Genomic DNA, 57,671 nt, shown 5'->3' with positions numbered 1-57,671 from the left:
TGGAAGCCCGCATTTTTTGGTGTAAAACCATCGATGATTATTAAAGGCGGGATGATTGCGGCAGCGCCAATGGGCGATATTAATGCGTCAATTCCAACACCGCAGCCAGTGCATTATCGTCCGATGTTTGGTGCCAATGCCCGTGGTGTGCATAACACCTGTATTACGTTTTTGTCGCAAGTGGCGATTGATGCGAGTGTGCATGAAAAGCTAGGGCTGAAAAAGTTGATTAGCCCATGTAAAGGCACACGGGATATTCAGAAGAAAGATATGAAGCTGAATACTTACTGCCCTGTGATGGAAGTTGATCCTGAAATTTATGAGGTTCGGGCGGATGGGAAATTACTGACGTGTGAACCTGCGGAAGTGTTGCCGATGGCACAGCGGTATTTTTTATTTTAATTGACCTCTCCCTGACCCTCTCCTAAAAGGAGAGGGAAAGAAGTTATTAATTTAATTGCTGCTATGTTCTTTCTCCCTTTGGGATGAGGAATATAATTCCGCAAGAGGATGAGGGTGCTAACTCTTGAATTAACTGTATAAAAGGTATACAAGCGAATTTATCTAGGACTTAAAAAGAAGAGAGAGTTAATTTGCTGAATATTTCTGAATATCCTTTTGTATATCAAGATGAAGACTATATTTATTTATATAAACACCAGCCTATAACAGATAGTCGATTAGAGCTTTTAACGAAAGGAACAATCAGCTTTACTAAGCCCGATAAATTTAATGACCCTTTTGATTGTGTTTACGCAGTTGATGAAAGTTACCATTATTCTGTAGAGGAAATTCAAAAGAAATTTTTAGAGCTTTTCAAACAAAAAATTTCGAATGAAGAAGCGATGCATTATGAAAAAGAAAGTATAGAGAAAGAAAATCAAGCAATTAATGATCTAACATATTTTGCGGATATTAATAGTTTAATGGGGATATGTTGTTTGAATCATAATCCGTTAAATATTCTAATGTGGTCTCATTATGCAGACTTTCATAAAGGTTTTTTAACAGAATTTAAGTTTAGAAAAACCGATTTACTTAACCCGAGTTTGAACTATTTAAATTTTTTCCCGATTCCTGTTAGCTATATGGATGAAATGCTAGTAATTGATCGAGAAACTAGGTTAGATCCAAATGGTAAAATAATTGAAATTTATACATCTAAAGCAGCTGAGTGGAGTTATGAAAAAGAATTTAGAGTCATCAGACCAAATACAAGTGAATCTATTCAGAAGCTCCCATACGATGACTTAATTTGTAGTGTTATCGGAGGTTTAAAAATCTCGGTAGCCGATGAAAAAAAATTGGAAATGATATGTGAAGCAGAAAATATTCCTTATTATAGAGTTCAAAGAATCTCAAATACTTATAAATTGACAGTTCCCAATCATCATCAGCTTGATGTTGAAAAGAAAAATTAAATGCACCAAGAAAACTCATAATTGGCATAAAAACTGCTTACTTTTGATGCGTAAATTTACAGATATTTTGCTTTGAAATTGAAAAACATAAATCAAAGCAAAACATCTTCGTGACAAAAGGAATAGCATGAAAATCTACACTCAGCGAATAGAACACATTTCAGAGGGAAGCACTTTTGAAACCGTTGAACTCAGCTTCGACACCCGCCAAAAGAGCCGATTTCGTGCAACACTCAAAAACGGAACAGATATTGGTGTAGACCTACCACGCACAGGAATTTTGCGTAGCGGCTCATTTATTGCCACAGAACACGGCGACATTTTAAGAGTCGATGCTAAACCTGAACGCCTGATGCAAGTGGTGGCAGAAACCGATTTTGATTTACTCAAAGCGGCTTACCACTTAGGCAATCGCCATGTACCACTGATGCTGACACCAAGTGCACTCTATTTTGAGCCTGACCACGTTTTAGCAGAAATGGTGGTCGGTTTAGGACTCGCCGTGAATGAAGTTGAACATCCGTTTGAACCGGAAAGTGGCGCATACGCACAACATGCACACGACCACCGCTTAAGCCCAATCAAAGCGATTCACGCGCATGCCCATCACTAATGCAGCACAACTACTGAAACTGCTGACACTGTCATCGACAGCATTGCCAGTCGGAGCATATTGCTACTCGCAAGGTGTGGAAAGTGCCATTGAGCAAGGCTTAATTCACGATGAACACAGTAGCATTGCTTACTTTGAAGAAGTCTTGGAGATGCTACTGGTACGTTTTGAACTACCGGTCTTAAAACGGCTGATGCAATTTTATGATGATGACGCACAGTTTGATTATTGGGCGCAGATTTATCGTGCCAGTCGGGAAAGTCGTGAACTTTTAGCGGAGTCACAACAGCTGGCATTTTCCCTCAATGCATGGATTAAAGATGTGCTGAAAATGCCAGTGATGGTGAAAAAACAGCTGGGTTTTGTGCCGGTTTATGCCCAGCTCTGCGGCCAGTTGGGTTTAAACGAAGCAGATGTATTAACCGCTTATACCTTTACTGTGCTGGAAAATCAGGTGCTGGCAGCTGTGAAAACCGTTCCGCTCGGGCAGATGAGTGGACAACGGATTTTATGGCATTTACATGAGCAGGTTCCAGCAGCCATCGAAAAAGCATTAATGCTGGAAGATGAGCAGCTCAGTAGCGCCTTACCCAATTACGCCATGCTGAGTATGGCGCATGAAACCCAGTATTCACGCTTATTCCGTTCTTAACGTCTTCCTTTTTAAAGGGGGATTGAGAGGGCGTAAAAATTTAATCAATATTTCCTCTCTCTGGGAGAGGGAAATCACCTCACCTTAGCGCAGTATTGCTGCTCATCTCCTAAGAGGAGAGGGAACACAAGATTCCCCCTCTCCCTATGGGAGAGAGTTGGGAGAGGGAAAATAAAAGGAAAATCAACATGACAGAACGTTCTCCATTACGTGTCGGCATCGGTGGTCCAGTCGGTTCAGGTAAAACAGCACTTACTCTCAATTTATGTCAGGCCTTGCGCCAGCGCTATAACATGGCGGTGGTCACCAATGACATTTATACCAAGGAAGACTCCAACTTTCTTACCCGCAACGAAGCCATGAGCCCAGACCGGATTGTCGGTGTCGAAACAGGTGGCTGTCCACACACTGCCATCCGTGAAGATGCTTCGATTAACCTGGCAGCGATTGACGACTTGTGTGAAAAGTTCGATGGCTTGGAATTGATCATTATTGAAAGTGGTGGCGATAACTTGGCGGCAACCTTTAGTCCGGAATTATCCGATCTGACTTTATATGTGATTGATGTGGCCGGTGGTGAAAAAATTCCACGTAAAGGTGGGCCGGGCATTACCAAATCTGATTTGCTGATTATTAACAAAACCGATTTAGCCCCGATGGTCGGCGCCAGTCTGGAAGTAATGGATCAGGATGCCAAGCGCATGCGTGGTGATAAACCATTTTTATTTTCCAATATGAAAACCAAAGATGGTTTGGAGCAGATTATTGAGTTTATTGAAAAACAGGGCCTGTTTAAAAACTAAATAGCCTAAGCAATATCTCTATTTTTCCCTGATTCTAAAAAGATGGCTATGGCTGTCTTTTTTCTTGTGAGCATTTAACATTTGCACTGCTTGAATATCGAGTCAAAAGCCCATCTATCTTAAGTTATTTCTATATCTATATTTAAATATTAGATTGGGCAGGGCAGATAAAACTTTAACTGGACAGAAACTTGGCCAGTCTTTTCTTTTATCCACCAGAAAAATAGCCAAGATATGCATGAAATGTGAACTTGTACATACAGGAACGCAACAAAAAATTGCCAGTAAATTCATGCTAATTGCTGAAAATGCAGCCATCTGAACAGGGGGTAAATTGCATGAAAAAGCTGGCTTTTGTGTCGCTGGTGGCGGTGGCACTTACCGGGTGTGGTCACGCCGTATGAGAATGGTCCACGACATAGCGTCTATACCGGTTATGATCGAGGCTATTCAAACTATCCATATACCGTGTCGCGTTGGGAACATGAACGCCGTCCGGTGTATCTTCAGCAGCGTCCATCGGTTAAGCCAGTGAATCGTCCACATGCTCAACGTCCGCATGGGCAAAAACCGGGTCAGGCCAACCGTCCTGCACATAAACCGACACAGAGTAAACCTGCACAAAGCAAACCAGTAAAGCCAAATCGTCCGGTGGCCAACAAGCCGCCAGCGAAAAAACCACAGGCGAGTAATCCAGCTAAGGCCAAACCCGTCACGGCTTTGCCGCCGACTTCTGGGGTGCAGCGTCCATTACGACCTGGCGTATAAATCAAAAAGGATTCCATCTGGAATCCTTTTTTTATAACCGTTCATTCAAGCATTATAGTGATTTCTGATACAGTCCAGCGCGGACTGTACCGGCTTTGGTTTCCTTGATTTGCTGCCAGGAGGCCGGCAGTTTTAGCTGGTTTAGATCACGGTCGGCCTCGACATAAATCAAGCCTTTATCCTGAATTAATGGATCAGCCAATTGTGCCAGCTGTTCCCATAAATCCAGGTTATAAGGCGGATCAAGAAACACCAGATCATAGCTGTCTTTCAGGCTGGCCAGCGCCTGCTGTGCAGTACTGATTTTTAACTGGGCCCGGGCTTTGGTGACTTTTAACAGTTCTAGGTTCTGGGTCAGGAACTGGGCTTGAGTGCGGTCCGGTTCAATCATGGTGACCTGTGCAGCACCACGTGATAGCGCTTCAAAGGAAAGCGCCCCCGAGCCGGCACACAGGTCCAGCACTTTGGCATTTTGCACATCCCACATCAGCCAGTTAAACAGGGTTTCACGCACCCGGTCCGGCGTCGGGCGTAAACCGTCAATACTGGCAAAGGCCAACTGGCGACGTTTCCAGTCTCCACCAATAATTCGTAGCTGGTTTTTCATGGTTTAGTCACTCTCTATTGTGGCAGATGGGGCAGCGGCCGGTGTTGCTGGCGCAGATGCAGCAGTATCCTGAGCCGGAGTGGTGGTGCTACGAGCACCTTCGGCACTTGGCAGTTCACTTGGCTTTAAACCGGCGGTCATCAGGCCACCACTAATTTGGGCCGCAGATGGACGAATCGGATTCTTGTCTTTGTTGAGTAGCCAGTAATCCAGAATTGGACGGGCCAGGGCCGTGGCAGCACTCCCACCACGGCCATTTTCCAGAATCACCGCAATGGCAATTTCAGGTTTTTCTGCCGGAGCGAAGCCGACAAATAAACCGTGGTCAAGCTGACGGTCGGTGAGCAGCGCTTCATTATAGCGTTTGCCCTGCGCAATACTTTTGACCTGCGCGGTCCCGGTTTTTCCGGCAATTGAATATTGCAGGCCGCCTTTAATGCCTTTACCGGTGCCTGATTGAATGACATCCACCATGGCATCGCGCATTTTAATCCAGTCTTCGTCGGTCCCGTTAAATTCAATGCGGCCATTGGTACCATTATGCACCTTAAATGGACGCGCACCGCGGCTTTCACGCAGCACGTGTGGCGTGACTTTAAAGCCCTGGTTGGCGGTAATGGCCGTGGCCATGGCCAGTTGTAATGGTGTCGCGGTAAAAGCACCCTGACCAATACTGACCGAAATGGTTTCGCCGCGCATCCATTTGGCATTGCGGGTACGCATCTTCCATTCCGGACTCGGGTATAAACCAGTGCTTTCACTTGGTAAATCGACGCCGGTGCGCTCACTAAAACCAAACTGGCGCATCCAGTCATTCATCTTTTCAATGCCCATCCGGTAGGACAATACATAGAAATAGGTATCACAGGACACCACCTGAGCAGTGTGCATATTGACAATGCCATGCCCCGATTTTTTATGGTCACGGAAACGGTGGCTATCGCCCGGTAAAGTGAAATAGCCATAATCCTGAATCGCGGTACTCCAGTCGACCAGACCATAATGAATCCCGCCTAAACCAAACATTGGCTTAATGGTCGAGCCGGGCGGATAGACTCCTTGTACGGCACGGTTATATAGCGGCTGGTCAATATTGTCGCGCAGGGCGGCATAGTTGGTATGGCTGATGCCGGTGACAAAGAGGTTCGGGTTAAAGCTGGGGCTTGACACCAGCGCCAGAATTTCCCCGGTACGTGGATCAAGCGCGACAATCGCACCACGACGGCCGGCCAGCTGTTCAGAGGCCACCACTTGTAAGCCATAATCTAAGGACAAGTAGAGATCATTACCGCGAACTGGGTCTTTACGGCCCAAGTGGCGCAGCACATTACCGTGTGCATCGGCCTCGACCGATTCATTGCCCGGTACGCCGTGCAGTAAATGCTCATATGATTTTTCTACGCCAATTTTACCAATCAGGTTGGTGCCGGCGTAGGCATCTTTATCAATCTCTTTCAGCTCTTTGTCATTGATCCGGCCCACATAACCAATCACATGCGCAAACAGCTCACCATGTGGATAGTAACGGGTCATCTGGGTTTCAATATTCACCCCGGGAAACTGGAATTTCACTTCACTGAAACGGGCAATATCGGTTTCATTCAGATTCAGTTTAATGGAGACCCGTTCGGTTTTACGTGCGGTTTTAATCCGGCTCTGGAAGCGTTCAATATCTTCTTCAGTCAGTTCCAGAATCGGGGTCAGCCGTTCGATGGTGGCATCAATATCTTCGACATCGGCCCGGCTTAAGGTCGCGGTAAAGACCGGATAGTTATCGGCCAGCAACACCCCATTACGGTCATAGATATAACCGCGCGCAGGCGCTAAGGGTTGCAGGCGAATCCGGTTTTTGTCAGATGCGGTGGCAAACTCATCAAAGCTACTGATTTGCAGATAGGCATAACGCACCACCAGCAGCAGTAAAAAGAAACTGACCAGCCCGATAGAGATGAATACCCGATTGCGAAAAATGCGCTTTTCTTGCTGAACATTTTTTAAAGGAAAGTGCTGTTTCATATGCAATCGGCTTAAACAGATCAAGGAGATGAGAATAGGGCTGTTATTCTAGCCGATAACACAGCGCTTTGCGTATGCCTGCATGACCGATTCGACACAAATAATGTGATTTAGGTTTTTGACTTTTGCGACAATAAAAAGATCGGCTGCTGTATATAAGAATCTGGGTAAATCTGCTACAGTCAAAAAAATAAAACAGGATTGTTTTACAATTAGAATTAAGGAACTTGGTGAAAATAATGAAAAAAGTATATTCCTTAGTGGCATGTATTGCGCTGTGCAATGTGGCCTATGCCGAAGAATCTTCTTTTTTCCCACAGGCAAAATTGACCGGGGAAGATACAAAAACCTGGAATATCGGGGCAGGAATTACACAAAAATTACTTCATTTAAATGCAGAATGGGTCAATCCCTACGGCATTGCCTATGCCAAAGCCGGGGCATTTTTAAATGGGGATCATGAACCGGGTGGACAAATTGGCTTTCGCTTGCCATATCATTTCACCGGTAAAGATAAAAATGGTTATTATATCGGAGCTTATGCGGGTCATCTTGAATCCAAAGTGGTCGACCAGAAAGAGAAAGCACGTCTGGGCGCTGGTGTAGATCTTGCTTATGTCTTGCTGAACCGTGAACGGATCAGTACCTTTAGTGTGGGGATTGGTGCAGGTGAAAAACTGGAAGATCGGGCCGGTCGGGTGATTGCAGAAACCGAGCCAAAACTACAATTTTCCTATACTTTAAGTGTGGGTTTATAGCCAGAATAGAGAGTTAAATGCTTTTAGAATCCGGTAATTAGAAATAAATATGGAAAATATGCATGCTTGAGTACATCAATCAGTTGTGGCAAACCTTTTTGAATCGCCCGGATTTTTGGGCTGTGCTCAGCATTATCCCTGTCACCGCTTTTGTGACCTGGGCCCACGTGTGGATGGCACTGAAAATGGTGTTCTATCCCATTAATTTCTGGGGCTTTCATTTGGGGCCATTGCCGGTGGGCTGGCAGGGGATTGTGCCGAGAAAAGCCGGGCGTATTTCAGGCATTATTACCGACAATACCTTGTCTAAACTGGGCTCATTGCGCGAATTTCTGGATGCCATGGACCCGGAAGATATGGCACGGATTATTGGCGAGCAGGTCGGTTTTGAGCTGGAGCATTTAATTGATGAGGTGATGATCGACCGCAATGCTGTGCTGTGGGAAAACCTGCCCTATTCAATTAAGCGCCGCATTTATGCCCAGGCACATAAACAGCTGCCTGCGGTGCTGCGTGAACTGGTCACTGAACTGACTTTGAATGTCGAGTCACTGGTCGATATGCGCGAAATGGTGGTACGCCAGATGGAAGGTGACCGCCGTTTAATGGTGCGCATGTTCCTGAAAGTGGGCCAGAAAGAAATTAACTTTATCTGGCATATCAGTGCGTTAATCGGGATGTTCTTTGGTATATTCCAGATGATTGTCTGGTTTATTGTGCCATGGCACTGGACGGTACCATTCTGGGCCGCCATCTGGGGCTTTTTAACCAACTGGATTGCGATCTGGATGGTATTCAACCCGATTGAACCACATTATGTGAAGTATCCACAATTTTTTACGCGAACACAGAGTCGCAAATTTCCGTGGATTAAACCTGTTATTCCGCGCATTGGCACCTATAATGTTCAGGGTGCCTTTATGAAGCGCCAGGAAGAGGTGTCTGATGTATTTGCCAGTGTGGTCACCGAAGATTTAATTACTTTAAAATCCATTATGACCGAAATGATGTATGGCAGTAAAAAAGACAAGACCCGTCGGATTGTCAAACGCCATATTAATGAAATTATGGAAACCCCACTGGTCAGAACCTCTTTACAATTGTCTTTAGGGCCAAAAGAATACGCAAAACTCAAGACAGACTTGATCGATCGCTCAATTGAAATTACGATGGTGCCTGTATGCGACCCAGCCTTTAATGCGAGCCGTGCACAGAAAATCTATCAAATGTTTAGAGAACGTATTCTTGAACTTACACCAAGAGAGTTTCAAAATTTATTGCGTCCTGCCTTTCAGGAAGATGAATGGATCTTGATTGTATTGGGAGGGGTAACCGGTTTTATTGCTGGTTTAATACATTTGTTTGTCGCTTTCTTATAATTGGATGCTGGACAGCATGTCGAACCTGAGTTCGTCATGAACAAAGTGTCATGTACATTGTTAAAAATGAGGATGTTTTTTTATGCGCATTATCTTACTCGGACCACCTGGAGCAGGTAAAGGTACACAAGCTCAGTTGATCTGTAAGCGCTACAATATCCCACAAATTTCAACCGGTGATATGCTCCGTGCTGCGATTCGTGAAGGTACTGAATTAGGTCTACAGGCTAAAAACGTAATGGAAAGCGGTGGTCTGGTTTCAGATGAATTGATCATCGGTTTAGTGAAAGAGCGTATTGCTCAACCTGATTGTGCCAATGGCTGCATTTTTGATGGTTTCCCGCGTACCATTCCACAAGCGGAAGCGCTGGAAAAAGAAGGCATCAACATTGATCACGTGATTGAAATTGATGTACCGGACGAAGAAATCGTACAGCGTCTGTCTGGTCGCCGTCAGCACCCGGCTTCTGGTCGTGTTTATCACATCGTTTACAATCCGCCAAAAGTGGAAGGTAAAGATGATGAAACGGGTGAAGATCTGGTACAACGTCCAGATGACCAGGAAGAAACCATTCGTAAGCGTTTAGCGTCTTACCACACTGAAACTGAGCAACTGGTTGGTTTCTACCAAGGCCGCGCAGCGACAGGTGAAAATGCACCGACGTATGACAAACTTAACGGTCTACGTCCAATTGAAGATGTACAAGCGGATCTGTTCGCAATTTTAGATCAGGCAAAATAATCACCCGCTGATTGTTTTGACTTTAAGGGAGTCCTCGGTCATAGTAGGGCTCCTTTTTTATTTGCGTGCGTATAAGGAAACTGCCTCGGTGAAAATTGGTATGTTAATTTTAATGGTGCTGTTCCTGGCCATGTTGGTGGGTCTGTTTTATATCAGCTATAAAATGCTGCTAAAAGTGCGTCAGGAAGAACGTGCTGCAAATGCCAACCAGCCACAGCAGCGTCAATTGCATCCTAAATTGCAGGCGCAATTAGAGCAGCAGAAAAAAGCGCAAGATAAAGACGCACAAGACTAAGCGGCTTTTAGTCGCCCGGCTTAGGTCAGCATTATTGAATGATCTACCTCGAATATGCAGCGCAGGTCATCTTCAAGTATAAAAAAAGCTGAATTCAGGATTCAGCTTCAATATTTTTGACTGCAATCTGGCGCGCAGCTCCAAACTCAAACCGGTCTGGCCAGTTACAGACATCGGCCACTACACATTCATAGCATTTAGGCTTGCGGGCAATACAGCAATAGCGGCCATGCAGAATTAGCCAGTGATGTGCATCAACGATAAATTCTTTGGGAATCACTTTCACCAGACGGTGCTCCACTTCCAGCACATTTTTACCCACGGCTAAACCGGTCCGGTTGCCGACACGGAAAATATGCGTGTCGACTGCCATGGTCGGTTGACCAAACGCTGTGTTCAGCACCACATTGGCTGTTTTACGCCCCACACCTGGCAAAGCTTCCAGATCGGCCCGATTTTCCGGTACCTGGCTGTTGTGCTTTTCAATCAGGATTTTACAGGCCTTAATCACATTTTCCGCTTTGGAGTTATACAGGCCAATGGTCTTGATATAGTCCTTTAGCCCCTCAACCCCCAGTGCATAAATCGCTTCCGGAGTATTCGCTACTGGAAATAATTTGTCTGTGGCTTTGTTCACGCTAACATCGGTGGCCTGCGCCGATAAGGTCACTGCCACCAGCAATTCAAACGGTGAGGAGAAATTCAGTTCGGTGGTTGGATGCGGCCGCTGTTCACGCAAGCGCTCAAAAAAGGTATAGACTTGCTTTCGGGTCAAGTTTTTTACCGGTTTGACTGCGCTGCTCATGAATTAGGCCTCTCCCTGTAAGTGCTGTAATTGTTGCTGAAGCTGCACCAGTTGCGCGCGCTTGTTGGCATCTTCACGCACACTCAGCTGTTTTTCTAATTTTTTGATCTGGGTTCTGAGCTTGGCCAGCTCAATGGTGGTTTTGGCATCGTGGGTGACAGCCGGATGATCGGCTTTTTCAACCATCTGGATTTCCGGTACGACATCGGTCTGCTGCGAGAACTGGGCAAACAGCGCGGTATCAATTTCAGCACGCACTACCGGCCCTTTGCGGTGCAGGCGGCGCAGTTCTTCACGCTGAATGTGCGCATAATAACGCTGGCGTAAATCATTCTGCTCGCTCATCCGCTCCGCGTCTGTGGGTACGGGTTTGACATCTTCGACCAGATCAATACAGTCCACCGGGCAGGGTGGAATACACAGTTCACAGCCGGTACACAGGTCGGTCAGAATGCTGTGCATCAGTTTGCCGGAACCTAAAATGGCATCGACCGGGCAGGCATTAATACATTTGGTACAGCCAATACATTCATCTTCACGAATCACCGCTTTCATACGCTGCGGACGGCCATCGGACTGAATGGGCCAGACACTGGCTTCGGCGGTTAAGCGTTCTCTGCCCAGCAGTTTGGCCAGCGCATCGGCAACCGGTTGACCGCCCGGTACACATTTATTGGCGGCTTCACCTTCGGCAATCGACTTTGCATAGGGTAAACATCCATCCCGATGTCCACATAAACCGCATTGGGTTTGAGGAAGCAGGGCATCAATATTCTGGATGAGAGCAATTTGCGAATTCATGTAAAAACCACGGCTGCGAAGGGCGCAGAGAAAGCGAACAATAAACCTGAGCCGCAGATTCTAGCATGTTTTCAAGCATTAAGCTTGTGTACAAAGTTGGACCATAATCTGCTTTATTTTTGGGCAAAATGGTCAATTTTAAATACATATTTGCTTACAAAAAATGGAATAATTTTTCAATTTTGATCAATCTAATTTATTGAAAATATGGATTAAATAAAGTTTTTTGAAAAAAACTATTGTAGATTGTTAACAAAAGATATTTAATATTTTGCGCCAAAATAAATCATTGATTGAAATTTTGCCCAATTTTGATCCAACATTCTGCTGAGGATTAAGCGTTGAAATATAACAGCCTTAACGATTTCCTAGATTACGTTAAAACACGTGATGCCTATCAACCAGAATTTCTACAAGCAGTAGAAGAGGTGATGACCAGCCTGTGGCCATTCATTGAAAAGAATCCTCAATACGCTGCACATGGTCTGTTAGAGCGTTTAGTCGAGCCAGAACGTGCGATCCAGTTCCGCGTTTCCTGGGTAGATGATCAGGGTCAAACTCATGTGAACCGTGCGTTCCGTGTTCAATACAACTCGGCAATTGGTCCATACAAAGGTGGTATGCGTTTTCACCCGTCAGTGAACTTGTCTATCCTGAAATTCTTAGGTTTTGAACAGACTTTCAAAAATGCCTTAACTACTTTGCCAATGGGCGGCGGTAAAGGCGGTTCAGACTTTGACCCTAAAGGTAAATCTGAAGGCGAAATCATGCGTTTCTGCCAGGCGTTAATGATCGAGCTTTATCGTCATTTAGGTTCAGACACAGATATCCCGGCGGGTGATATTGGTGTAGGTGGCCGTGAAGTTGGCTATATGGCCGGTATGATGAAAAAGCTGAGCAATGACACTTCATGTGTGTTCACGGGCAAAGGCTTAACATTTGGTGGTTCTTTGGCACGTCCAGAAGCAACAGGTTACGGTACAGTTTATTTCGCTGAGGAAATGCTGAAAACTCGTGGCGACAGCTTCAAAGACAAAGTCGTAGCAATCTCTGGTTCAGGTAACGTCGCGCAATACGCTGCTGAAAAAGCCATGTTCCTGGGCGCGAAAGTGGTTTCACTGTCTGACTCTAACGGTACTGTGTATGTAAAAGATGGTTTCACAGACGAATTGCTGAAAGAAGTGATGGATCTGAAAAACATCAAACGTGGCCGTATCTCTGAATTTGCGTCTAAACACGGTTTTGAATACTTGGAAGGCAAACGTCCTTGGGGTATCAAGTGTGACATCGCGCTGCCATGTGCAACTCAAAACGAGTTAAACGGTGAAGATGCTGAGGTATTACTGGCTAACGGTGCAATCTGTGTGGCTGAAGGTGCCAACATGCCGTCTACTTTAGACGCAGTTGAGAAATTCGTTGAGGCGAAAATTCTGTATGCACCAGGTAAAGCATCAAATGCTGGTGGTGTAGCGACTTCTGGTCTGGAAATGTCTCAAAACGCATTACGTTTGGGCTGGACGTTTGAAGAAGTAGATGAGCGTTTACACGCAATCATGAAAGAAATTCACCGCAACTGCGTGAAATACGGTACTCAGGAAGATGGTACTGTTAACTACGTAGACGGCGCGAACATTGCAGGCTTCGTAAAAGTTGCTGATGCAATGCTGGCTCAAGGCGTATACTAAGTTTTAACTGCGTATAAGCTGAAAAAACCGAGGCACTGACCTCGGTTTTTTTATGGGTTATTTTTTAAAGATCTGCTGTTAATTGATCCGGCCAGTTTCAACCGTCATATCGTGTACATAGGCATATTTGGATTGATCAGCCGCCGGGTTTTTCAGTTCATAATGCTTGACCCGAATAATCTGGCGTTCATTCGGATTGTGCTGAAAGCCTTCAATTTGGTCATAGAATAAAGTCCAGTCCTGATCAACTTGGGTTTTCAGACCCTGTTCATTGTATTTGACTTCGCGTACCTGCAAGCAGGTTTGTGGAGCAACGCCGGTACAGGCTTTGGTTTCCGGGGAAATTTCCAGGAAGATGGTTTCACCGGCCGACTGGTATTTGGTTTCCGGCGTCATTTTTCCCTGAAAAGTATGTTGCTGGCCATCTGCAGCGGTCAAGATCAAGCTCGGTTGCTGTGTATCTTTCATGTCCAGCTGCACGCTGACAGGTTTTTGGAACAGGGCAGCAGCAAAACGTTCCTGCTGCATGGCGCTGGCTTCACAGGCCATTTCGGTACTGATTAACATACCGACCTGCAACTGGTTGTTGTTAATCTGCCAGTTACCGCCCATCTGGTTACAGCTGGTGCCAATACTTAAACGGCTATTGTCATTAAAATTCAGGGTCAAGGGTTTGGCTGTGCCGGTATCTAAAGACCATTGGTAAGCGCTGACAATCTTATCGGCATTTTGTTGTTGTAATACAGACACTGCAATATCTCCCGCACGTTGCAGATCACTACTCTGGCAAGCGGCCAAGCTTAAAGGGAAAAGTAAAATAGCTAAATATTTGAGTTTCATTTTATAAATAAAGCACTTATCGGAAATTTATCAGAATATAACCGATTTGCTATTTAAAAAAATGGATACATTTGCCCCTTTCCGGTTGCAAAATGTATCCATAAATAATTTTTTGTTAATAAATAATAAAAAGTTATGTTTGGTCGCGCTAGATTTTAGTCAAAACGGTAAATATCCATACCCAGTGCACCCATGGTAAAACTGCTATGCACAATACTAAAACGATGACCGGTGCCCATGCTAAAAAACAGGGGTGCCAGATGTTCGATAGTGGGATGGTTGCGATTGACATACGGAATGGTCGGCCAGTCCAGTACCGCATCATAGTCCTGATGTGCCAGTTTGCTGACCACATAATTACGGAAGGTCGAAGCCCATTCCGGCACCGCGCTGTGCTGGTTGTCCCAAGATAGCTCTCTTAAATTGTGGGTAATACTACCTGAACCAATCAGCAGAATTTGGCGTTCACGTAACACCGCCAAGGTCTGGCCAATCTTGTACAGATCTGCAGCTTGCAGATGCATCGGCAACGACACTTCAATTACCGGAATATCGGCTTCAGGATACATATGCAGCAAAGGCATCCATACCCCATGATCGCGCGGGCGGGTGCTGTTGGCATGCGCATTAAAACCGGCATTGGCCAGCAGCTGTAATACCTCTTCGGCCAGCTCAGGTTGTCCTGGCGCCGGATAGCGAATCTGGTACAGCTCTTCCGGGAAGCCGCGGAAATCATGCCAGGTTTCTGGACGAATACCGGTGTTGACTTCAAGACTGCGACTTTCCCAATGCGCAGACATCACCACAATCGCCTGCGGTTTCGGCAGATTGGTGCTTAAACGGGCAAGTGCCGGCCCGACCTGTTCGGGATTGAGCGCGAGCATAGGCGAACCATGCGATATAAATAAGCCGGGAAGGGTCTGTAAATTCATAATGAAAGCCTATGTCACGATTCTGGTCCTATCATGTCAAAGCGACATGCTTTATTAAACCGGGTCGGGTTCAACAGAATGTTCTAAATACGAAACAATGGGTAGGGTTTTCTTAACCCGCCCGATGATAAGGATGATTATGGTTAATGCTCATGGCCCGGTACAGCTGTTCAATCAGCATCACTCGCACCAGTGGATGTGGCAGGGTCAGTTTAGATAAAGACCAGTGCCATGCTGCAGCTTTACGCACTGCTTCCGAATGACCATCCGGGCCGCCAATGGCCAGGGCAATATCATTGCCTTCCAGCATCCAGCCTTTCATGGTTTCAGCCAGTTTTTCGGTGCTGAATTCACGCCCACCCACTTCCAGTGCAATCAGGGTTTCATTGGCTTTCAGAGCATTTAAGATGCTATCACCTTCAATCTGCCGGTATTTTAAAATATCGGCTTCTGAATCATTTTTGCCACGTTTGGCCATCGGCAATTCAATAATCTGGGTCTGTACAAAAGGCTGTATACGTTTGAAATAATCTTCAAAACCAGTCAGTACCCAAGCCGGCATTTTTTGACCAATGGTCAGAATACGGATTTTCATAATAAAACAGGCAAGAAAATGAAAAGTAATTATAACCTTGAAAGCCGTTTGTGCAGGAGAAAAGACACAATTTGAAATTGTAATCTGTATGCTGCTGTTGCTTTAATGAGCCACAGGACAATAAAACCTGCTTTTGTATGGAACAATAATAAATGTGGTTATTTCAACAGATTAAAAACGGTTTAGGGATATTGGGTTGTACTTTGCTGCTGGGCTGGATGCAGCCGCTATCCGCCGCCATTTCATTATATGAACCGGCCGATCCACAAAACTTGAAAGTCTATTTGCAGCAGATTATCGGGCCGCCGGGCGTGTACCGTAATCATAAAAATATTGAAGAATTGAACCGGGTTTCGGCCTGGATTAAAGAGCAGATGCGTTTATTCGGTATTCCATGCCAGTACCAGACTTATCCGGTGAATGGAAAAAGTTATCGCAATGTGGTCTGTCATTTAAAGGTGGGCCGTTCAGATCGGGTGATTTTAGGTGCGCATTATGATGTGCATGGCAACCAGAAGGGCGCTGATGACAATGCTTCCGGTGTGGCCGGATTAATTGAAATAGCGCGTATTTTAAGCCAGGAAAAAACCAAGCTGCCGCATAATGTCGAGTTTGTTTTTTATACCCTGCAAGAAGCACCGTATTATCAGACCGAGTTTATGGGCAGTCAGGTACATGCCAAATCTATTCTGGCCGAAAAAGAGCATATTCAGGCAGTCTATGTGCTGGAAATGATTGGCTACTATGATTCGCGTTTAATCCAGCAGTATCCGATGGGGTTAAAATGGATTTATCCAAGTCATGGCAATTATATTGCCGCGATCAGTAATTTTCAGTCCAATGCGCTGGGTGAGCAATACTGTCAGCAGATGCGCCTGTTAGATAAATTGCAGTGTGAACGGCTGGTGATGCCGGCGTTTGTCAGTGCAGCCGGGTTTTCGGATCATCGCAGTTATTGGCAGCATGATATTCCAGCACTGCTGATTACCGATACTTCACATTATCGTAATCCGAATTATCATACCGAAAAGGATACGCTGGATACTTTAAATGTCACCAAAATGGGCCAGGTGATTGATGGGCTGATTCATCAACTGCTCGGGGCAACGCCATAAGCGGCCATAAAAAACGCAGCCCTGAAATAGAGTAGGACTGCGGTCAAACAGGCCATTCATCTGGAGTTTGAATGGCCATACGATGAGCAGGAATAAAGAAAGAAACTTACAGCAATATGCTCTGTATTATTATAGATGGAGATGAACGGAAATTTTTCAAGTGGAACATTTCATCACCCGAAAACAACAAAAGAGAGCCGAAGCTCTCTTTTGTGGAGAAGATATGAAGGCACCACTTAGTGACGTGCAGCCTTACCTTCTTCTACCGGTTTTACAATCGGCGCTTTCACCAGTGGTTTTGGCATTGAGGTTAATGCCAGCGGTAAAATCTCATCAATGGATTTCACTGCTTTAATTTCCAGACCGTCTTTGACGTTATCCGGAATTTCCGCCAGGTCACGGACGTTTTCCTGTGGAATAAACACCAGTTTAATACCACCACGGTGTGCGGCTAACAGTTTCTCTTTCAAGCCACCAATGCGCATAGCACGACCACGCAAGCTGGTTTCACCGGTCATGGCAATATCCGGACGGATTGGAATACCGGTAAAGGCCGACACCAGCGCGGTAGTCAGCGCCAGACCTGCCGATGGACCATCTTTTGGTGTTGCACCTTCAGGTAAATGCACGTGTACATCGGTTTCAGCAAAGACTGAAGACTCAATGCCTAAAGAGTCGGCACGGGTACGCACTACTGTCATGGCTGCTTTAATCGACTCCTGCATGACATCACCGAGTGAACCGGTGGTAATGAAAGTACCTTTGCCTTTCATGGTCGCCACTTCAATGGTCAGTAATTCACCGCCCACAGAGGTCCAGGCCAAGCCATTCACGCGACCCACTTCTGCTTCTTCTTCCGCCATGCCGAAGTCGAATTTGTGTGGACCCAAGTAGTCTGGCAAGTTGCCCGCGTTGACCTCAACCTGCAGGTTTTTGGCTTTTTTGCTGACCGCTTCTTTGACCACTTTACGTGCAATTTTAGAGACTTCACGTTCCAGGCTACGCACACCGGCTTCACGGGTATAACGACGTACAATGTCACGAATCGCTTCTTCATGTACGGTCAGTTCTTTGCCACGTAAACCGTTATTCTTGATGGCTTTTGGCACCAGGTAACGATCGGCGATATTCACTTTTTCTTCTTCGGTATAACCCGGAAGACGAATCACTTCCATACGATCCAGAAGTGCTTCAGGAATATTCATGCTGTTGGCGGTACAGATAAACATCACTTCAGACAGGTCCAGGTCCAGATCTAAATAGTGATCATTGAACTTGTTGTTTTGTGATGGATCGAGTACTTCCAGCATCGCCGAGGCAGGATCGCCACGGTAGTCTTGCGCCATCTTGTCAATTTCGTCGAGCAGGAACAGCGGGTTCTTGACGCCAACTTTGGTTAAAGACTGCACAATTTTACCCGGCATTGCACCAATATAGGTACGACGGTGACCACGGATTTCCGCTTCATCACGGACCCCGCCTAGCGCCATGCGCACAAATTCACGGCCAGTGGCTTTGGCAATTGATTCACCTAAAGAGGTTTTACCAACACCCGGAGGACCCACCAGACACAGAATCGGGCCACGCAGTTTTTTCACGCGTGATTGAACTGCCAGATATTCCACAATGCGCTCTTTGACTTCGTCCAGACCATAGTGATCGGCATCCAGAATTTCCTGCGCTTTATTCAGGTTGATGCTGACTTTGCTGGCCTTGTTCCACGGCGTATCCAGAATTACTTCAAGATAGTTACGGACCACCGCCGCTTCACTCGACGCCGGTTGCATGGCTTTTAACTTGCGCAGTTCAGATTCGGCTTTTTTACGCACGTGTTCTGGTAAATCAGCTTCGGCCAAACGTTTTTCAATTTCCGCAACGTCATCTTCCGCACCGCCATTCATATCGGAAAGTTCGCGCTGAATGACTTTCATTTTTTCATTCAGGAAGTATTCGCGCTGGTTTTTTTCCATCTGGCGTTTGACAGAATCATGCAGGGTTTGCTCAATCTGCTGTTCTTCAGACTGTTGCAGCAAATAGGTCATGAGTTCCTGTAAATGTGCTTCAAACTCGTCGTGTTCCAGGAATTTCTGTTTCACTTCGATATTCAGTGGAACGCGGGTCGCCACAAAAAACAGCAATTGCAGCAGGTCATCAATTTTGTTGACCGCAGCAATCAGTTCACGCGCATTACGTAATTTTGCTTCGGCATATTGTGCAAACAGGGCACGCAATTCGAGCACACGTGTGGCCTGAACCTCACTGTCTACCGCAACCGTCATTGGGCTTAACTGATGTTCTGCTTTTAGATGGTCCTCTTCTTCGATAATTTCGACCAGCTTCGAGCGATGTAGACCTTCAATCAGGACTTTGATGCAGTTCTCATCATTTTCGTGATTCACAACTTGCACAATCTTCGCGACAGTACCGTATTGATATAAATTGTCGTGATCAATTTCTTCTGTAAGCGAATCTTTTTGCGCAACTACAAATACTAGATTGTCACTGTTACGAGCCACATCAACTGCATTGATCGATTTTTCACGACCTACAAATAGCGCAATTTGCATGTGCGGATAAACCACCACGTCACGTAGCGCTAAAAGCGGTAATACACTTGGAACCTGAGGCTCTAAGGTTTGTTCATTCATAATAATTTCAGACATGGGCACTCCTAATGAGTGACAACGGTGTTGCCATGTTTTTTATAGTGATGGGTAATTTAAAAATTACAAGGGCCGAAGTCTATAAATTGTTGGAAATTTAGCTAAGTTGATGATTTTAATTTATTGTTAATGATTATAAATCGCAAACTTGCGCTGAAAAGAATACTGGAAATGTGGACTGATCAGGGCATCTAGCGGCTGATCCCAGGCCTCACGCGCCAAAGGAATATCCACAATCTGGAAATCATGACACAGGCCGACCCGCAGCGGTGTGGTCGGGGCGCTGGCCAGCGTTTTATCATAATAGCCGCCGCCCATTCCAATCCGGGTTCCGCGTCGGTCACAGGCCAGTAAAGGCATCAAGAGCAGATCAAGTTCGGAGACATGCCGGCCACGACTGGCCATCGGTTCCTGCATACCCAAACGATGGTGAGCAAAGCGTTTATGGCGATATTGACCCTGCTGAATACGCACCCAGACCAGCCGGTCATTCATATTACAGATCATTGGTAAATACACCTGTTTACCTTGGGCAAAACAGAGTTCAATGATTTTAGTGGTATGAATTTCACCAAAGGCGTGCAAATACACGCCAATTTTCTGAGCCTGCCGATACGCTGGCCATGCACGTAACCGCTGCAATACCTGCTGTTCAGCCTGACGCTGCTGAAAGCGGTTTAACTGGCGGCGTTGTTTGCGCAGCTGTTTACGGAGCTGGATCAGGTCGTGGGTCACAGAGCGGAGCATAAAAACAAGTGGTGCCCGCAGTTTAATCCTTTCTGCACAACTTGCAAAGGGAGCAGGACCGTTACAGATTTTCACTAATAAGATGTATTGCAAAAACCGGAGCTTATTGATGCTCGATCTGCAAGATCAAATGGGCTTCCGTCGGATTTTACAGCAAGCGGATAGATTTCTAGGGCCTGTTGTCTTTATGCTGATGCAGTGTTGATACGTGAGTATGACAAGAACAAATTAAAAATGAACACATGGTTAGGAAAACAATAACATGGACTATAAAAATACCCTGCGTAAATATCTGCTGCCGGCCGTTTGTGCTGTCACGGCACTCAGCGCTAGCGTTGCTCAGGCAGCCTCTACAGAAATGCCTGCACCGGCCAATTCCAAACAGGTTTTCTTTGTGGGCAATAACTGGGATGGAACGGTCACAGTGATTCGTCCTTCCGGTGATTTTGGCAAGATTGGGGTGGTGAATATGATTCCGGACCGCAAACAGCGGCTGCTGGAAATTCATTTAAATCCAATCAAGCTAATTGCCTATACCTACATTCAACAAACTGCAGGTGAGGGCAATGACCAGTTGGTGGATGATATGTATTCCACCCCAGATGGACAATCCATTGTAGCTTCACGTCCAAGTTTTGCCGATGTGGTATCCATCAACATTAAAACGGGCAAAATTAATTGGCGTACGCCAGTCGAAGGTTTCCGTGCAGACCACATGGCGGTTTCACCAGATGGGCAGCGTGTTGCTGTGTCGGCATCTTCAGGTAATGTGGTGCATGTCTTAGATATTCATACAGGTAAAGAATTGGGGCGTTTTGCAACAGGGGATAAACCGCACGAAAATATTTACTTTGCAGGTGGAACGAAAATCTTAAACTCTGCGATTGGTAACGTAGAAACCTCAATGGATGCACAGTGGCAAGACTTCACCAAAGGTAAGCGCTTTATTACCATTGCCGATGCCAACAATTATAAAGTTCTGAAAAAAATTGATTTCCGACCTGCTTTAGATGCCTTTGGACGTAAAGATTTATCCAATTCAGTACGTCCTATGGTGTTAAGTAAAGATGAAAGCAAACTTTATGCACAGGTTTCATTTTTTAATGGTTTGGTGGAATATGACTTAAAAACCGATAAAGTCACCCGTATTGGACAATTACCGGGCAGCAGTACAATTCCAAAAGACCGCAGCAAATGGGTAAATGATTCACGTCATCATGGTTTATCCATTAGTGCCGATGGCGAAAAACTCTGTGTGGCAGGTACGATGGATGATTACGCGACCATTGTAGACCGTCAGAGTTTAAAAGCTGGCAAACTGATTCCTGCAGGTAAACCATATTGGGCAACCCGTAGTCCAGATGGAAAAAGCTGTGTGATTTCAGAAAGTGAAACCGATGTGGTCACGGTGATTGACTTCGCTACAGGAGAAAAAGTCCGCAGTGTACCAGTAGGGAATCACCCACAGCGAGTACGTTTGGGTTATGCACCAAGCGATTGGTCGACGCCGTAATTTTTAAGCCGATCATAACAGGCAAAACATACTAAAGCGCTCAAGACGATATTTGAAATGAGCGCATTTTAGAATGGTTTACCTATGGAGCGTGCACATGAAAGGGACTCGATGGCTCGGTATTGGCTTTTTTGTTTTGGCTGTCGCGGTGTTGTTTACCGTGGTGTATATGTTTCAACCGCCGAATAAGACTGTTTCGGAAACAGTATGGGTGAAACCGAACGCAGCTTCCACAGAGATAGAAACAACGCAAAGTCTATTTTCAGATGAATCTGAAAATGTAATTGAAACAAACGCTATGTTAGAGCGTGCTGCGGTATCTGCAGTTGAAATGCAGCAATTAATCCAGCAACGTGATCAGTTGTATTTAGGCTTTGAGCAAATTAGTACAGGGTTAAGCCAAGGGCAAAAACCTGATTTAAACCGTGTACAAAGTATGTTGCTACAGCAGGAACAATTGGTACAAGCAGGCGTATTAAGAGCAGAAGATGCAATGAACTATAGCCAGTTCTTAAAGCAAATTTTACCTGAAATTGCAGGGCAAATTGATTTGCATATTTCGCGTTTAAAACGTCTAAACGTGGGGTGACAGGCTAAGCCCACAGATAAGCTTATGATCTGCTGTTATAAATACACGATAATGCCATTGTTGCAGTCAACAATGGCGTTATTTTTTTGTCTAAAATATTCTTTAACCAACATGTTTTCTAAACCGAATAGCGGCCACTTGAGCTGAATTTATCTACGATTCATTTTATCAAGCGTTCAATTCATCTTAGAAGAAAGCACACTGATTCCATTGTATTGGACTAAAGTTGTATAAAGCTGTGCGAAATAAATTTGGTTTTTCCCTCCTTTTAAAAACTACAGAAAAAACAAAGTTTAAATTTTTCTTCACCGCATTTTTTATGCTGCAAACATAGATCATCTTAATTTAAATTGGTATGACCATTTAAATAAATAATCAGACCAATATTGACATTTATTTGTATAAAACTATTATTTGTTGCAAATATTGAGGGTATTTTGATTTTCATTTCAATATTGGTCAGACCAAAATTAGAATTTTACCTCTACGCTTAGACCTATGTTTACGTTTGAGTGAGCATTTCAAGGAGATGACAATGCTTCAACATTGGCAACAGATCTATGATCCAATGGCAAATATTTGGATTTCGAGTCTTATTGCATCAATCCCGATTATTTTTTTCTTTTTGGCACTAGCTGTATTTCGCTTAAAGGGAAGTGTTGCGGGAACAATTACGGTGATTTTGGCGTTATTAGTGTCTTTATTTGCCTATGGCATGCCTGCACCAATGGCTTTTGCTTCATTGATCTATGGATTTTTCTACGGTTTGTGGCCAATCGCATGGATTATTATTGGCGCATTATTTTTATATAAAATCTCTGTAAAAACAGGGCAATTTAACATTATTCGCTCATCTATTCTTTCGATTACAGAAGATCAGCGTCTTCAGATGCTATTAGTCGGCTTCGCGTTTGGGACATTTTTAGAAGGTGCAGCGGGCTTTGGGGCGCCAGTGGCAATTACTGCAGCTTTGTTGGTAGGTTTGGGTTTTAAACCTTTATACGCTGCGGGTTTATGTCTGATTGTGAACACCGCACCGGTTGCGTTTGGCGCAATGGGGATTCCAATTATTGTGGCGGGTCAGGTTTCAGGCGTAGAAACCATGGAAATTAGCCAGATGGTTGGGCGTCAGTTGCCATTTATGGTGCCTATTGTGCTGTTCTGGATCATGGCAATTATGGATGGCTGGCGCGGTGTGAAAGAAACTTGGCCTGCGGTATTGGTGGGTGGTGGTGCTTTTGCAATTGCACAATACTTGACCTCTAACTTTGTTGGACCAGAGTTGCCAGATATTACCGCTGCAATTGCATCGTTGGTGAGCTTAACAGTACTGTTTAAATTCTGGCAGCCAAAACACATTTTCCGTTTTAGCGATGCAGACACAAAAGTAGATGCCAACTTGGTTGCAGAACAGCAGCAGAAATACAGCATCGGTCAGATTGTGAAAGCATGGTCACCCTTTGCAATTTTAACGGTGATGGTCACCATTTGGAGCATCAAACCGTTCAAAGATTTATTTGCTAAAGATGGTGCAATGCATGATTGGGTCATTTCCATCAAGGTGCCATTTTTACATCAACTGGTACAAAAAATGCCGCCTGTGGTGGCAGACGTCAAAGACTACGATGCCATCTTCAAGTTTGACTGGCTGAGTGCCACGGGTACTGCAATTATGATTGCGGCTTTCATCACCATCATTTATTTAAAAATGAAACCACGTGAAGCGGTGAAAACCTTTGCAGAAACCATCAATGAATTAAAAACACCGATTTATTCCATTGGTATGGTGCTGGCTTTTGCTTTTATTGCCAATTATTCAGGTATGTCTGCCACCTTGGCATTGGCTTTGGCTCATACAGGTAATGCCTTTACTTTCTTCTCGCCATTTTTAGGCTGGATTGGGGTATTCCTGACTGGTTCAGACACATCAGCCAATGCCTTATTTGCTGCCTTGCAAGCCACAACTGCACAGCAAATTGGTGTGCCAGAAGTATTACTTGTTGCCGCCAATACCAGTGGTGGTGTTACAGGAAAAATGATTTCGCCGCAATCGATTGCAATTGCCTGTGCCGCAGTCGGTTTAGTCGGTAAAGAATCGGATTTATTCCGCTTTACCGTGAAACACAGTATCACGTTCACCGTAATGATCGGTATTATTATCACTCTACAAGCTTATGTGTTCCCATGGATGATTCCATAACCACATGCACAAGAGGATAGCCGCATGAAAGTTTCCGACAAAGTTGTTCAAGACCTGCGCACACTGGTTGAAAAAAATCAGATGCAAGTCGGAGACCGATTGCCTGCCGAAAGAAAGTTGTGTGAACAACTCGGGGTTTCCCGTTCCTCTTTGCGTGAGGCTATTCAGCAATTGACCAGTCAGGGCATGCTGGTCAGCAAAGTTGGAGCGGGTACTTTTTTGCAACAGCTGCCAACCAATTGGTCGCAATATCAAATTGTGCAGCCTTTAAGTAACCTGATTGATGAAGATCCTGCTTATCGTTTTGATGTGCAGGAAGCACGAATGGTGCTTGAAGGTGGTACGGCATGGTATGCCGCACAGCGGGCAACCGCTGAGGATTTGAAAAAAATCCGTGCTTGTTATGAGCAAATCGCCCATTTTCAAATTTTGGGTGATGATGATCAGGCGGCAATTGCCGATGCCAAGTTTCATTTGGCAATTGCCGAGGCATCGCACAATTTGGTGCTTATTCAAATGATGCGCGGCTTATTTGATTTGTTGCAATACAACGTGGTTTTGGGTCGACGTAAAGTTTATACCGAAGCCCACCGTTTCGATCAGTTGCATGATCAGCATTTTCAAGTGATGGATGCAATTGAACGTCAGGATCCAGAAGCTGCCCGTGCGGCAGTGTGTGGACATATTGAATTTGTAGTTCAACAAGTACGCATGATAGACGAGGAAGATGCGCGTCGTCAGCGTGCGAGTCGATTAAACAGGATAGCGCCATGATTATTTCTTCTGCGAATGATTACCGCGAAGCAGCTAAACGCCGTTTACCGCCATTTTTATTTCACTATATAGATGGAGGTGCGTATGCGGAACAAACGCTAAAAAGAAATGTAGAAGACCTTTCACAAATTGCCTTGCGCCAACGTGTATTAAATGACATGTCGGCTTTAAGTTTAGAAACCACGTTATTTAATGAAACTTTGTCGATGCCTGTGGCTTTGGCGCCAGTCGGTTTAACAGGCATGTATGCGCGCCGTGGTGAAGTACAGGCTGCGGTAGCAGCAGACAAAAAGGGTATTCCGTTTACATTATCTACAGTGTCGGTGTGTCCAATTGAAGAAGTGGTACCTGCCATTTCTCGCCCAATGTGGTTTCAGCTCTATGTGTTACGTGACCGTGGCTTTATGCGCAATGCTTTGGAACGTGCCAAAGCAGCTGGCTGTTCAACATTGGTTTTTACAGTAGATATGCCTGTGCCTGGTGCACGTTATCGTGATGCACATTCGGGCATGAGTGGGCCAAATGCGGCCATGCGCCGTTATATGCAAGCAGTGATGCATCCAAACTGGGCGTGGGATGTGGGTTTACTCGGCCGCCCACATGATTTGGGCAATATCTCCAAATACTTGGGCAAGCCGACTGGACTGGAAGATTATATTGGTTGGTTGGGCAATAACTTTGATCCATCCATTTCATGGAAAGACCTAGAGTGGATTCGTGAATTTTGGGATGGCCCGATGGTGATTAAAGGCATTTTAGACCCTGAAGATGCTAAGGATGCTGTTCGTTTTGGGGCTGATGGAATTGTGGTGTCTAACCACGGTGGTCGTCAGTTGGATGGTGTGCTCTCGACTGCACGTGCTTTACCGCCAATAGCTGATGCAGTAAAAGGAGATCTAAAAATTCTAGTGGATTCAGGTATTCGTAATGGCCTAGATGTGGTGCGCATGTTGGCGATGGGTGCGGATACTTGTATGCTCGGACGTGCCTTTATTTATGCACTAGGTGCAGCAGGTGGGGCGGGTGTGAGTAATTTACTCGAATTGATTGATAAAGAAATGCGAGTCGCAATGACCTTAACGGGTGCTAAAAACATTCAAGCGATTAACTCAGATTGCTTGGTACAACTTGAGCGTGAACTGAAAGGCTAAATTGCCAACAGGAGCGATCAATCCATCAACCGATGCATTTGGCTGAATCGCTTAATTGTATTTTTCACCTTGTTTCAGGACTTGTACACTATGCCACAGACAATTTCTTCTGCAACACAATTTGATGCTGCAGCAACCCTCAAAAACTTGGTCGATATTGTGGGAAAAGCGCATGTATTGACCCATGAATCAGATACTCGTTTATATCGTCAAGGGCGACGTTTTGGCGAAGGACAAGTTTTTGCGGTGGTTACGCCAGGTTCTTTATTGCAGCAGTGGCAAGTGTTACAAGTGGCGGTGGCGGCTGATTGCATTATTATTATGCAAGCTGCTAATACTGGACTCACGGGTGGTTCTACCCCTTTTGGTGATGACTATGATCGTCCTGTAATTTTGATCAACACCCAACGTTTAAAAGGTATTCAGCTCATCAACGATGCCAAGCAAGTGATTTGCTTGCCTGGTGCAACGCTAGATGCTTTGGAACAACAATTGGCGCCACATCAGCGTGAGCCACACTCAGTCATTGGTTCATCTTGTATTGGCGCTTCAGTGTTGGGCGGGGTATGTAATAATTCAGGTGGTGCGTTGGTCAGACGTGGCCCTGCCTATACTGAGTTGGCCTTATATGCACAAGTCGATGCACTGGGCGAGTTGCAACTCATCAATCATTTGGGGGTGAATTTAGGGAACTCGCCAGAAGAAATTTTAACCAAACTTGAGCAACAACAATATCGCCCTGAAGATATTGAATATTCGGAACATTGTTGTGCTTCAGATCAGCGTTACGTGCATGATGTTGCCCAAGTCGATGCCGATACGCCTGCACGGTTTAATGCCGACCCGAGCCGTTTGTTTGAAGCTTCGGGTTCGGCAGGTAAAGTCTGTGTGTTTGCAGTGCGTTTGGATACATTTGAGAAAATTCCGAGTCAGGTGTTTTATATCGGCAGCAATCAGCAGGATGATTTAACCGCGATTCGCCGTTTTTTATTACGTGATTTGCCGCGTGTACCGATTGCTGGCGAGTATATTCATCGAGATGCCTATGACATTGGTGCAGAATATGGCAAAGACAGCTTCTTGTTTATCGAGAAGTTTGGCACCAGTAAAGTACCTGCAGCTTTTGCCATGAAAGATAAAGTTGATGGTTTTCTAACCCGTTGGGGCATGCGTGGATTGTCGGATAAAGTTTTGCAAATGTTCACGAAACTACTGCCAAATCATTTACCAGAACGCATGAACCAATTTCGTGATTTGTATGAACATCATTTAATTTTGCGCATTGAGCAGCAAGATGTTGCGGCAGTACAGCAGTTTTTAATGGATTATTTTATCACGCGCAATTCCGGCGGTTTTTTTCTATGTAATGAAGATGAAGGCCGCAAGGCTTTTCTGCATCGCTTTGCAGTGGCAGGTGCTGCAATTCGTTATCGTGATACACATCGAAATGAAGTGGAAGACATTGTTGCTTTAGATATTGCGTTAAGACGTAATGATCAGCAATGGGTTGAAACCTTGCCCGAAGAGTTGGAGCAGGCGATTATACATAAGTTGTATTATGGTCATTTTTTATGTCATGTCTTTCATCAGGACTATATTATTAAAAAAGGCGTAGACCCGTTGGCGATGGAACATCAAATGTGGTCATTGCTTGATGCACGTGGGGCAGAGTATCCTGCAGAGCATAATGTTGGGCATTTATATGTGGCGAAGCCTGCCTTAAAGCAGCATTATCAAAAATTGGATCCGACCAATTGTTTTAATGTGGGCATTGGGCATAGCTCTAAATTAAAAGCTTGGCGTTAAATAAGGATGAAAACTGAGCAGTGAAACTGATTCTAAGGAAAGATGGATATGTTTAAGTTAGATAGCAAACTGCTACAGATTTTTTACTATGTATATAAATTAAAAAATGTGTCTGCAGCAGCAGATGCATTGGGCATGAGTCAGCCTGCGGTTAGTAACTGTTTAAATAAAATTCGTCAGCATTTTAATGACCCATTATTTTTAAGGGTTGGCAATGAAATGTTGCCTACAGAGTTGGCGAAACAGATTTTTTCACCGATTAGTGAAATTATTAATAAAATTGAAACGGTCAATAATTTTAAAGTCGATTTTGATCCGACACATTCCGATCAATTATTTACCTTGGCAATGACCGATGTTTCGCATTTGGTTTTATTGCCAAAACTGACCAAGTTTTTAAAAAAATATGCACCTTCAGTGCGGATTAAAATTCGTCCTATTACCCGTGAAACCAGTTATCAAATGGCAAATGGTGAAATTGATTTTGCGATTGGTTTTTTACCTGAGTTAGAGCAGGGTTTTTATCAGCAGCAATTATTTTTACAATATTATGTGGTGATTAGTCGTAAAGATCATCCACGTATTTGTGAAAAAAGTTTAGATGTTGAAGCTTATATTCGTGAATCGCATGTCGATGTAGATACCAGTATAGGTCACTACCATATTGAAAATGAATTAAGCAATCGTGGTTTAAGACGTAATATTCTAATGAGTATCCCAAGTTATTTAGGGGTCGGTTTAATTGTGCAAGAAACCGATATGATTGCGACAGTGCCTTATTATTTAAGTGAGGTGTTATTGGCACGCGGGAATTTACAAGTAGTGAGTGCGCCTTTGAATTTTCCAACCTATCCTGTACGACAATATTGGCATACGTCTTGTCATCACCAAACCAGTCATCAGTGGTTAAGAAAAGTGATTTTTGATTTGTTTAGTCAGCATCCTTAATTAATCGTATTTAAAGTAAAATTTTTATAATTTTTTAAATTATCATTCGCTAATTCCCTCATCTTCAAAAGAGCAGGCTAGGCTGAGGGAATTAGTGATTCTTTTTTATAAGGCAATAAAACTAAATTTCTGCCCACGATTTTGATTGCAGCTATACATTTTCATTTTTCCATGGCTTTGTTGCACAAAGCTGTTCTTAAGGACTCCTTCGGCAATATAATTTCCAAATGAAGAAGCCTACACACAAAATCTACCGCACAACCAATTGGCCCGCATATAACCGAGCTCTCATTAATCGTGGGAATATTGCCATTTGGTTCGATCCAAAAACACAATGGTATGCAGAACCTCAAGGCAAACAAGGTCGAAGTCAAACCTACTCCGACATAGCGATTCAATGCTGTTTGATGATCAAATCTCTATTTAGACTCACTTTACGCATGGTCACTGGCTTTGTTCAGAGCCTCATTAAACTTTGCGGCTGAGCAGCCCCGAATATCAGTGATATTCGTATTCGACTATTTGTAGAAGACAAAAGCATATTGATATTGCGATAAGCTATCAGAAAAGTCGTGATGGTCTCCACCTACTCGTCGACTCTACTGGCTTGAAGTTTTTAGGTGAAGGTGAATGGAAACGTAAGAAACATCAGCCTGAATATCGTCGCCAATGGCGTAAACTTCACATTGGTATAGATGCTGAAACGCTGCAAATACGGGCCGTTCAGCTCACGACAAACAATGTCAGTGATTCACAAGTACTCGAAGATTTACTTGATCAAATTCCACTTGATGAGCAGATTGATTCTGTCTATACAGATGGTGCTTATGACACGAAACACTGCAGAAAAGTCATTTCAGATCGACAGGCACATGCGGTGATTCCGCCAAGAAAAAATGCGAAGCCCTGGAAAGACAAAAAGCTGAGATCTTTAGAAAGAAATGAATTGTTGAAAACGGTTAAATGCCTAGGAAGAGCAATTTGGAAAAAGTGGTCTGGGTATCATCGCCGAAGCTTGGTAGAAACCAAGATGCATTGCATCAAATTATTGGGAGATAAACTCAGTGCACGGAGTTTTCAAAGCCAGGTGAATGAGATTCATGCACGTGTGGCAGTATTAAATAAATTTATGGAATTAGGCCGAGCTCATACCCAAGTTGTCACTTAAATTTAAACAACTTAGGAAAGCTCTATCTTTAAAATCTTTATGCAACAAAGCCCTGCAGTACTAAAAATTGCAGATAATAAACTTTATGAAGCAAAACATAGTGGGCGGAATTGCATCCGTTCTACAGTCAAGTCGTCTGCTTAAAAATTTTGCTGAACTGCAATCTTGTGAAGATGTTAATCAAATCGATCTTACTGATTTAATTCGGGATGGCGTTCTTTTAAGATGGGTTGTATCTACAAGAGGGCTTAACGGTTAGTTTGAAGCTTTAAAAGATTAGAACGAGAGAATAAATAATTATAAAAAAGAGGAAATTTAGAAGTTCTTAGGACTGAATAGGGGATCAATCAGCTAAACCCTCCGACGGTGCCGCTGCATGTGTCGTTACCCTGAACCCGATGAGTTCAAGGTGGACGCGACGTATACTTGCTGGGCTTCCCACTCAGGGTGGGCATGCACTCTAAATATACAGAACGCAATCCATAAGTTTAAGTATCGGCAGGGGAATAGACCTGCTGGCGAACACCTCAGAGTTAGACTCAGTATAAAGGATTCAGCTTTAGACGCAAACCTATCGGCCTACAGAACTGTAAATTTAAGTGTCATTTGCACAGGCTTTATGCAAGTCAAAGCCTTATTCGGTCAGTGTTTCGACTTCTTCCAGAATTGTGGCCAGCAAGCGTTCACAATGGGCATATTCCTGCAGGGATTTGTTCATCGACAGCACTTCCTGCATCAGCTCTAAGGCCACCATAATAATCAGCTTGCTTGGTTCCATACGTGGTGCTTTACGACGAAATTCATCATATTTTTCATTCAGTAATTCTGCTGCACGTTCCAGATCCGCCCGTTTTTCAAGAGTCGTGGCCAGCTTGAAACTGTGTCCTAAAACACGTAAATCTACAGGAATTTGTTCACTCATGCTTAAGCTTCCTCGCTGACATCAGTTGGATGGGCCAATTGCTGAATTTCCTGGGCATTCTGGTCTTGTGCAGTTCCTAAAATGGCCAGACGCTGAATAATTGCCTCGACTTTGGCTTTGGCATGCTCATTCTTCTGCAATAAACGCTCACGTTCTTGCTGCAAAGATTGCACATTCTGCAAAGTCTGACGCTGTTCATTCTGCAACTTTTCTTTAATGACGCGTAGCTCGTTACGTTCGGCCAGCAATTCCTGAAAGCGGTTTTTGAGATCGGTGCAGCTTTTTTCCAGACGGCTATAACGGTCCGCCAATGCGGTCGCATCCTGATTCAACTGCTGAAATTGGGCCTGACTGGTGCTGAGCTGTTCACTTAAAGACTCAATTTCTTCTTGTTTTTGGGTAATCACCCCATTTCTTTGCACAATTTGTGCATGATGCTGCTCTTCAGCCTGTTGCTTGGCTTCAGCTAAAGATTGAGTTTCACTCTCATAATGCGCAAGTCGTGTTTTTAAAACACCAATATGCGCCTGTAGACGCTGTAATTCTTCTAACATATCGTGGTCGCACAGTCTTGCAAACAAAGGTAATATATACGAAGTATAGAGATTGGATAAGCGAATGCAAGACGATATTTCAGGTTGGTCCGAATGGTACCGCAATTTTTCCACGATTGAAGAAATTTCAAGTCCAAGTGAGTTACATGGTTTACTGACCGGTATAGTTTGTGTGACAAATGCACCAACTGAAACCGAGTGGCAACAGATTCTGGCAACCCTGAATGTGCCCGAACTTAGTCCGGAAGCGCTGGATATTTTAACCGGCGAAGCGGAAGATGTAGCGCATGCTTTATCTGAAGATGAACTGGATTATCTGCCCCTGTTACCGGATGACGAACACGTATTACAGGAGCGGGTACAGGCGCTGGCCGACTGGTGTGCCGGCGTAGTTCTGGGCTTTGGCCTGGCGTCCGGACATATCCGCAGCGATGAGCTGGAGCTGATTGAACATCTGCAAGATGTGGCAGCAGTCGAGTTTGAAGACTCGGACAATGATGAAGAAGGCGAAGAAAGCTATCAGGAATTATATGAATTTGTCCGCCTGATTCCGGTGAGCCTGTCGGTTGGCCGCAAGAAAATAGCGGTTGATGAAAGTTCTTTGTTACAAAACGTACATGCCAAGTCACGTCAGGTGGCTGCGCCAGAAAGTGGCAGTATTGTAGAAATGTTTACCCCACATCGTCCGAGCTGATTCGGGCGATACCATCCTCCCTTTATTTAGGCTGCGAAGAAAAATTAATGAAGAAACTGACCCAGGTAGAATTTAAAGAACGTCGTGACCGTCTGGCTGAACTGATGGGCCCACACAGTATTGCCATTATTGCCACCAGTCCGGTGGCCATGCGTAACCGGGATGCTGACTATAAATATCGAACGGACAGCAGTTTCTTCTACTTGACCGGCTTTGCAGAACCTGAAGCGGTCGCGGTCATTGAAACCTATGAATCTATAGATGAAGGCTATACCTATAGCCTGTTTTGCCGCGAACGTAACAGGGAGATGGAAATCTGGAATGGCTATCGCGCCGGTATTGATGGCGCCATTGAACAGTATGAGGCCGATGAAGCCTATGCCATTGACCTGCTCGATGAAGAAATTCTGGAAAAACTGCTGGATAAAGACCAGCTCTTTTACCGTATTGGACAGAATGCCGAATTTGATGCGCGGGTGGCCAAATGGATTGCAGCTGCCAATGGCGAAAGCCGCCGTGGTACCTCGGCACCAGCGCAGGTGGTGCAGCTCGACCGTCTGGTCGATGAAATGCGTTTGCACAAAGACACCAAAGAGCTGGAACTGATGCAAATTGCGGCAGATATTTCTGCCGAAGCGCATACCCGGGCCATGCAAACGGTTAAGCCAGGTATGATGGAATATGCGCTGGAAGCCGAACTGAACTATGTATTTGGCCGAAATGGCTGTGTTCCATCCTATAACAGTATTGTCGGTGGTGGTGAAAATGCCTGCATTCTGCACTATGTAGAGAACGACAAAGAACTGAAAGATGGCGATTTGGTGTTAATTGATGCCGCCTGTGAATATCAGTTCTATGCTTCAGATATTACCCGGACCTTTCCGGTGAATGGCAAATTCAGCCCCGAGCAAAAAGCGCTGTATAACCTTGTACTAGATGCTCAGCTTGCAGCAATTAATGCCGTACAGATTGGCAACTCCTATAAAGAACCGCATTATGTTGCGGTACGTATTCTGGTGCAGGGCCTGCTTGATTTAGGCATTATGCAGGGTGATCTGGACGAGATTATTGCGTCAGAAAGCTATCGTCAGTTCTATATGCATGGTACAGGCCACTGGCTGGGCATGGATGTGCATGATGTCGGAACTTATAAGGTTGATGGCGAATGGCGTGCTTATGAAGCCGGTATGGTGGTTACGGTTGAGCCGGGTCTATACATTGCCCCGGATGATGAAACGGTAGATCCAAAATGGCGTGGCATTGGCATCCGGATTGAAGATGATATTGTCGCGACCAAAAATGGACCACTGAACTTAACTGCGAAAGTAGTGAAAACTGTAGACGAGATTGAAGCGTTGATGGCTGCGACCAAATAAAAGCCGTACAGCTCAAAAGCCGGTCAGAAGATCGGCTTTTTTGATTTTGAATTAGCGTTAATGGATTAAATAGAGATAGACATCCAGACTAATTCACGAAAATATGCCAAACCCATTTAAAAATATTGCCAACGCTATGAGGAAATACATAGCCTAAAACAAAACAGCAAATGACTGTAAAAATTACAATTTTAACTGAGCTTATTGTAAGGCTGAGATAGAGGGATGAAAAAATTGCTAACCCTAGCCCCAAAAAAATCCCGGCGACAGCGTAGTAAAATGCTGTAATAAAACGTTCAGTATGATCCATTTATTATCCTAACATTCTAATTATTTTAAGAAATTATAGTATGGCTTTTAGATTGAATAATAGAAGACTTAACTTGCGGCCGGAAAGCCATGAAACATCCATTGTATGCCCCACAACAGAACCAAGATTAAAACGACTAAAAAGATAAGTTCTAATTTCTTCATGTTTTAAATTTTCTACAATGAATAGCATACAGCTGATACGAATTCTTTAATTTATTTTATCTACGTTAGGGCTGTCGCTTGCTCAGCTTAAGTCTGGCGCTCCGGGCTTTGTATAGATGTTATATTGCATACCATTCCAGTGTCATCTTATGGAATAACATCTTTTAAACGGGATTTATGGTCAGAACACGCAAGCGCTGAAGCTCAGAAATTCCAGCCATCCACACGAATCATTATAAAAATCCAATCCCTTGATGTAATATAAAATCAATCATGATTAAGATGTATCTAAACTTTTGAGATACCACAAATAAGGATTCAAGCATGCAACAAGAAGTCATCATCGTGGGCGGCGGTATGGTGGGGCTGAGTTTGGCGCTCATGTTGGCCAAATCCAATATTGCGGTCAAACTGCTCGAAGCAATTCAATACCCGAATTATGATGATGCCAATCTTGCCCCGCATCACTCCAGTTTTGATGCACGAAACAGTGCGCTGTCGCGTCGTAGCGTACAGATTTATCAGGAACTGGGCCTATGGGAAGCCTTACAGGAACATGCTGTCCCGATTCTGGAAGTGCACATTACCGAGCAGGGCAGTTTTGGGAAGGCGCGTCTGCAAGCTGAACAGGAAAAAGTCGAAAGTTTTGGACAGGTGATTGAAAATGCCTGGTTAGGCCGGGTGTTATTGACTCAGGTGCGCGCAGAGCCTTTAATTGAACTGATTGATGGGGTAAAAGTCACCTCGCTGAACCAAGATGCAGATCTGGCTTATCTGGAAGCGCAGCGTGGAAGTGAAGTCTTAAAACTGCAATCCAAACTGGTGATTGCTGCCGATGGCCGCGATTCATTCTGCCGTAAAGCCCTAGGCATTGGGGTGGATGAACATGATTATGATCAGGTCGCCATTGTAACCACCGTACAAACCTCTAAACCACACAATCATGTCGGTTTTGAGCGTTTCAGTCCTTTAGGTCCGCTGGCGTTATTGCCTTTGCCGGGTGAATATCGTCGTTCGGTGGTCTGGCCGGTGAAAAAAGGCACGGAACATGAATGGGTGGGGGAAGACAATGACCAGCATTTCCTTAATGCCTTGCAGCAGACTTATGGCGATCGGGCTGGAAAATTCCAGAAAACCGGACGCCGTTTTAGCTTCCCGCTTTCGCAGGTGCTGGCAGAAAAACAGGCAGTGGGCCGAGTAGTACTGATGGGTAATGCGGCACATACCATTCACCCGGTGGCCGGACAGGGCTTTAACCTGTGTATGCGCGATGCTTATGTGTTGGTGCGTTATTTAAAAGAACAGCTGGCTCAACAGGCCGATTTGGGCGATGCCGCCATGCTGCAAGATTATGAAAAATCCCGTCTGACCGATCAGCAGCGCGTGATCAAATTCTGTGACAGCGTGGTGCGTGGCTTTAGTAACCAGAATCCGGTGCTGAAACTACTCAGAAATACCGGTCTGATTGCCTTTGATACCATTCCGGGAATTAAACCACTTGTTGCCAACTATGCCATGGGACTAAAAGCATGAACCAGACAGCACACGTATTAGATGCCGTTATTGTGGGTGGTGGTTTGGTCGGTGGCTTAACTGCATTATTACTGGCCCAAGGTGGGGTACAGGCCACAGTGTTGGATGCCGCGCCAATTCTGGATACAGAAAAAACCTTAAGCGTGGCCAATCCGCGCGTACTGGCTTTAAGTCAGGCCACTATCCACTTGCTAAAAAATGTGGGTGTTTGGGATAAACTGGCGCGTCAGCAGCCTTATACCGGCATGCAGGTCTGGAATAAAAATGGCTATGGCGAAATCAATTTTGGTCAGCCGGCAGAAAAAACACCCGGAGTGGATCAGGTGCTAGGTTCAATGGTGGAGCCGAGTATTTTAAATCTGGCCATTCAGCAAACCATGCTGACGCAGATTCAGGATTATCGTACCCAGGTCAAAGTCACCCGGATTGAGCAGGGCATTGGCGTCTGGCATATTTTCTTGGCCGATGGTACGAAGCTCAGCACCAAACTGTTAATTGGCGCAGATGGGGCCAATTCCTTTGTCCGCGAACAGGCCTTTATTGATCTGGATGTGCTGGATTATCAGCAGGCAGGCATCAGTTGTGCTATTCGAACTGTCCAGCCGCATCAGCATGTGGCGCGTCAGATTTTTCTGGAAACCGGTCCACTGGCATACCTGCCAATGAGCAGCCTCAAGCCTGAACAGGATGGCCATTGGCAATCTATTGTCTGGACGCTACCAGAGGATTATGCAGAAGAATATGCCGCGTTATCCGATCAGGAATTTACCCAGCTGTTGACCCGTGAAAGCCATCATATGTTGGGTGAAGTACTGGAAGCTACACCACGTGCCCGTTTCCCTTTAAAAGCCCGTGCTGCGCAGCACTATGTTGAGCCGGGACTGGCACTGATTGGCGATGCGGCGCATGTGATTCATCCACTGGCCGGGCAGGGCGTCAATATTGGCTGTCTGGATGCCGCAGTCTTGTGTGATGTTCTGCTGCATGACCGGGCACGTGGGGTCTGGGCGCATGAGCAGACCTTGAAGCGTTATGAGCATCGTCGTAAAGGTCAAAATGATGCAATGATGCACAGCATGTCTGCAATAGGCTGGCTGGAAACCACCCAGTTATTCCCGCTGGTCTGGGGACGTAATTTTGGCTTGAAGCAGGTTGAACAGCTGCCGGTGTTAAAAGATGCTTTTATGGCGCAGGCCAATGGTTTGCATCTGCTGAAAGACACGCGGTATGCGGTCTAGCTAGAAATAGTTATTTTTTAAACATTCATTAATACATGATTACGAATTTGGTTAAAAAAGACACGATTTTTTCGTCTTTACCTCTAGGCGAAAGGCGCAGAGATTGATAAATTTCTTCCTAATTGCATGACAACGTTCACCAGGACTCAATTGAGGTCATTTGCGGGGAGATTAAAATGACGGATATGAACGATTATGATGATGTAGAAGATACCACCGTCGATGACGATGAGGCAAAAGCGGCTGAAAAAGGTGCACTGGACAGCGAAGATGCCGTAAACGATGGTGATGTGGCGGAAGCAGAAACCTTAACCGTAACCGCTAAACAGAAGCAACGCCAAGCGTTAGAAGATGAAATTGCGGCCTTCTTGGCACGTGGGGGAAAAATTACTGAAGTCCCACCAGATGAGGCTGCACGCGAATAAGAAAAAAGCATCACCGGAGTGATGCTTTTTTATTGCGAATCAACAGCCAGAATCAGTCATCGCGGTTTTGGCTCAGTTCCAGCGCACGCTGATAAGCCACTTTTTTCTTGATCCCGGTTAAATCGGCGGCCAGCTGTGACGCTGCTTTCACCGATAAATCCTGTAGCAGTCGGGTGAGCAGCTGATCCAGCTTTTCCTGCTCCAGATCTTTTTCCGCGGTTGCACCACCCACCACCAGTACAATTTCACCTTTTTGCTGATGATGATCGGCTTCAATAAAACTGACCAGCTCACCCAGCGTCATCTTCTTGATGGTTTCAAAGGTTTTGGTAATTTCACGGGCAAAACCGACCGGGCGCTCGGCCCCGAAAATATTGGCCATATCTTTAACGCTGTCCAGAATCCGGTGTGGCGCTTCATAAAAAATCAGGGTCGCAGTCTGGTCTTTAAGTTTTTCCAGACTCAAGATACGCTGTGACTGTTTTGACGGTAAAAAGCCTTCAAAGCTAAAGCGGTCACTCGGTAAACCAACCGCACTCAGCGCTGCAATTGCGGCACAGGCTCCCGGAACCGGAATCACCCGGATATTGTGTTCTTGTGCGGCGCGGACCAGTTTAAAACCGGGGTCGCTAATTAGCGGAGTACCGGCATCACTAATCAGGGCCATATTTTCGCCGTTCAGCAGGCGCTGAACCAATATATCAATTTTGTTACTTTCATTATGTTCATGGCACGCCGTTAACGGAGTTGATATATTATAGTGCTTTAATAATTGAGCGGAGGTCCGAGTATCCTCTGCCGCAATAATATTTACAGACTTTAGAACATCAATCGCCCGGTAGGTCATGTCGTCTAAGTGCCCAATTGGGGTGGCTACAACAAATAACTGAGCACTCATAAGGTTTCTCCATGTTTAGGCAAATTATTAATAACAATAAAAGACAGCTTCAAAAAGCAATCATTACCACGGCGCTGTTGGGCGCAGGACTTTCAGTCGCCCAGGCCGAGATTCTGGTCATTCTACCTGAATCGGGTCCTATGGCGCGAGCCGGTTTCAGTATTCAGCAGGGTTTTATGCACGCTTATCATGCATCGGGTGAGAAGATGCCGGTTAAATTGATTAATTCCGAGCAGCGCAAAATTGGTCCCTTGCTGCGTCAGCATGTCAATGCCAAGACCCGGGTGGTGATTGGACCTTTGGCACGTGCCGATGTTGAGCAGTTAATTGCGCTGCGGCCCAAAGTGCGTACACTGGCCTTAAACGAGGTGATCCAGCAGCATCCACGGGTGCTACAGTTTAGCCTGTCAAAAAAAGATGATGCACAGACCTTAAAACAGCTGTTCCAGAAAGATCAGATTAATCATCTGTATATTCTGCGTGAACCCGGCACCGAAGCTGAACATGAGCTGTTATTGATGTCTCTGGTGTCGCAGCTGGATTATCCGGTGGAGGTGGTGGACAGCCCGCCGAGATGGCTGAAACGTCAGCAGGGGGTGTTATTGCTGGGTTCGAATGGCTGGATCAATCGCCAGAACAGGTTGCCCAAAAAGCGCTTATACAGTCTGGCCAATGCCGTCGAGTCACAGCAGCAGTTACCGCAAGGCCTGCAGTTTTGTGATGCGCCGGCTTTATATCAGTCCCAATGGGCAGATGTACAGGCCGGGATTCAGGCGGCCAAGGCGGAACACTTTTCTTTTCAGCGGCTGGTGGCCTTTGGTGGAGATGCCTGGCAGATCGCCAATTATTATCTGAAACAGCCACAATTAAACCGCATCGAGTTTGAAGGGCGAACCGGTTTAATCCGGATTCAGGACAACCAGATTCAGCGTATTCCGAAATGTTATGTGCAGCAGAAACAGCTGGTGCAGATCCTGTAAATGGCCAGTCAGCGCGCGCGTCTAGGCCAGTGGGCCGAACAGCAGGCTGCAATGTTATTAGAGCAGCAGGGTTATCAGATTCTGGCGGCCAATTACCATTGCCGTTATGGTGAAATCGACCTGATTGCCCGGCAGGATCAGCAGCTGGTGTTTGTGGAGGTAAAGGCGCGATCTTTTAGCGATTATGGCCGGGCGGTGGAGGTGGTTTCCATCTCCAAGCAGCAAAAGCTGATTAAAACTGCGCTGACCTATTTGAGCAATTCTGCACAATTACAGGATTTTTATTGTCGATTTGATGTGATTTGTTTTGATTTTACTGAACAAATTGCAAAAACAGTACAGCAAGATTTTTCCAATTTCACGTATGATCTGCAATGGATTGAAAATGCTTTTACTTTTGATTCAGAGTTCATTAATCTTTGAAGAGAATTGAAGCAAAGATGCTTGAAAACAGAAATGAATAAGTAATGAGGAGTCTTGCTGAGTGTTAAATCGTATCGCAATCACAGTGCTGTGTGTGGCAAGTTTATCCGGCTGTGCAAGTTTTATTTCCAGTGGTACGGGTTCTGCACCTGTAGGAACGGAAAGTGGCGCACGCTCACTTGGCCAGGTCTTTATTGATAACTCCATTGAACGTACAGCAAAAATTAATTTATATAAGCTGGATGCCCGTTTTAAACAGTCACGCGTTAATATTGAAAGTTTCCACGGCAATGTATTACTGACCGGTCAGGTGCCAGATGCACATTTGAAGCAGTTGGCGGAAGACAATGTCCGCGCCATGAGCGATGTTAAAACCGTACACAACTATATTGCCGTGGGCAACCAGATTGGTTATAGCACCATCATGCAGGACACCACCGTGACCGCCAATACCCGTGGCCTGATTATGAAAGCGCCGGTGGTTTCCGACAGTAAAGTGCGAATTCACACCGAAGATGGCGTGCTGTATGTGATGGGCCGTTTGAATAATGCGGAAATCGCCGATTTAAATCAGGTGTTACAGCAGGTCGGTAATGTCACCAAAATTGTGACCTTAATTGACAATATTGAAGCCTCACAGGCCACATCTTCTGGTTTTGCCAGCCCGATGATGAATGTACAGCCGGATGTACAAACCCCGGTCGCCATTGATCCGGACCAGATCGAGCCAACGAATGCGCTCTAAGTTGTTCCAGTTTAAAACGCAGCTGCAATATCGTCTGGTTCAGGCCAAAAGTGTATATCAGGAATTCCGCCTGTATGATTTTGGCAGTTATGCCCTGAACCGTTTGACTCCACGACAGGGCTATACGGTAGAGAACGATCTGGCTTATGGAGCGAATGAACGCCATCAGCTGGATTTGTACCGGACTGCCCAGCCACGTCCCCAGCAGCCGTTAATTGTTTTTGTCCATGGTGGTGCCTGGTCACGGGGTGATAAAAAAGATTATCGCTTTGTTGGCGAAGCTTTTGCCCAACAAGGTTTTGATGTTGCCGTCATTAATTATCAACTGGCGCCGCAGAATATTTTTCCGGTCTATATTGATGACCTGACTTTGGCACTGAACTATCTGCATGATCAGCAGGCAGAGTTAAGGATTAACACTGATCAGATTATCCTAATGGGGCACTCGGCCGGTGCGTTTAATATCATGTCGGTGCTGTATCATCCGCAGCCTTATGCGCTGAACTGCCGAGACAATATTCGGGCTGCGATTGGCTTGGCTGGTCCCTATCATTTTGACTATAAAGATGATCCGCTTTGTGCCGATGCATTTGATCAGACCATTCCTTATCATGATGTGATGCCGTATTACTTTGTGGAAAGTAATCACATTCGTCACTATTTGCTGGTGGCTGAGAATGACCAGATTGTGCATTTGAGTAATGCGGTTGATTTTGATCATGTGCTAAACAAGCATGGCAATCATAGTCAGCTGATCACCATTCCACGCACCGGGCATGTCAGTATTATGGGCTCGGTATCGAGTCTGTTTAGCCGTTATTTTAAGACCAAGCACACGATTATGCAGGCGCTGGAAGAAACACTAAGTTCCTGAGTAGCGTCTCTTTAGAGCCAGGCTTTGCTGTCGTCTGCGACGGCAGAGCCTTCGGTCACGTGTTTGATCATGGCATGGGCAATACTGCCTTTGAACGGAATATTCGGCAGTTGATCAAATTTAAAGAATTGCGCATCGCTGATTTCTTCTTCCTGTAACTGCAGTTCACCACCGGCATATTCGGCTTTAAAGGCAATCATCAGGTTGCTTGGAAAAGGCCAGGGCTGACTGGCCAGATACTGAATATTCTTTAGCTGGATACCGACTTCTTCCGCGGTTTCACGGCGTACCGCTTCTTCCAAGGTTTCTCCCACCTCAACAAAACCGGCAATCAGGCCATACATATTGGTGGTGTTTCGCGCATTTTTGGCCAGCAGAATTTCATCTTCACCGCGGGTAATGACGGTAATGACACAGGGTTGTACACGTGGATATTGGCGATACTGGCAGACCGGGCAAACCATGGCATATTCGGTGGCATGCGCTTCGGTTGGATGGCCGCAGTGGCTGCAAAAACGGTGATTACGACGCCATTCTAGCAACTGGATTGCACGGCTGGCCTGTTCAAATTCGGCACTGTTCCAGAACTGTAACAGCTGGCGAATTGGCAATAATTGATAGCCTTCAGGAATGGGCTCATCGGGGAGTAAGTCGCGGGCAATCACCTGATTGCCCGTAGACAGGTCACTTGCTAATTTTTCAACTCGGGGCAGTTGAAACTGTTCATCGACCAGCAGTTGCTGTTGGTGAAAAATATAGGCAAGTGAGAGTTCAGACATTAGGCTACAGCTTTCAGTTTTTCGCTACTTGCCAATGCTACATCAAACATCGACTGTAAAACAGGCTGTTTGTTTTTTAAATTGTCAATCAGCATGTCGGCACCGGCCAAGGTGTCTAACACGGCATTCAGCTCGTCACTACTGAGCGTTTCACCGGCTTCGCATTTACGATAGATAAAGTCAGCGGCAGTCAGCAGCGCCTGCTGGCCTTTTTCTTCATTCAGGAACAGCAGGGCACCGGCCACTTCACGCAGCTGGGTACAGGTGTTTTCCAATAAACGCACATCCTGATCCTGAACGTGCTGCACCAGAATCTGCTGAGCCAGATCAATTAAGGTTTTGGTTTCGCTCAGCAATACTTCATGCGCTTCATCTAAACGGTCCAGCGAAATGTGCATGTTGTTAACGCGCAGCTGTAAACGGCTAGAGGTATGATGACGCTCCAGCACCCCAATCGAGTTCATCGCTGATAAAATGGTGTTCATCAGCTGCTGGGCAAAGCTTTCTTCTTTGAGCACTTCGGCCTGACTCAAGGCGTCGGCCTGAACCAGCAGATCACGGTGGGCTTCATTCAGGTTCAGCACTTTAAAGATATTGGCCAGATCTTTGAGCTTGGCTTGCAACTCCTGGGTTTTTTCAGGGGTCATGTTCTGGTAGTTGTATTCGATGTCATTGCGAATCTGCGCCATTTCGCTGGTCGCCAGAGCACTGATGGTCTGCATGGTTTCAAAATCCGGACCATACAGATGACGGCTGAAGACCTGTAACTGGGTGTCAGTCAGCAGGTCTTCACCAATATTCAGCTGTTCGCGGATGTGCTGGGCCACCTGATCTTCCTGGCTAATGCACAGGCTCAGGATGTTGGCCAGATCACTTAACTGGGCCTGGAAGCTGTCTGGTGCGGCAAAGTATTGACGCATATTCAGTTCAATACTGATTAAGGTGCGTAAACGTGGTTCATTCAGCAGCAGGTTATCAATCTGGTTTAACGCCACATAGACCAGATTCCAGTATTGTTGGCTTGGATGCTGGGCGGATAGACCGGCTAAATAGGTGCCGACCAGTTTCATGGCTTGCAGATCCAGCTCGGATTCTTCCTGCTTCAGCAGTTTGTACAGTGACAGTTTATACAGCTGATGCACATAGCCTGATTTTTCCAGACCGGGTGCTTGTGGCAATTTGAATTCCGGGTGAATACAGTCCAGCAGAGATTCAATATGCTGGCCTTCCTGGGTGAGTGGTTTACCCAAGGCACGTTCCAGACGGTTTAAGGTATCGAGCAGGAACTGTGGAATTTTAACTTCGCGCAGACAAATAAATTCGATGTAGCGCTTGAGCATGGTGGTGCCTTCACTTAAGGCAATCACGTCTTCAGTTTTAATTTGCGCCGGATTCCCCATAATCTTGCGCATTAATTCTGCTGAATATTGGGCAATTTTTGCCAGGCTCGACATATCAATCAGGGCCAGTACCTGGGCACATTGCTCAAACTGGTTAAGGGCATCATCAATCCCGAAAGGTAAAGTCTGATCTTCTGCCAAGGTGCTGACTGCGGATTCCACCAATTTGATTGAATTATCAACCTCATTTTTTATTATCAGTAACGCAGTCGGATCAAAATGAATAGAGGTTTGGTAAGACATGTATCTGCACCTTTCCTAGTGTTTTATCTGTTTATGGGCCTGCTGCAAAAACAGCAGACCTGTTTATCTTAACTATAACTGAACTAGGAACAGATTAAATACAAAAAATTACAATCGTCGGTTTTTTATTTGGCAAAAAAGCAGGGCTGTCCATGCTTTTCTTCAAATTGTTTGACCCAATTCTCATGTGCTTCCAGCTCTGCGGCGGAAGGCAGAATCACCGGCAATTCCACTTCAATGCTGCGACGACCCGATTCACCGCTTTGTTCTTCATGATGAGCTGACAGGGCATCCATATCAAAGGATACCTGGCCACCGGTCATGGCCAGATAGACATCGGCCAAAATTTCAGCATCGAGCAAGGCGCCGTGGAAGGTACGGTCACGCGCCGGAATTTCATAACGCTTCACTAAGGCATCGAGCGAGTTCTTTTGTCCCGGATGCTTGTTTTTGGCCATTACCAGGGTATCGGTGACTTCACACACCGCCGATAAATCGCCTAGACCACAGCGGTTAAACTCCATATCCAGGAAGTTCATATCGAAGGTGGCGTTATGCGCAATAATTTCCGCGCCTTTTAAATAGTCATACAGCACTGCAGCAATTTCGGCATACTTCGGCTTGTCTTTTAAAAACTCATCCGAAATACCGTGCACCACTTCCGATTCACCGACCGGTTTTTCCGGGTTGATATAAATATGAATCGAGCTGCCGGTCAGTTTGCGGTTGACCATTTCAATCGCGCCGACTTCAATAATCCGGTCACCATCCTGATAATAAAAACCGGTGGTTTCCGTATCCAGAATCAGCTGGCGTGGACCATAAGCCTGAACCGTGGCCGGGGTAATCACAATATGGGGATGCGATGACGTGTTTGCTGGCGCTGTTGCACTCTGGTTCTGGGTTTCATCTTGGATCAGGACTTCGTTCTGATTCGGGCTGTCATTTTGACTGAGGGTTTGCGTCACGGTAATGCTGTGCTGGGTCAGACTGAGATGATCCTCCTGCACCATTAGCAGTTCTTCTTCGACTTCAACGTCTAGTTGGCTGTCGTCTAGATCGAAGCCAAAAGGGTCGTCGAGCAACCAGTCAGATTCTGCTTTTTTTTTAGCCGTGCCCGGCGGGATGACTTCAGACTCAGCGCTTTTATCTTCAGTAATGATTTGTACCGGCGTCACTTTGACCTGCTGTGCAAATACCAGATCGGCCCCTTTGTTGGCCAGCTGATCGGCCATTTCATTGCCAGCATGGCCAGCGTGACCTTTAATCCAGTGCCATTCAATTTCACGACCCTGACAGATGGCATCCAGTTTTTGCCATAGGTCCGGATTTTTCACATCTTTCCAGTTTTTCTTTTTCCAGCCGGCAATCCATTCGGTCATGCCGCGTTTGACATAGTTGGAATCGGTCCAGAGAATCAGTTTGGCCTCTGCCGGGCAGAACTGAATGCCTTCAATGGCTGCCGTCAGCTCCATACGGTTGTTGGTGGTTTCCAGTTCCCCGCCATAGAGTTTGTGCTGCTGGGTTTCTGTAATGACATATGCACCCCAACCGCCCAAGCCAGGGTTTCCACGACAAGCACCATCCACATATAGTGTGATTGTTTGAGACATAAGCCAGATCCAAAAAGAGCCAAATAAAAACCGAGCCGCTATTGTATAACGCAATTGCAGATCAGAAACGCCGAAGACGTCAATTTTTTAATTTCTTGTAACATTTATATTAGAATCGCGCTAGAGTAAAACCTTGTGTCGTAGTGATGCTTCACTACAATGTCAAATCTAAAAAATAATTTATAGACGAGTTGTTTGGATTTCCTATGTATAAACCAACCACACGCATGTGGCAGCCTATGGTCCCGGCACTATTTAAAATTACAGTTTTGGGTTCAGCGCTGGCCGCGCTCGGCATCAGCACCGGCTGTACCTCTACACAAAGTGCCAGCAAAGCGTCAACGTCGAGTCAGGTTGGTTCAGGTTATCTGGACGCCAGCAGTTTAGATTCACTGGAAGATTTATTGTCGGCCACCGACATGCGCGCGGTAGAAGGTGACCGTTTACTGATTTTAAAACACGGTGATGTCTGGAAGCGCATGACCGTAGGTTTCAAAATGGATCTGGAACACTGGAATCCGCGTATTGAAGCGCAGCGCGGCTGGTTTATTTCACGTCAGCCGTATATTGACCGTTTAAGTGCGCGTGCTTCACGTTATTTGTATCACACGGTCAAAGAAGCCGAGCGCCGTGGCATGCCAACCGAACTGGCGTTATTACCAGTCATTGAAAGTTCGTACGACCCGGCAGCGACCAGTAGTGCTGCTGCGGCCGGTTTATGGCAGTTTATTCCAAGTACCGGACGTATTTATGGTCTGAAACAGACCCCGCTGTATGATGGCCGCCGTGATGTGGTCGAATCGACCCGTGCTGCCTATGAATTCCTCGGTAGCCTGTATAACCAGTTTGGTTCCTGGGAGCTGGCTCTGGCCGCTTATAATGCCGGACCGGGCCGTATTCAGCAGGCGATTAACCGCAACAAGGCTGCCGGTTTACCGACCGATTACTGGTCACTGAAATTGCCACAGGAAACCATGAACTATGTGCCGCGTTTCCTGGCAGTGGCGCAAATTATTAAAAACCCAGGTGCCTACGGGGTGCGTTTGCCGCCAATTGCCAACCGTCCCCATTTCCGTGAAGTGACGGTCGGTGCGGTGAATTTAAATGATGTGGCCAATATTACTGGTCTTAGCCGTGCCGAGTTATATGCGCTGAACCCAGGCCATCGTACTGACCGAATTGACAGTGCCAGCCCGATGCGGATTCTGATTCCAGCCGATTTAAGCCCAACAGTCGATGAACGTCTGAAAAACCTGCAGGGTGGTGGATTGCTGGCCAGCAACACACGTCCAGCCGTGACGACGCAGACCACGACCAGTGCCCCAGCTGCAAAAACCACCACACCGGCCCTGACGGCCAGCGTGACTCAGCGTACTGCTACGACTACGCCAGCGAGCACAGCCAAAACCGCTAGCAGCACGACCACAACCAGCACCAAGCGGATCAGTACGCCACGCGGTTCATCGGCTTTGGCCTCTTTTGCGGCCAATTCAGATATTCCAAGTGCTCCACGTATTCCGGTGGCCATTACCCCGGCACAGAATATTCAGCCGGTGAAGGTCGAACCGCCAATTTCAGCAGCAGAACGTGAACAGATTCTGGCGGCAGTGAAAACTGAAGACCAGAACAAAACGGTAGAAGAGGTGTTGCAGCCGGTGGCCTCTCAGGCTGAACAGGCGCAGGTGGTGGCCGAGTTAAAAGAAATTGCACCACAAGGTACTGAAATTGTCGATCCTTATGATGGCAAAATTAAGCTGACCGCGATTCAGACCAGTCTGTCGGTGGCCGAGCAGCAAGGCAAAGAGCTGACCAAAGGTTTTGCTTACCCGAAAAGTGTTGCGGATAGCACCCGTCCAGATTCAGATGAAGCCCAACGGAATCAGGGCAAGAACGTGATCAAGACCGACACCGAAGTGGTGGTGGTACCGCCAAAAGGCAAACGCAGTACCTATACGGTACAGGCCGGCGATACCCTGGTGCTGATTGCCATGAAAAATGGGGTGAACTGGCGTGATGTGGCGAAATGGAACCAGATTGATCCAAACTCGACTTTATATGCCGGTACCACCATCTATTTATATAATGCCAAACTACAAGCAGCTGCGCCAGCCAAAGCCAAAGAGCAGCCGGAATCCTATGTGGTTAAAGCCAACGATACCTTAACCGGCGTGGCCAATCAGTTTGGTTTATCGGTCAAGCAATTGGCGGATTATAATAATCTGAACACAAGCAGTGGCCTGTTTGTCGGTCAGAAACTGAATCTGAAAGAAACAGCAGAGATGCGTGCCAAGGCAGCAGAGCAGAAAGCGGCTGAAACCAAAGTAGCCACGCAAAGCTATACGGTGAAGCGCGGTGAATATCTGAAACTGATTGCAGACCGTCATGGCTTGTCCAATGCAGAACTGGCAGCCTTAACTCCGGGTCTGACTGCTGGCAGCAGTTTGCTGGTTGGACAGCGGATTAATGTGCCTGTGGGTGATTCGAAAGCCGAAGCAAAAACTGAAACGGCCACAGAGAATCGTCGTGCAGCGCCAAGTACATCAACAGCTGAGATTAAAACGGAAAACTATACTGTCCAGCGCGGCGACACCTTATCGAGTGTGGCCGCACAAAGCAAAATGAGTCTGGCTGATCTGGCCACCTTAAACCAGATTTCGACCAATACCGGCCTGCGAATTGGACAAACTTTAAAAATTCCAGCCGGTTCGACCATCCCGGATAGTTATACAGTACAGTCGGGCGATACCTTAACTGCCATTGCCAACCGCTATAACCTGAGTCTGGAGCAGATTGCCAGTTTAAATGGCATCAGCCGGACTGCCGGTTTACGTACCGGCCAGCGCCTGAAACTCAGCGGTGAGCCAGCGCTAGTGGAAGAAAGTAAGGTCAGCACAACTGCTGCAGCCTCAGACATTCATATCGTAAAATCGGGTGAAACCCTAAACAGTATTGCGCGTAAATATCATTTGCAGCTGAATTATCTGGCTGCACTGAATGACCTGCCACGTACTGCTGCACTACGAATTGGCCAGCGTTTAAAAATTGAAGGTGATCTGGACAGCAGTAGCAACCGTGCCGCGGAAAGTGCAGCGGTGAGCAGCGCCAGCACGGGTAAAGCAACCGAAACCTATACCGTTAAAGCCGGTGAGTCCTTAAATGCCATTGCCAGCCGTACCGGTATTTCGGTCGCTGAACTGGCAGCCTTGAATGGCCTGAGTCCGCGTGCCGGTTTAAGAGTTGGCCAAACCCTGCAACTGCCGAAAACCATTATGGAATATAAGGTTAAACGTGGTGATACCCTGATTGGGTTGGCCAGCCGTTATGGTCTGGAAACCAGTGAACTGGCCGATATGAACGAGATTAAACCGAATACGCAGCTGCGTATTGGAGAGATCATCAAGGTTCCGAACCTGTAATTGCCGGGCACAAGGAGTCGTGACCGCATGAACAGATCTTTATATCGCTTGAGTGCTGTGGCAATAGCACTGGCTTTGACCTCAAGCTGGAGCTGGGCTGCGCTGCAGACCACGCCGTATATCGCGCTGCACAGCAGTCCGAAATACAGCCAGCTTGCGGCCATGCCCTATGCCAATCCGCAAGCGCCCAAAGGCGGCATGCTGAGTCAGTCCAGCAATGGCACTTTTGACAACCTGAACAGCATGAACGGTAAGGGCAGTGCGACCGATGGGGTGAATTATCTGTTTGATTCGCTCATGACCAGCTCGCTAGATGAGCCGGGGGTGATGTACCCACTGCTGGCAGAAAAAGTGACTTATGATCCGAAGCAGACCAAGTTTGTCATTTTTCATCTGAATCCAAAAGCACGTTTTAGTGATGGCACACCGGTCACCGCGGCTGATGTCAAATTCAGTTTTGATACCTTCCAGAGCAAATCTAATCCGGGTTTGCAGATGTATATTGCCGATTTGGATAAAACCGAGGTCTTGTCCAGACATCAGGTCAAAATGACCTTTAAATCCGATAACAACAGTGAAATGCCGCTGATTTTATCGGCCTTACCGATTTATTCCCAGAAAGACTGGCAGGGCAAGGACTTTAGCCGGATTACCTTGCAGCCGATGCTGGGGTCAGGCCCGTATCTGATTGAACGGATTGATGCCGGACGCAGTATTACTTATAAGCGCAATCCGAACTATTGGGGCAAAGATCTGCCGGTAAATAAGGGCCGTTATAACTTTGACCGGCTTAAATTTGTCTATTACCGCAATATGGATGTGGCCTTTGAAGGCTTTAAGTCGGGCCAATACACGCTGCATGAAGAATATACCGCGCGCAAATGGGTGACGGAATATCAGTTCCCGGCAGTGAAAGCGGGGATGGTGGTGAAATATAAGTTCCGGCATGAAAACCCGGTGCCAACACAAAGTTTTGTGTTTAATACCCGGCGTGCACCGATGCAGGATATTCATTTCCGTCAGGCGCTCAGCCATGCCTATGATTTTGAATGGCAGAATAAAGCCCTGTTTTACGGACAGTATCAGCGTTTGCAAAGTTATTTTAGCAATAGCGAACTGGAAGCCAAAGGTCGTCCAAGCGCGGCGGAGCTGGCACTGTTAAAGCCGTATTTAAAACAGTTGCATCCGGTGCAGCGTCAGGGGGTGCTGGCCAACTGGAAATTCCCGGTCAGTGATGCCAGCGGTTTTAACCGCAGCGGTCTGCTCAAAGCCCGGCAGATCCTGCTGAATGCCGGCTATCGCTTCAAGGATGGCCGTTTGCTTGATCCGAAAGGCAACACCATCCAGCTGGAATTTTTAATTCATCAGGATGGCTTGCAGCGTACTTTAATGCCTTTTGTGCGCAATTTAAAACGTCTGGGGATTGTGGTGAATATCCGCCAGGTCGATGTGCCGCAATATATTGAACGGATGCGCCGGGCAGAATTTGACTTAAGCACCATGGTCTTGCCACAGTCCTTAAGTCCGGGCAATGAACAGGCGCAATTCTGGAGCAGTGCCGCGGCAGATCAGCCGGGCAATTATAATTATGCCGGCATCAAGAATCCGGTCATTGATGACATCATTCAGAAAATTATTTACGCGCCTGACCGCCAGCAGCTGATTGTCCGGACCAAAGTGCTGGACCGCTTATTACGCGCTGGTTATTACCAGATTCCGACCTATGGCAAAGGCGAGCACTGGCTGGCCTACTGGAATATGTACCAACAACCGAAAATAAAACCAAAACTTTCCATTGGACTTGATTACTGGTGGAGTGATGCAGCCGGGGCGCAAAAAGTAGCCCAGTATCTGCGTAAACAATAAGCTGGCTTTGCCACAAGGATGCTGAGCGCATGGGAACCTATATCCTGAAACGTGTGTTGCTGATTATTCCCACACTGTTTCTGATTTTGCTGATTAACTTTATTGTGATCCAGATTGCCCCGGGCGGTCCGGTCGAGCAGGCAATTCAGCAGGCAGAAGCCTTTCAGGGCATGGGCGGGAGTGGCAGTGCCGAAACTGCTGCGGCCGGTTCAACGCCCTATCAGGGCGCCAAAGGTCTAAGTGATGAAATGGTGGCTAAAATTGAAGCGCAATATGGGTTTGATAAACCAATTCATGAGCGTTTCTGGCTAATGCTGAGCAGCTATCTGCAATTTGATTTTGGCACCAGCTTTTTTAAAGACAAGCCGGTGACCCAGCTGCTGTGGGAAAAACTGCCGGTATCGCTGTCTTTAGGATTGTGGAGCACCTTGCTGATTTATCTGGTGTCTATTCCACTCGGGATAAAAAAAGCCCGTCAGCATGGTCTGATCTTTGATAAAGCCACGTCTATTTTGCTGGCCATTGGCTATGCCATTCCGGCCTTTGCTTTTGCGATTTTATTGATTGTATTTTTTGCCGGTGGTTCCTATTTTCAGTGGTTCCCGCTACAGGGATTGGTCTCGGAAAACTTCGATCAGCTGAGTCTGCTGGGTAAAATCAAAGACTATTTCTGGCATATGACCTTGCCGCTGCTGGCGATGGTGATTGGTGGATTTGCCGGGTTGACCTACTTAACCAAATACTCGTTTATGGAAGAACTGAATAAACAGTATGTGCTGGCGGCACGCTCCAAAGGCCTGACCGAATCGCGGGTGCTGTATGGCCATGTTTTTCGTAACGCCATGCTAATTGTGATTGCTGGCCTGCCGGAAGCATTAATTGGGATTTTCTTTGTCGGTAACCTGTTTATTGAAATTATTTTTAACCTCGATGGTCTGGGATTGCTGGGCTTTGAAGCGATTGTACAACGTGATTATCCAGTAATTTTTGGCACCCTGTTTATTTTTACCTTGTTAGGATTAGTCCTCAGACTGATCAGCGATGTGCTGTATCAGGTCATTGATCCACGGATTAATTTTGAATCACGGGGGGCCAAATAATGTCTCCCTTAATGCAGGCGCGGCTCCAGCGTTTTAAACAGAACCGGTTGGGATTTGGCTGTTTTATCGCCTTTGCCCTGATTTTTATCTTGTCCTTAGCAGCCGAGCTGATCGCCAATGACAAGCCGCTGCTGGTCAAATATGAAAACAGCTTATATATGCCGGTGTTCAAGGCTTATCCTGAAACCACTTTTGGCGGGGTCTTTGAAACCGAAGCAGAATATAAGGACCCGGCCGTGCAGCAACTGATTCAGGACAAGGGCTGGGCCATCTGGCCACTGATTGAATATTCTTATCAATCGCCGAATTTAGAGCTGGCTGTGCCGGTGCCGTCACCACCGACCAGCGATAACTGGCTCGGGACCGATGATCAGGGCCGAGATGTACTGGCGCGGATTCTCTATGGCCTGCGGGTATCACTGCTATTCGGATTTGCCTTAACGCTGGCCTCTGCTGCACTTGGCATTATCGTCGGGGCGATACAGGGCTATTATGGCGGCTGGGTCGATTTGCTGGGACAGCGGATTCTGGAAGTCTGGGGTGGTTTACCAATGCTGTTCATGGTAATGATTCTGGTCAGTATGTTTAGCCCAAGCGTGTACTGGCTGTTTCTGATTATGCTGCTGTTTGGCTGGCCGACCCTGGTTGGACTGGTCCGGGCCGAATTTTTAAGGGCACGTAATTTTGATTATGTCCGTGCTGCCCGCAGCCTGGGTGTGAGCGACCGTACCATCATGTTCCGGCACATCTTGCCCAATGCCATGAGTTCAAGTCTGTCACAACTACCCTTTATGCTGACTGCGAATATTACCGCGCTGACTGCACTGGATTTCCTCGGTTATGGTTTGCCGCCCGATGCTGCATCTTTAGGCGAACTGCTGCTACAGGGCAAGAATAATTTAAATGCGCCGTGGCTGGCATTGTCGGGCTTTTTTACCCTGGCAATTGTTTTATCTTTACTGATTTATATTGGAGAGGCGACCCGTGATGCATTCGATCCAAGACGCCAGTAAGCGCACGCCGGTGCTGACGGTACAGCAGCTCCAGATTCAGCATCAACAGCAGCTATTGGTGCACAATTTAAGTTTTGAATTACATGCTGGCGAAACGCTGGCGCTGGTCGGCGAGAGTGGTTCGGGCAAATCGGTCAGCAGTCTGGCCTTGCTGGGCTTGTTGCCGAGTCAGCTCCAGATTCAGGGGCAGGCACTGTTTCAAGGGCAGGATCTGCTACAGCTGAATCCGGTACAACTACGCCAGATTCGCGGCCAGCGCATTGCCATGATTTTTCAGGAGCCGATGACGGCATTAAATCCGCTGCATCGGGTGGAAAAAATTATTAGCGAAAGCCTGCTGTTACAAGGCTATTCCAAGGCGGAAACCCGGCAACGTGTGCTGCAATTGCTGCAAGATGTTGGCATTCCCCAGCCGGAAGATAAACTGAAGCGTTATCCGCATGAACTGTCTGGCGGGCAGCGCCAGCGGGTGATGATTGCCATGGCCTTGGCGCTTGATCCGGACATTCTGATTGCCGATGAACCAACCACTGCGCTGGATGTAACTTTACAGGCACAAATTCTGGATCTGCTGCAAAGTTTACAGCGTAGCCGGCAGATGGCCATGATTTTAATCAGCCATGATTTGAATCTGGTGCGGCATTATGCCGACCAGGTCATTGTTATGAATAAAGGCCAAGTCGAGGAGCAGGGGTCGGTTGAACAGGTCTTTCATGCGCCGCAGCAGGCCTATACTCGGGAGCTGCTGTATCATGATTTTGGTCAGGCTTTACAGGTAGAGGCGACTCAGCCTTTATTGCAACTGCAACAACTGGGTGTGAAGTTTCCCATCAAGCAGGGTTTACTCAATCGAGTCAAAGATTATTTTGTCGCGGTGGAGCCGCTGGATTTAAATCTGGCCCAAGGCGAATCCATCGGTATTGTCGGGGAAAGTGGTTCCGGTAAAAGCTCGCTGGCGCTGGCGATTTCGCGTTTAACTGCCAGTGAGGGCAAAATTGATTTGCTGGGCCAGGATTTGAACCAGCTTTCGGAAAAGCAGCTGCGGCCATTACGCAGTAAATTTCAGATTGTATTTCAGGACCCGTTTAGCAGCCTGAATCCGCGTTTAAATGTCGAGCAGACCATTGGCGAAGGGTTGGCCTTACAAAAACTGTCAGCATCCGAAATTCAGCAGCGTATTGATCTGGCACTGGAAAAAGTTGAATTGCCGGTCAGTTTTAAAACCCGTTATCCGCATGAACTATCCGGTGGACAGCGGCAACGGATTGCACTGGCACGTGCGCTGGTGCTGAAACCGAAACTGCTGATTCTGGATGAGCCGACCTCGGCGCTGGACCGCACCACACAACGCGCCATCGTTAAACTGTTGCGGCGTTTGCAGCAGCAGGAGCAGATGAGCTATCTGTTTATCAGCCATGATTTGCAGGTGGTCAAGGCCTTGTGTCAGAAGGTATTGGTGCTGAAACATGCAAAGGTGATGGAATTCCAGCGTACTGAAGATCTGTTTGCACAGCCACAAACTGACTATACCCGGCAGCTGATTCAGGCTAGTCAATACTAATCGGTAATGATTTTTGACAATATGAGTTGTCAAAAACTGCTTGACCATTGTGGAAATTCAATGGAGTATTTGCTCTAGAACACAATGTCAGGATTGACCGATGAGCCAGATTGCAGATCAGCTTCAAATTAGAAAGACCACATTTAAAAACCGCATCATTAAAGGCGCTATGAGTGAGGCGCTGGCCAATACGGCTGGTCAGCCGAACCAGTTACATTTGGGCTTATATGAGGCCTGGGCCAAGGGTGGGCTGGGCTGTGCCATTACCGGCAATGTCATGGTGGATATTCGTGCCAAAAATGAACCGGGCGTGGTGGCCATTGAATCAGAACGTGATCTGGCCAAGTTGCAACAGTGGGCGCAGATTGGCAAGCAGTATGGCATGGTGCAACTGGTGCAGTTATCGCATCCGGGGCGGCAATGTCCGAAAGGCCTGAACAAAGAAACCGTCGCGCCTTCCGCGGTACCGTTTAGCCCGGCCTTGGCCACCACCTTTGGCACACCGCGCGAACTGCGTGAAGATGAGATTCTGAATATTATCCAGCGCTTTGCCCGCGCTGCGCAGATCTGCGAACAGGCCGGTTTTGAAGGGGTGCAGCTGCATGGCGCACACGGCTACTTAATCAGCCAGTTTTTATCACCGCTAACCAATAGACGTCAGGATCGTTGGGGTGGTTCGATTGATAACCGGATGCGCTTTTTGCTGGAAATTTATCAGGCGGTGCGCGCCGCGACCTCTGACAATTTTATTATTTCGGTCAAGCTGAACTCGGCGGACTTTCAGCGCGGCGGCATTAGTGAAGAGGATGTGATTCAGGTCTTTAAAGCAATTGATGCTGCCGGAATTGACCTGATTGAGGTATCAGGGGGGACTTATGAAGCACCGGCCATGGCCGGAGTAAAAGCGGAAAAACGCAAAGCCTCGACTTTAGCGCGTGAAGCCTACTTCTTGGAGTTTGCGGAGCGGATCCGCCAGGAAGTTCGTTGTCATTTAATGGTGACCGGCGGTTTCCGGACCGTACAAGGCATGAATACGGCACTGGCCAGCGGCGCCTGTGATTTTATCGGGATTGCTCGCCCATTTGCGGTAGAGCCAGATCTGGCACATCGTTTGCTGGCAGGGCAAGACGTGCGTTATGGTGTCGATAAAATTAAGACCGGCATTCCACTGGTTGATAAAATGGCAATTATGGAAATTATCTGGTATGCCGCGCAGTTCAAGGACATTGCCCAAGGCAAACAGCCGAATCCAAAACTCTCGCCTTTAAAAGTATTTTTTAAATATTTAAAAGGCAATTTGACTGCAGTCATTAAAGGACAGATTAACTCGCGTAAATCGGCCTAAACAGAAATGGGGGAGGGATGATCCATCCCGATTCCCCATCTACGCTTTATTCAACTTTTTTTGAGCATTTCCATCCACATCAGCAGGAGACTGTATGACGTGGATGATAGCAGGCCTGTTATGGCTGTCAAAAACAATGATCTGGGCGCAGGTGAGATGACCGTTTTAAACGGGTGATAGTATTTTTCATACTTCCCGTTCTGTACAAATAAAAAGTTGCAGCAATAAAAAAGCCCAAGTCGCAATGCTTGGGCTTTTTTATGAATCACGTATGTGACCCGAATATGGCGTCCCTACGGGGATTCGAACCCCGGTTACCGCCGTGAAAGGGCGATGTCCTAGGCCTCTAGACGATAGGGACAGTGCAGAAGAATATTTTAAACCGCTTCTTTTGATTGGAAGAAGTGGCGTCCCTACGGGGATTCGAACCCCGGTTACCGCCGTGAAAGGGCGATGTCCTAGGCCTCTAGACGATAGGGACTTAATAAAATATTACTTCTGAAATTGGCGTCCCTACGGGGATTCGAACCCCGGTTACCGCCGTGAAAGGGCGATGTCCTAGGCCTCTAGACGATAGGGACGTTTCAGAGGTGGGCGTATATTAGGGTGAAAAAAGGAGGGTGTCAAACGCTTTTCTACAATTTTCTGGCTGCAAGGCTTTTAAGCGAATAAATTTAGAACAATTTGCATAAATCAGGTGAAAATTCCCTCAATTTAAGCACTTTCTGGCAGTAACTCGACCAAGGCCTCTAAGACTTGGGGATGCTGTAAATAGCCATAGACTTCATGAGGACGATCTACCGGAGTTTGTACCTGCTGGTTCAGAATGGCCGGTTTAAAATGAAACGGTGGTTCCGACAGTGGAAAGGCGGTCAGAAAATCATCCGGAGAATAAAAATTAATCCAGTCGCCATGCAGGGCAGTGGGGCGCTGAATCGGCTGTTGTAAATGCTCCTGAATCACCCGAAAGGCCAGCGGCGAACCGAGGGTAATAAAGCGTGCAATATTCAGTTCCGGATGCTGAATTAACAGATTATAGGCAATTACCGTGCCTAAGGAATGCGCCAGAATAATATGGGTGTTATCCTGACAGAGCTGGGCATAAATCCGGCTGTGTACCTCTTGAATAAAATGCGGATCGGCCAGGTATAAATAGGCTTCGACCAGAAATTTATGCAACAAGCTGGCATGCAGTTTGGGAAAATAATTGATCAGCCGGGCAAAATCACGCAGTGCAATATCCCGGCTTAAAGCACTAAGCCATTTCAGTTTCTGGTTAAAGTTAAGTGCATCATAGACTTGCAGATGCGGAATATTGCAATCGCCGGGGCGATGTTCTTCCACCACTGTGGTCGGTTTTTGAATTTTGACTGGATGCAGCAGTGGAAAATGCGGCCAGTGCTGCGGCATCAGGGTGCTGGCATTTAAAGTGTTTTGCAGATGATGTTTGGAGAGCAAATCGCCATAAAACGGCATACAGATGGCCTGTTTTAAATCGGCAAAAAATGGGACTGCTGGCTGCGTTTTAAACCCTGCTCCAGTATTGATAACCACAGTCGACGCAGTGAATCGGCAGTCTGGTGTTGCTGATTCATCCCATGAATGCAAATAATATTCATTGTAGGGCCAGCATGTGAATAAGAATGGCTTTATTTAACAGTATAGATAAAAAAAGAGCGGCCGGGGCCACTGCTGTCCCATAGTTTGCTTTAAATAAAAAAACCTGAGTCCTAACAGTTAAAATATGAGTGTAAACAAACACTTTAACGACCAGGATTCAGGTTTTGTCACATCAGAATACCGTATTTCATGA

49 protein-coding genes, 3 tRNA genes, 1 other RNA gene and 2 pseudogenes (1 of these 55 running past the window's edge) are annotated in these 57,671 nt (G+C 46.3%); 35 read left to right on the top strand and 20 right to left on the bottom strand.

Features of this window, described 5'->3' with window-relative positions:
- From ureC to FTU55_RS06355, 6 genes are all read left to right on the top strand, one after another.
- On the top strand, positions 1-402 hold the 3' portion of the coding sequence (gene ureC, locus FTU55_RS06380) for an urease subunit alpha (protein WP_168384311.1). The gene continues 1,299 nt to the left of window position 1, outside the view; 402 of the gene's 1,701 nt are visible here — the last part of the coding sequence; the start codon falls outside the window, past its left edge; it ends in the stop codon at positions 400-402.
- Between the two features lie 191 nt (positions 403-593).
- Positions 594-1,421 (top strand): DUF2971 domain-containing protein, encoded by an 828-nt coding sequence (locus tag FTU55_RS06375; RefSeq protein WP_168370108.1) that lies wholly within the window; start codon positions 594-596, stop codon positions 1,419-1,421.
- A 127-nt stretch (positions 1,422-1,548) separates the two neighbouring features.
- On the top strand, positions 1,549-2,034 hold the full coding sequence (ureE, locus tag FTU55_RS06370; RefSeq protein WP_180046531.1) for an urease accessory protein UreE: 486 nt from the start codon (positions 1,549-1,551) through the stop codon (positions 2,032-2,034).
- Entirely contained in the window at positions 2,021-2,686 is a 666-nt protein-coding gene (locus FTU55_RS06365) for an urease accessory protein UreF (RefSeq protein ID WP_180046529.1), read from the top strand. Before ureE ends, FTU55_RS06365 begins: the two co-directional genes overlap by 14 nt.
- Before the next feature lie 188 nt (positions 2,687-2,874).
- Positions 2,875-3,489, top strand: coding sequence for an urease accessory protein UreG (gene ureG / locus FTU55_RS06360; protein ID WP_005179298.1), 615 nt, complete (start codon positions 2,875-2,877; stop codon positions 3,487-3,489).
- Between the two features lie 354 nt (positions 3,490-3,843).
- Positions 3,844-4,257: a hypothetical protein gene (locus tag FTU55_RS06355; protein ID WP_257222820.1), complete on the top strand. Its 414-nt coding sequence runs from the start codon at positions 3,844-3,846 to the stop codon at positions 4,255-4,257.
- A gap of 52 nt (positions 4,258-4,309) precedes the next feature.
- On the opposite strand, the gene rsmD is transcribed toward FTU55_RS06355, so the two are convergent.
- Positions 4,310-4,864, bottom strand: coding sequence for a 16S rRNA (guanine(966)-N(2))-methyltransferase RsmD (gene rsmD, locus FTU55_RS06350; RefSeq protein WP_160241127.1), 555 nt, complete (start codon positions 4,862-4,864; stop codon positions 4,310-4,312).
- A gap of 3 nt (positions 4,865-4,867) precedes the next feature.
- Entirely contained in the window at positions 4,868-6,880 is a 2,013-nt protein-coding gene (mrdA, locus tag FTU55_RS06345; protein WP_104470010.1) for a penicillin-binding protein 2, read from the bottom strand.
- Positions 6,881-7,119: 239 nt separating this feature from the next.
- Here mrdA and FTU55_RS06340 point away from each other — a divergent pair, with 239 nt between their 5' ends.
- The 4 genes from FTU55_RS06340 to FTU55_RS06325 all read left to right on the top strand — a co-directional run bounded on the left by FTU55_RS06340 (position 7,120) and on the right by FTU55_RS06325 (position 10,054).
- A complete protein-coding gene (locus FTU55_RS06340; RefSeq protein WP_171432164.1) occupies positions 7,120-7,638 on the top strand; it encodes a hypothetical protein in 519 nt (172 codons plus the stop codon).
- A gap of 62 nt (positions 7,639-7,700) precedes the next feature.
- Positions 7,701-9,017: a hypothetical protein gene (locus FTU55_RS06335; RefSeq protein ID WP_005179289.1), complete on the top strand. Its 1,317-nt coding sequence runs from the start codon at positions 7,701-7,703 to the stop codon at positions 9,015-9,017.
- A gap of 82 nt (positions 9,018-9,099) precedes the next feature.
- Positions 9,100-9,759, top strand: a complete 660-nt coding sequence (adk, locus tag FTU55_RS06330; protein ID WP_005179287.1) for an adenylate kinase — start codon at positions 9,100-9,102, stop codon at positions 9,757-9,759.
- Between the two features lie 88 nt (positions 9,760-9,847).
- On the top strand, positions 9,848-10,054 hold the full coding sequence (locus FTU55_RS06325) for a hypothetical protein (protein ID WP_005179286.1): 207 nt from the start codon (positions 9,848-9,850) through the stop codon (positions 10,052-10,054).
- Between the two features lie 94 nt (positions 10,055-10,148).
- On the opposite strand, the gene nth is transcribed toward FTU55_RS06325, so the two are convergent.
- Positions 10,149-10,859, bottom strand: a complete 711-nt coding sequence (nth, locus tag FTU55_RS06320) for an endonuclease III (RefSeq protein ID WP_180046527.1) — start codon at positions 10,857-10,859, stop codon at positions 10,149-10,151.
- Between the two features lie 3 nt (positions 10,860-10,862).
- The gene (locus tag FTU55_RS06315) at positions 10,863-11,660 is read right to left on the bottom strand and encodes an RnfABCDGE type electron transport complex subunit B (protein WP_168406697.1); all 798 of its coding nucleotides are present in this window, start codon (positions 11,658-11,660) and stop codon (positions 10,863-10,865) included.
- A gap of 341 nt (positions 11,661-12,001) precedes the next feature.
- Between FTU55_RS06315 and gdhA the strand changes: the two genes are divergently transcribed.
- Positions 12,002-13,345, top strand: coding sequence for an NADP-specific glutamate dehydrogenase (gene gdhA / locus FTU55_RS06310; RefSeq protein ID WP_016659259.1), 1,344 nt, complete (start codon positions 12,002-12,004; stop codon positions 13,343-13,345).
- A 78-nt stretch (positions 13,346-13,423) separates the two neighbouring features.
- Here gdhA and FTU55_RS06305 read toward each other — a convergent pair whose 3' ends face one another.
- The 3 genes from FTU55_RS06305 to rlmH all read right to left on the bottom strand — a co-directional run bounded on the left by FTU55_RS06305 (position 13,424) and on the right by rlmH (position 15,712).
- Positions 13,424-14,185, bottom strand: coding sequence for an META and DUF4377 domain-containing protein (locus FTU55_RS06305; RefSeq protein ID WP_180046525.1), 762 nt, complete (start codon positions 14,183-14,185; stop codon positions 13,424-13,426).
- 155 nt (positions 14,186-14,340) lie between these two features.
- Complete coding sequence (locus FTU55_RS06300) at positions 14,341-15,117, bottom strand: dioxygenase (RefSeq protein WP_168395342.1); 777 nt, start codon at positions 15,115-15,117, stop codon at positions 14,341-14,343.
- A 112-nt stretch (positions 15,118-15,229) separates the two neighbouring features.
- A complete protein-coding gene (gene rlmH, locus FTU55_RS06295; protein ID WP_005179274.1) occupies positions 15,230-15,712 on the bottom strand; it encodes a 23S rRNA (pseudouridine(1915)-N(3))-methyltransferase RlmH in 483 nt (160 codons plus the stop codon).
- 152 nt (positions 15,713-15,864) lie between these two features.
- Between rlmH and FTU55_RS06290 the strand changes: the two genes are divergently transcribed.
- The gene (locus FTU55_RS06290; protein ID WP_005179272.1) at positions 15,865-16,827 is read left to right on the top strand and encodes a M28 family peptidase; all 963 of its coding nucleotides are present in this window, start codon (positions 15,865-15,867) and stop codon (positions 16,825-16,827) included.
- Between the two features lie 236 nt (positions 16,828-17,063).
- Here FTU55_RS06290 and lon read toward each other — a convergent pair whose 3' ends face one another.
- Positions 17,064-19,490 carry an endopeptidase La gene (gene lon / locus FTU55_RS06285; RefSeq protein ID WP_016659256.1) on the bottom strand — a complete coding sequence of 809 codons (2,427 nt, stop codon included), beginning with the start codon at positions 19,488-19,490 and terminating at the stop codon, positions 17,064-17,066.
- A gap of 126 nt (positions 19,491-19,616) precedes the next feature.
- Positions 19,617-20,225: a 5-formyltetrahydrofolate cyclo-ligase gene (locus FTU55_RS06280; RefSeq protein WP_168397566.1), complete on the bottom strand. Its 609-nt coding sequence runs from the start codon at positions 20,223-20,225 to the stop codon at positions 19,617-19,619.
- Between the two features lie 274 nt (positions 20,226-20,499).
- Here FTU55_RS06280 and FTU55_RS06275 point away from each other — a divergent pair, with 274 nt between their 5' ends.
- From FTU55_RS06275 to FTU55_RS06240, 8 genes and pseudogenes are all read left to right on the top strand, one after another.
- Positions 20,500-21,750 (top strand): YncE family protein, encoded by a 1,251-nt coding sequence (locus tag FTU55_RS06275; RefSeq protein ID WP_180046523.1) that lies wholly within the window; start codon positions 20,500-20,502, stop codon positions 21,748-21,750.
- Between the two features lie 97 nt (positions 21,751-21,847).
- On the top strand, positions 21,848-22,339 hold the full coding sequence (locus tag FTU55_RS06270; RefSeq protein ID WP_228278776.1) for a hypothetical protein: 492 nt from the start codon (positions 21,848-21,850) through the stop codon (positions 22,337-22,339).
- A 529-nt stretch (positions 22,340-22,868) separates the two neighbouring features.
- Positions 22,869-24,539 (top strand): L-lactate permease, encoded by a 1,671-nt coding sequence (gene lldP, locus FTU55_RS06265; protein WP_171499828.1) that lies wholly within the window; start codon positions 22,869-22,871, stop codon positions 24,537-24,539.
- Between the two features lie 24 nt (positions 24,540-24,563).
- A complete protein-coding gene (lldR, locus tag FTU55_RS06260) occupies positions 24,564-25,313 on the top strand; it encodes a transcriptional regulator LldR (RefSeq protein ID WP_005179260.1) in 750 nt (249 codons plus the stop codon).
- On the top strand, positions 25,310-26,464 hold the full coding sequence (gene lldD / locus FTU55_RS06255; protein ID WP_016659249.1) for an FMN-dependent L-lactate dehydrogenase LldD: 1,155 nt from the start codon (positions 25,310-25,312) through the stop codon (positions 26,462-26,464). Before lldR ends, lldD begins: the two co-directional genes overlap by 4 nt.
- A gap of 90 nt (positions 26,465-26,554) precedes the next feature.
- Entirely contained in the window at positions 26,555-28,270 is a 1,716-nt protein-coding gene (dld, locus tag FTU55_RS06250) for a D-lactate dehydrogenase (protein WP_179996991.1), read from the top strand.
- 48 nt (positions 28,271-28,318) lie between these two features.
- Complete coding sequence (locus tag FTU55_RS06245) at positions 28,319-29,218, top strand: LysR family transcriptional regulator (protein WP_004970549.1); 900 nt, start codon at positions 28,319-28,321, stop codon at positions 29,216-29,218.
- A gap of 227 nt (positions 29,219-29,445) precedes the next feature.
- A pseudogene (locus tag FTU55_RS06240) lies at positions 29,446-30,386 on the top strand (IS5 family transposase).
- 353 nt (positions 30,387-30,739) lie between these two features.
- On the opposite strand, the gene ssrS reads toward FTU55_RS06240, so the two are convergent.
- The 3 genes from ssrS to FTU55_RS06225 form a co-directional block, all read right to left on the bottom strand.
- Positions 30,740-30,923: non-coding RNA, 6S RNA (ssrS, locus tag FTU55_RS06235), on the bottom strand.
- A gap of 97 nt (positions 30,924-31,020) precedes the next feature.
- Positions 31,021-31,308 carry a cell division protein ZapA gene (locus tag FTU55_RS06230; RefSeq protein ID WP_005179243.1) on the bottom strand — a complete coding sequence of 96 codons (288 nt, stop codon included), beginning with the start codon at positions 31,306-31,308 and terminating at the stop codon, positions 31,021-31,023.
- 2 nt (positions 31,309-31,310) lie between these two features.
- Entirely contained in the window at positions 31,311-31,862 is a 552-nt protein-coding gene (locus tag FTU55_RS06225) for a hypothetical protein (RefSeq protein ID WP_005179239.1), read from the bottom strand.
- Positions 31,863-31,926: 64 nt separating this feature from the next.
- Here FTU55_RS06225 and FTU55_RS06220 point away from each other — a divergent pair, with 64 nt between their 5' ends.
- From FTU55_RS06220 to FTU55_RS06200, 5 genes are all read left to right on the top strand, one after another.
- Complete coding sequence (locus tag FTU55_RS06220; protein ID WP_168390703.1) at positions 31,927-32,556, top strand: UPF0149 family protein; 630 nt, start codon at positions 31,927-31,929, stop codon at positions 32,554-32,556.
- A 47-nt stretch (positions 32,557-32,603) separates the two neighbouring features.
- Positions 32,604-33,932, top strand: coding sequence for a Xaa-Pro aminopeptidase (pepP, locus tag FTU55_RS06215; protein ID WP_177155879.1), 1,329 nt, complete (start codon positions 32,604-32,606; stop codon positions 33,930-33,932).
- Positions 33,933-34,730: 798 nt separating this feature from the next.
- A complete protein-coding gene (ubiH, locus tag FTU55_RS06210) occupies positions 34,731-35,939 on the top strand; it encodes a 2-octaprenyl-6-methoxyphenyl hydroxylase (protein WP_180046521.1) in 1,209 nt (402 codons plus the stop codon).
- The gene (locus tag FTU55_RS06205; protein ID WP_180046519.1) at positions 35,936-37,177 is read left to right on the top strand and encodes an FAD-dependent monooxygenase; all 1,242 of its coding nucleotides are present in this window, start codon (positions 35,936-35,938) and stop codon (positions 37,175-37,177) included. The genes ubiH and FTU55_RS06205 overlap by 4 nt, the downstream gene beginning before the upstream one ends.
- Positions 37,178-37,353: 176 nt before the next feature.
- The gene (locus FTU55_RS06200; RefSeq protein WP_016659239.1) at positions 37,354-37,602 is read left to right on the top strand and encodes a hypothetical protein; all 249 of its coding nucleotides are present in this window, start codon (positions 37,354-37,356) and stop codon (positions 37,600-37,602) included.
- A 52-nt stretch (positions 37,603-37,654) separates the two neighbouring features.
- Here FTU55_RS06200 and rsmI read toward each other — a convergent pair whose 3' ends face one another.
- The gene (gene rsmI / locus FTU55_RS06195) at positions 37,655-38,500 is read right to left on the bottom strand and encodes a 16S rRNA (cytidine(1402)-2'-O)-methyltransferase (RefSeq protein WP_168384607.1); all 846 of its coding nucleotides are present in this window, start codon (positions 38,498-38,500) and stop codon (positions 37,655-37,657) included.
- 11 nt (positions 38,501-38,511) lie between these two features.
- On the opposite strand from rsmI, the gene FTU55_RS06190 reads away from it, so the two are divergent.
- From FTU55_RS06190 to FTU55_RS06175, 4 genes are all read left to right on the top strand, one after another.
- Positions 38,512-39,480: a penicillin-binding protein activator gene (locus tag FTU55_RS06190; protein WP_180046517.1), complete on the top strand. Its 969-nt coding sequence runs from the start codon at positions 38,512-38,514 to the stop codon at positions 39,478-39,480.
- Entirely contained in the window at positions 39,481-39,903 is a 423-nt protein-coding gene (locus FTU55_RS06185) for a YraN family protein (RefSeq protein ID WP_075167708.1), read from the top strand. It abuts the gene before it with no gap.
- Positions 39,904-39,964: 61 nt separating this feature from the next.
- Positions 39,965-40,648, top strand: coding sequence for a BON domain-containing protein (locus FTU55_RS06180; RefSeq protein WP_163141546.1), 684 nt, complete (start codon positions 39,965-39,967; stop codon positions 40,646-40,648).
- Positions 40,638-41,522 carry an alpha/beta hydrolase gene (locus tag FTU55_RS06175; protein ID WP_180046516.1) on the top strand — a complete coding sequence of 295 codons (885 nt, stop codon included), beginning with the start codon at positions 40,638-40,640 and terminating at the stop codon, positions 41,520-41,522. Before FTU55_RS06180 ends, FTU55_RS06175 begins: the two co-directional genes overlap by 11 nt.
- An 11-nt stretch (positions 41,523-41,533) precedes the next feature.
- Here FTU55_RS06175 and nudC read toward each other — a convergent pair whose 3' ends face one another.
- The 3 genes from nudC to dnaQ form a co-directional block, all read right to left on the bottom strand.
- On the bottom strand, positions 41,534-42,301 hold the full coding sequence (nudC, locus tag FTU55_RS06170) for an NAD(+) diphosphatase (RefSeq protein WP_075167710.1): 768 nt from the start codon (positions 42,299-42,301) through the stop codon (positions 41,534-41,536).
- Positions 42,301-43,944, bottom strand: a complete 1,644-nt coding sequence (locus FTU55_RS06165; protein ID WP_005179216.1) for a hypothetical protein — start codon at positions 43,942-43,944, stop codon at positions 42,301-42,303. Before FTU55_RS06165 ends, nudC begins: the two co-directional genes overlap by 1 nt.
- A gap of 125 nt (positions 43,945-44,069) precedes the next feature.
- Entirely contained in the window at positions 44,070-45,557 is a 1,488-nt protein-coding gene (gene dnaQ / locus FTU55_RS06160; RefSeq protein WP_005179215.1) for a DNA polymerase III subunit epsilon, read from the bottom strand.
- Positions 45,558-45,763: 206 nt separating this feature from the next.
- On the opposite strand from dnaQ, the gene FTU55_RS06155 reads away from it, so the two are divergent.
- From FTU55_RS06155 to FTU55_RS06130, 6 genes are all read left to right on the top strand, one after another.
- Positions 45,764-48,973 (top strand): LysM peptidoglycan-binding domain-containing protein, encoded by a 3,210-nt coding sequence (locus FTU55_RS06155; RefSeq protein ID WP_180046514.1) that lies wholly within the window; start codon positions 45,764-45,766, stop codon positions 48,971-48,973.
- Positions 48,974-49,000: 27 nt separating this feature from the next.
- Positions 49,001-50,839 carry an extracellular solute-binding protein gene (locus FTU55_RS06150; protein ID WP_168398256.1) on the top strand — a complete coding sequence of 613 codons (1,839 nt, stop codon included), beginning with the start codon at positions 49,001-49,003 and terminating at the stop codon, positions 50,837-50,839.
- Positions 50,840-50,868: 29 nt separating this feature from the next.
- Positions 50,869-51,939 (top strand): microcin C ABC transporter permease YejB, encoded by a 1,071-nt coding sequence (locus FTU55_RS06145; protein WP_005179212.1) that lies wholly within the window; start codon positions 50,869-50,871, stop codon positions 51,937-51,939.
- Positions 51,939-52,952, top strand: coding sequence for an ABC transporter permease (locus FTU55_RS06140; RefSeq protein WP_104489770.1), 1,014 nt, complete (start codon positions 51,939-51,941; stop codon positions 52,950-52,952). The genes FTU55_RS06145 and FTU55_RS06140 overlap by 1 nt, the downstream gene beginning before the upstream one ends.
- The gene (locus tag FTU55_RS06135) at positions 52,927-54,513 is read left to right on the top strand and encodes an ABC transporter ATP-binding protein (RefSeq protein WP_180046544.1); all 1,587 of its coding nucleotides are present in this window, start codon (positions 52,927-52,929) and stop codon (positions 54,511-54,513) included. Before FTU55_RS06140 ends, FTU55_RS06135 begins: the two co-directional genes overlap by 26 nt.
- Before the next feature lie 100 nt (positions 54,514-54,613).
- Positions 54,614-55,858, top strand: a complete 1,245-nt coding sequence (locus tag FTU55_RS06130) for an NADH:flavin oxidoreductase/NADH oxidase family protein (protein WP_180046512.1) — start codon at positions 54,614-54,616, stop codon at positions 55,856-55,858.
- A gap of 285 nt (positions 55,859-56,143) precedes the next feature.
- Here the strand turns inward: FTU55_RS06130 and FTU55_RS06125 are convergent.
- The 4 genes and pseudogenes from FTU55_RS06125 to FTU55_RS06110 all read right to left on the bottom strand — a co-directional run bounded on the left by FTU55_RS06125 (position 56,144) and on the right by FTU55_RS06110 (position 57,477).
- Positions 56,144-56,219: transfer RNA gene (locus tag FTU55_RS06125), tRNA-Glu, on the bottom strand.
- 44 nt (positions 56,220-56,263) lie between these two features.
- A tRNA-Glu gene (locus FTU55_RS06120) sits at positions 56,264-56,339 on the bottom strand.
- A 24-nt stretch (positions 56,340-56,363) separates the two neighbouring features.
- A tRNA-Glu gene (locus FTU55_RS06115) sits at positions 56,364-56,439 on the bottom strand.
- 133 nt (positions 56,440-56,572) lie between these two features.
- Positions 56,573-57,477, bottom strand: a pseudogene (locus FTU55_RS06110) (alpha/beta hydrolase).
- Positions 57,478-57,671 lie beyond the last annotated feature (194 nt).

It is taken from the genome of Acinetobacter sp. YH12117, assembly GCF_013418865.1.
Lineage (GTDB): Bacteria > Pseudomonadota > Gammaproteobacteria > Pseudomonadales > Moraxellaceae > Acinetobacter > Acinetobacter indicus.
The sequence above is the reverse complement of the archived record's forward strand: the minus strand, read 5'-3'. Positions and strand labels throughout refer to the sequence as shown.

Coding starts and splice junctions, on each gene's coding strand:
- lldR (WP_005179260.1), top strand. CDS start 24,564: ATGAAAGTTTCCGACAAAGTTGTTCAAGACCTGCGCACACTGGTTGAA.
- FTU55_RS06225 (WP_005179239.1), bottom strand. CDS start 31,862: ATGTTAGAAGAATTACAGCGTCTACAGGCGCATATTGGTGTTTTAAAA.
- nudC (WP_075167710.1), bottom strand. CDS start 42,301: ATGTCTGAACTCTCACTTGCCTATATTTTTCACCAACAGCAACTGCTG.
- FTU55_RS06200 (WP_016659239.1), top strand. CDS start 37,354: ATGACGGATATGAACGATTATGATGATGTAGAAGATACCACCGTCGAT.
- FTU55_RS06155 (WP_180046514.1), top strand. CDS start 45,764: ATGTATAAACCAACCACACGCATGTGGCAGCCTATGGTCCCGGCACTA.
- pepP (WP_177155879.1), top strand. CDS start 32,604: ATGAAGAAACTGACCCAGGTAGAATTTAAAGAACGTCGTGACCGTCTG.
- FTU55_RS06140 (WP_104489770.1), top strand. CDS start 51,939: ATGTCTCCCTTAATGCAGGCGCGGCTCCAGCGTTTTAAACAGAACCGG.
- lldP (WP_171499828.1), top strand. CDS start 22,869: ATGACAATGCTTCAACATTGGCAACAGATCTATGATCCAATGGCAAAT.
- nth (WP_180046527.1), bottom strand. CDS start 10,859: ATGAGCAGCGCAGTCAAACCGGTAAAAAACTTGACCCGAAAGCAAGTC.
- FTU55_RS06245 (WP_004970549.1), top strand. CDS start 28,319: ATGTTTAAGTTAGATAGCAAACTGCTACAGATTTTTTACTATGTATAT.
- lldD (WP_016659249.1), top strand. CDS start 25,310: ATGATTATTTCTTCTGCGAATGATTACCGCGAAGCAGCTAAACGCCGT.
- rlmH (WP_005179274.1), bottom strand. CDS start 15,712: ATGAAAATCCGTATTCTGACCATTGGTCAAAAAATGCCGGCTTGGGTA.
- FTU55_RS06190 (WP_180046517.1), top strand. CDS start 38,512: ATGTTTAGGCAAATTATTAATAACAATAAAAGACAGCTTCAAAAAGCA.
- lon (WP_016659256.1), bottom strand. CDS start 19,490: ATGTCTGAAATTATTATGAATGAACAAACCTTAGAGCCTCAGGTTCCA.
- FTU55_RS06335 (WP_005179289.1), top strand. CDS start 7,701: ATGCTTGAGTACATCAATCAGTTGTGGCAAACCTTTTTGAATCGCCCG.
- rsmI (WP_168384607.1), bottom strand. CDS start 38,500: ATGAGTGCTCAGTTATTTGTTGTAGCCACCCCAATTGGGCACTTAGAC.
- FTU55_RS06275 (WP_180046523.1), top strand. CDS start 20,500: ATGGACTATAAAAATACCCTGCGTAAATATCTGCTGCCGGCCGTTTGT.
- FTU55_RS06315 (WP_168406697.1), bottom strand. CDS start 11,660: ATGAATTCGCAAATTGCTCTCATCCAGAATATTGATGCCCTGCTTCCT.
- FTU55_RS06135 (WP_180046544.1), top strand. CDS start 52,927: ATGCATTCGATCCAAGACGCCAGTAAGCGCACGCCGGTGCTGACGGTA.
- FTU55_RS06270 (WP_228278776.1), top strand. CDS start 21,848: ATGAAAGGGACTCGATGGCTCGGTATTGGCTTTTTTGTTTTGGCTGTC.
- ureG (WP_005179298.1), top strand. CDS start 2,875: ATGACAGAACGTTCTCCATTACGTGTCGGCATCGGTGGTCCAGTCGGT.
- FTU55_RS06290 (WP_005179272.1), top strand. CDS start 15,865: ATGTGGTTATTTCAACAGATTAAAAACGGTTTAGGGATATTGGGTTGT.
- FTU55_RS06305 (WP_180046525.1), bottom strand. CDS start 14,185: ATGAAACTCAAATATTTAGCTATTTTACTTTTCCCTTTAAGCTTGGCC.
- adk (WP_005179287.1), top strand. CDS start 9,100: ATGCGCATTATCTTACTCGGACCACCTGGAGCAGGTAAAGGTACACAA.
- dld (WP_179996991.1), top strand. CDS start 26,555: ATGCCACAGACAATTTCTTCTGCAACACAATTTGATGCTGCAGCAACC.
- FTU55_RS06365 (WP_180046529.1), top strand. CDS start 2,021: ATGCCCATCACTAATGCAGCACAACTACTGAAACTGCTGACACTGTCA.
- FTU55_RS06165 (WP_005179216.1), bottom strand. CDS start 43,944: ATGTCTTACCAAACCTCTATTCATTTTGATCCGACTGCGTTACTGATA.
- FTU55_RS06175 (WP_180046516.1), top strand. CDS start 40,638: ATGCGCTCTAAGTTGTTCCAGTTTAAAACGCAGCTGCAATATCGTCTG.
- FTU55_RS06205 (WP_180046519.1), top strand. CDS start 35,936: ATGAACCAGACAGCACACGTATTAGATGCCGTTATTGTGGGTGGTGGT.
- FTU55_RS06130 (WP_180046512.1), top strand. CDS start 54,614: ATGAGCCAGATTGCAGATCAGCTTCAAATTAGAAAGACCACATTTAAA.
- ureE (WP_180046531.1), top strand. CDS start 1,549: ATGAAAATCTACACTCAGCGAATAGAACACATTTCAGAGGGAAGCACT.
- rsmD (WP_160241127.1), bottom strand. CDS start 4,864: ATGAAAAACCAGCTACGAATTATTGGTGGAGACTGGAAACGTCGCCAG.
- FTU55_RS06300 (WP_168395342.1), bottom strand. CDS start 15,117: ATGAATTTACAGACCCTTCCCGGCTTATTTATATCGCATGGTTCGCCT.
- FTU55_RS06340 (WP_171432164.1), top strand. CDS start 7,120: ATGAAAAAAGTATATTCCTTAGTGGCATGTATTGCGCTGTGCAATGTG.
- FTU55_RS06220 (WP_168390703.1), top strand. CDS start 31,927: ATGCAAGACGATATTTCAGGTTGGTCCGAATGGTACCGCAATTTTTCC.
- FTU55_RS06150 (WP_168398256.1), top strand. CDS start 49,001: ATGAACAGATCTTTATATCGCTTGAGTGCTGTGGCAATAGCACTGGCT.
- FTU55_RS06230 (WP_005179243.1), bottom strand. CDS start 31,308: ATGAGTGAACAAATTCCTGTAGATTTACGTGTTTTAGGACACAGTTTC.
- FTU55_RS06185 (WP_075167708.1), top strand. CDS start 39,481: ATGGCCAGTCAGCGCGCGCGTCTAGGCCAGTGGGCCGAACAGCAGGCT.
- ubiH (WP_180046521.1), top strand. CDS start 34,731: ATGCAACAAGAAGTCATCATCGTGGGCGGCGGTATGGTGGGGCTGAGT.
- FTU55_RS06145 (WP_005179212.1), top strand. CDS start 50,869: ATGGGAACCTATATCCTGAAACGTGTGTTGCTGATTATTCCCACACTG.
- dnaQ (WP_005179215.1), bottom strand. CDS start 45,557: ATGTCTCAAACAATCACACTATATGTGGATGGTGCTTGTCGTGGAAAC.
- mrdA (WP_104470010.1), bottom strand. CDS start 6,880: ATGAAACAGCACTTTCCTTTAAAAAATGTTCAGCAAGAAAAGCGCATT.